This is a genomic window from Polynucleobacter wuianus (genome assembly GCF_001659725.1).
In the GTDB taxonomy this organism is placed as follows: Bacteria; Pseudomonadota; Gammaproteobacteria; order Burkholderiales; family Burkholderiaceae; genus Polynucleobacter; species Polynucleobacter wuianus.
On record NZ_CP015922.1, the window covers coordinates 909,770 to 967,440 of the forward strand.

54 protein-coding genes and 2 tRNA genes (2 of these 56 running past the window's edge) are annotated in these 57,671 nt (G+C 44.3%); 41 read left to right on the forward strand and 15 right to left on the reverse strand.

Annotated elements, in window-relative coordinates:
* From nuoN to A8O14_RS04810, 3 genes are all read left to right on the forward strand, one after another.
* Positions 1–1,354, forward strand: the 3' portion of a protein-coding gene (gene nuoN / locus A8O14_RS04800) for an NADH-quinone oxidoreductase subunit NuoN (RefSeq protein ID WP_068948485.1). 146 nt of this gene lie to the left of the window's left edge; 1,354 of the gene's 1,500 nt are visible here — the last part of the coding sequence; the start codon falls outside the window, past its left edge; it ends in the stop codon at positions 1,352–1,354.
* 143 nt (positions 1,355–1,497) lie between these two features.
* Positions 1,498–2,097 carry an NUDIX domain-containing protein gene (locus A8O14_RS04805; protein WP_068948486.1) on the forward strand — a complete coding sequence of 200 codons (600 nt, stop codon included), beginning with the start codon at positions 1,498–1,500 and terminating at the stop codon, positions 2,095–2,097.
* Positions 2,098–2,163: 66 nt separating this feature from the next.
* Positions 2,164–2,661: a DUF1178 family protein gene (locus A8O14_RS04810; protein WP_068948487.1), complete on the forward strand. Its 498-nt coding sequence runs from the start codon at positions 2,164–2,166 to the stop codon at positions 2,659–2,661.
* Positions 2,662–2,727: 66 nt separating this feature from the next.
* Here A8O14_RS04810 and A8O14_RS04815 read toward each other — a convergent pair whose 3' ends face one another.
* Positions 2,728–4,248, reverse strand: a complete 1,521-nt coding sequence (locus A8O14_RS04815; RefSeq protein WP_068948488.1) for a CoA-acylating methylmalonate-semialdehyde dehydrogenase — start codon at positions 4,246–4,248, stop codon at positions 2,728–2,730.
* A 162-nt stretch (positions 4,249–4,410) separates the two neighbouring features.
* On the opposite strand from A8O14_RS04815, the gene A8O14_RS04820 reads away from it, so the two are divergent.
* From A8O14_RS04820 to A8O14_RS04840, 5 genes are all read left to right on the forward strand, one after another.
* The gene (locus tag A8O14_RS04820; protein WP_068948489.1) at positions 4,411–5,532 is read left to right on the forward strand and encodes an NADH:flavin oxidoreductase/NADH oxidase; all 1,122 of its coding nucleotides are present in this window, start codon (positions 4,411–4,413) and stop codon (positions 5,530–5,532) included.
* Between the two features lie 26 nt (positions 5,533–5,558).
* Positions 5,559–6,536, forward strand: a complete 978-nt coding sequence (locus tag A8O14_RS04825) for a Bug family tripartite tricarboxylate transporter substrate binding protein (RefSeq protein WP_068948490.1) — start codon at positions 5,559–5,561, stop codon at positions 6,534–6,536.
* Between the two features lie 83 nt (positions 6,537–6,619).
* Positions 6,620–7,282 (forward strand): SprT family zinc-dependent metalloprotease, encoded by a 663-nt coding sequence (locus tag A8O14_RS04830; RefSeq protein WP_068948491.1) that lies wholly within the window; start codon positions 6,620–6,622, stop codon positions 7,280–7,282.
* A 74-nt stretch (positions 7,283–7,356) separates the two neighbouring features.
* Positions 7,357–8,448 (forward strand): tartrate dehydrogenase, encoded by a 1,092-nt coding sequence (locus A8O14_RS04835; RefSeq protein WP_068948492.1) that lies wholly within the window; start codon positions 7,357–7,359, stop codon positions 8,446–8,448.
* Between the two features lie 19 nt (positions 8,449–8,467).
* Entirely contained in the window at positions 8,468–10,531 is a 2,064-nt protein-coding gene (locus A8O14_RS04840; protein ID WP_068948493.1) for an O-linked N-acetylglucosamine transferase, SPINDLY family protein, read from the forward strand.
* Between the two features lie 5 nt (positions 10,532–10,536).
* Here the strand turns inward: A8O14_RS04840 and dnaQ are convergent, their stop codons facing one another.
* The 5 genes from dnaQ to A8O14_RS04865 all read right to left on the reverse strand — a co-directional run bounded on the left by dnaQ (position 10,537) and on the right by A8O14_RS04865 (position 17,109).
* A complete protein-coding gene (dnaQ, locus tag A8O14_RS04845) occupies positions 10,537–11,238 on the reverse strand; it encodes a DNA polymerase III subunit epsilon (protein ID WP_068948494.1) in 702 nt (233 codons plus the stop codon).
* A complete protein-coding gene (locus A8O14_RS04850; RefSeq protein WP_068948495.1) occupies positions 11,238–14,336 on the reverse strand; it encodes an efflux RND transporter permease subunit in 3,099 nt (1,032 codons plus the stop codon). Before A8O14_RS04850 ends, dnaQ begins: the two co-directional genes overlap by 1 nt.
* Entirely contained in the window at positions 14,333–15,703 is a 1,371-nt protein-coding gene (locus tag A8O14_RS04855; RefSeq protein WP_082913099.1) for an efflux RND transporter periplasmic adaptor subunit, read from the reverse strand. The genes A8O14_RS04850 and A8O14_RS04855 overlap by 4 nt, the downstream gene beginning before the upstream one ends.
* 113 nt (positions 15,704–15,816) lie before the next feature.
* Positions 15,817–16,281, reverse strand: coding sequence for a ribonuclease HI (rnhA, locus tag A8O14_RS04860; RefSeq protein ID WP_068948496.1), 465 nt, complete (start codon positions 16,279–16,281; stop codon positions 15,817–15,819).
* Positions 16,282–16,290: 9 nt separating this feature from the next.
* Positions 16,291–17,109: a class I SAM-dependent methyltransferase gene (locus tag A8O14_RS04865; protein WP_082913100.1), complete on the reverse strand. Its 819-nt coding sequence runs from the start codon at positions 17,107–17,109 to the stop codon at positions 16,291–16,293.
* 6 nt (positions 17,110–17,115) lie between these two features.
* Between A8O14_RS04865 and gloB the strand changes: the two genes are divergently transcribed.
* The 7 genes from gloB (at position 17,116) to A8O14_RS04900 (ending at position 26,965) form a co-directional block, all read left to right on the forward strand.
* Positions 17,116–17,925, forward strand: coding sequence for a hydroxyacylglutathione hydrolase (gene gloB / locus A8O14_RS04870; RefSeq protein WP_082913101.1), 810 nt, complete (start codon positions 17,116–17,118; stop codon positions 17,923–17,925).
* Complete coding sequence (locus A8O14_RS04875; protein WP_068948497.1) at positions 17,925–19,361, forward strand: transglycosylase SLT domain-containing protein; 1,437 nt, start codon at positions 17,925–17,927, stop codon at positions 19,359–19,361. The genes gloB and A8O14_RS04875 overlap by 1 nt, the downstream gene beginning before the upstream one ends.
* 28 nt (positions 19,362–19,389) lie before the next feature.
* Positions 19,390–21,273: a propionate--CoA ligase gene (locus A8O14_RS04880; protein ID WP_068948498.1), complete on the forward strand. Its 1,884-nt coding sequence runs from the start codon at positions 19,390–19,392 to the stop codon at positions 21,271–21,273.
* 236 nt (positions 21,274–21,509) lie between these two features.
* On the forward strand, positions 21,510–22,697 hold the full coding sequence (gene carA / locus A8O14_RS04885; protein ID WP_068949718.1) for a glutamine-hydrolyzing carbamoyl-phosphate synthase small subunit: 1,188 nt from the start codon (positions 21,510–21,512) through the stop codon (positions 22,695–22,697).
* A complete protein-coding gene (carB, locus tag A8O14_RS04890) occupies positions 22,697–25,960 on the forward strand; it encodes a carbamoyl-phosphate synthase large subunit (RefSeq protein WP_068948499.1) in 3,264 nt (1,087 codons plus the stop codon). The genes carA and carB overlap by 1 nt, the downstream gene beginning before the upstream one ends.
* Before the next feature lie 55 nt (positions 25,961–26,015).
* A complete protein-coding gene (gene greA / locus A8O14_RS04895; RefSeq protein WP_068948500.1) occupies positions 26,016–26,492 on the forward strand; it encodes a transcription elongation factor GreA in 477 nt (158 codons plus the stop codon).
* The gene (locus A8O14_RS04900; protein ID WP_068948501.1) at positions 26,492–26,965 is read left to right on the forward strand and encodes a DUF4149 domain-containing protein; all 474 of its coding nucleotides are present in this window, start codon (positions 26,492–26,494) and stop codon (positions 26,963–26,965) included. The genes greA and A8O14_RS04900 overlap by 1 nt, the downstream gene beginning before the upstream one ends.
* Before the next feature lie 38 nt (positions 26,966–27,003).
* Here A8O14_RS04900 and A8O14_RS04905 read toward each other — a convergent pair whose 3' ends face one another.
* Positions 27,004–27,627, reverse strand: a complete 624-nt coding sequence (locus tag A8O14_RS04905; RefSeq protein WP_068948502.1) for a YhbY family RNA-binding protein — start codon at positions 27,625–27,627, stop codon at positions 27,004–27,006.
* A 125-nt stretch (positions 27,628–27,752) separates the two neighbouring features.
* Between A8O14_RS04905 and A8O14_RS04910 the strand changes: the two genes are divergently transcribed.
* The 11 genes from A8O14_RS04910 (at position 27,753) to phoR (ending at position 39,484) form a co-directional block, all read left to right on the forward strand.
* Positions 27,753–28,427 (forward strand): RlmE family RNA methyltransferase, encoded by a 675-nt coding sequence (locus tag A8O14_RS04910; protein ID WP_068948503.1) that lies wholly within the window; start codon positions 27,753–27,755, stop codon positions 28,425–28,427.
* A 159-nt stretch (positions 28,428–28,586) separates the two neighbouring features.
* Entirely contained in the window at positions 28,587–30,464 is a 1,878-nt protein-coding gene (ftsH, locus tag A8O14_RS04915; RefSeq protein ID WP_068948504.1) for an ATP-dependent zinc metalloprotease FtsH, read from the forward strand.
* Positions 30,465–30,476: 12 nt separating this feature from the next.
* On the forward strand, positions 30,477–31,340 hold the full coding sequence (gene folP / locus A8O14_RS04920; RefSeq protein ID WP_228385110.1) for a dihydropteroate synthase: 864 nt from the start codon (positions 30,477–30,479) through the stop codon (positions 31,338–31,340).
* A gap of 45 nt (positions 31,341–31,385) precedes the next feature.
* Entirely contained in the window at positions 31,386–32,729 is a 1,344-nt protein-coding gene (gene glmM, locus A8O14_RS04925; RefSeq protein ID WP_068948505.1) for a phosphoglucosamine mutase, read from the forward strand.
* Positions 32,730–32,870: 141 nt separating this feature from the next.
* Positions 32,871–33,893, forward strand: a complete 1,023-nt coding sequence (gene pstS, locus A8O14_RS04930) for a phosphate ABC transporter substrate-binding protein PstS (protein WP_068948506.1) — start codon at positions 32,871–32,873, stop codon at positions 33,891–33,893.
* A gap of 82 nt (positions 33,894–33,975) precedes the next feature.
* A complete protein-coding gene (gene pstC / locus A8O14_RS04935; RefSeq protein ID WP_068948507.1) occupies positions 33,976–34,965 on the forward strand; it encodes a phosphate ABC transporter permease subunit PstC in 990 nt (329 codons plus the stop codon).
* Entirely contained in the window at positions 34,962–35,828 is an 867-nt protein-coding gene (pstA, locus tag A8O14_RS04940) for a phosphate ABC transporter permease PstA (RefSeq protein ID WP_068948508.1), read from the forward strand. The genes pstC and pstA overlap by 4 nt, the downstream gene beginning before the upstream one ends.
* Before the next feature lie 17 nt (positions 35,829–35,845).
* On the forward strand, positions 35,846–36,673 hold the full coding sequence (pstB, locus tag A8O14_RS04945) for a phosphate ABC transporter ATP-binding protein PstB (RefSeq protein WP_370623031.1): 828 nt from the start codon (positions 35,846–35,848) through the stop codon (positions 36,671–36,673).
* Between the two features lie 12 nt (positions 36,674–36,685).
* On the forward strand, positions 36,686–37,393 hold the full coding sequence (gene phoU, locus A8O14_RS04950) for a phosphate signaling complex protein PhoU (protein WP_068948509.1): 708 nt from the start codon (positions 36,686–36,688) through the stop codon (positions 37,391–37,393).
* A 14-nt stretch (positions 37,394–37,407) separates the two neighbouring features.
* Complete coding sequence (gene phoB / locus A8O14_RS04955) at positions 37,408–38,121, forward strand: phosphate regulon transcriptional regulator PhoB (RefSeq protein WP_068948510.1); 714 nt, start codon at positions 37,408–37,410, stop codon at positions 38,119–38,121.
* Between the two features lie 64 nt (positions 38,122–38,185).
* A complete protein-coding gene (phoR, locus tag A8O14_RS04960; RefSeq protein ID WP_068948511.1) occupies positions 38,186–39,484 on the forward strand; it encodes a phosphate regulon sensor histidine kinase PhoR in 1,299 nt (432 codons plus the stop codon).
* Between the two features lie 3 nt (positions 39,485–39,487).
* Here the strand turns inward: phoR and A8O14_RS04965 are convergent, their stop codons facing one another.
* Together A8O14_RS04965 and A8O14_RS04970 are read right to left on the reverse strand one after the other, a co-directional pair.
* Positions 39,488–39,688, reverse strand: a complete 201-nt coding sequence (locus A8O14_RS04965) for a hypothetical protein (protein ID WP_068948512.1) — start codon at positions 39,686–39,688, stop codon at positions 39,488–39,490.
* A gap of 83 nt (positions 39,689–39,771) precedes the next feature.
* Positions 39,772–40,248, reverse strand: coding sequence for an MgtC/SapB family protein (locus A8O14_RS04970; protein ID WP_068948513.1), 477 nt, complete (start codon positions 40,246–40,248; stop codon positions 39,772–39,774).
* A 123-nt stretch (positions 40,249–40,371) separates the two neighbouring features.
* Between A8O14_RS04970 and A8O14_RS11745 the strand changes: the two genes are divergently transcribed.
* The 6 genes from A8O14_RS11745 (at position 40,372) to ppx (ending at position 46,540) form a co-directional block, all read left to right on the forward strand.
* Positions 40,372–40,548, forward strand: coding sequence for a hypothetical protein (locus A8O14_RS11745; protein ID WP_161484807.1), 177 nt, complete (start codon positions 40,372–40,374; stop codon positions 40,546–40,548).
* Positions 40,549–40,714: 166 nt separating this feature from the next.
* On the forward strand, positions 40,715–42,079 hold the full coding sequence (locus A8O14_RS04975) for a DUF2252 domain-containing protein (protein ID WP_228385112.1): 1,365 nt from the start codon (positions 40,715–40,717) through the stop codon (positions 42,077–42,079).
* A gap of 75 nt (positions 42,080–42,154) precedes the next feature.
* On the forward strand, positions 42,155–43,900 hold the full coding sequence (locus A8O14_RS04980; RefSeq protein ID WP_068948514.1) for an alkaline phosphatase: 1,746 nt from the start codon (positions 42,155–42,157) through the stop codon (positions 43,898–43,900).
* Between the two features lie 12 nt (positions 43,901–43,912).
* Entirely contained in the window at positions 43,913–44,629 is a 717-nt protein-coding gene (locus A8O14_RS04985; protein ID WP_068948515.1) for an MgtC/SapB family protein, read from the forward strand.
* A gap of 54 nt (positions 44,630–44,683) precedes the next feature.
* Positions 44,684–44,890: a GDCCVxC domain-containing (seleno)protein gene (locus A8O14_RS12005; protein WP_071608672.1), complete on the forward strand. Its 207-nt coding sequence runs from the start codon at positions 44,684–44,686 to the stop codon at positions 44,888–44,890.
* 111 nt (positions 44,891–45,001) lie between these two features.
* On the forward strand, positions 45,002–46,540 hold the full coding sequence (gene ppx, locus A8O14_RS04990; protein WP_071608673.1) for an exopolyphosphatase: 1,539 nt from the start codon (positions 45,002–45,004) through the stop codon (positions 46,538–46,540).
* A gap of 68 nt (positions 46,541–46,608) precedes the next feature.
* Here the strand turns inward: ppx and A8O14_RS04995 are convergent, their stop codons facing one another.
* Genes A8O14_RS04995 through A8O14_RS05010 form a run of 4 tightly spaced genes read right to left on the reverse strand, consistent with a single transcriptional unit; the run spans position 46,609 to position 49,830 of the window.
* Entirely contained in the window at positions 46,609–47,535 is a 927-nt protein-coding gene (locus A8O14_RS04995) for a GNAT family N-acetyltransferase (protein ID WP_082913103.1), read from the reverse strand.
* 40 nt (positions 47,536–47,575) lie between these two features.
* Positions 47,576–47,983 carry a diacylglycerol kinase gene (locus A8O14_RS05000; protein ID WP_068948516.1) on the reverse strand — a complete coding sequence of 136 codons (408 nt, stop codon included), beginning with the start codon at positions 47,981–47,983 and terminating at the stop codon, positions 47,576–47,578.
* 12 nt (positions 47,984–47,995) lie between these two features.
* A complete protein-coding gene (locus tag A8O14_RS05005; protein ID WP_068948517.1) occupies positions 47,996–49,024 on the reverse strand; it encodes a glycosyltransferase family 4 protein in 1,029 nt (342 codons plus the stop codon).
* On the reverse strand, positions 49,021–49,830 hold the full coding sequence (locus tag A8O14_RS05010; protein ID WP_068948518.1) for a UDP-2,3-diacylglucosamine diphosphatase: 810 nt from the start codon (positions 49,828–49,830) through the stop codon (positions 49,021–49,023). Before A8O14_RS05010 ends, A8O14_RS05005 begins: the two co-directional genes overlap by 4 nt.
* Before the next feature lie 102 nt (positions 49,831–49,932).
* On the opposite strand from A8O14_RS05010, the gene A8O14_RS05015 reads away from it, so the two are divergent.
* Genes A8O14_RS05015 through A8O14_RS05035 form a run of 5 tightly spaced genes read left to right on the forward strand, consistent with a single transcriptional unit; the run spans position 49,933 to position 53,657 of the window.
* The gene (locus A8O14_RS05015) at positions 49,933–50,724 is read left to right on the forward strand and encodes a lysophospholipid acyltransferase family protein (protein ID WP_068948519.1); all 792 of its coding nucleotides are present in this window, start codon (positions 49,933–49,935) and stop codon (positions 50,722–50,724) included.
* 59 nt (positions 50,725–50,783) lie between these two features.
* Positions 50,784–51,689: a polyphosphate kinase 2 gene (gene ppk2 / locus A8O14_RS05020; RefSeq protein WP_068948520.1), complete on the forward strand. Its 906-nt coding sequence runs from the start codon at positions 50,784–50,786 to the stop codon at positions 51,687–51,689.
* A gap of 44 nt (positions 51,690–51,733) precedes the next feature.
* The gene (locus A8O14_RS05025; protein WP_068948521.1) at positions 51,734–52,564 is read left to right on the forward strand and encodes a hypothetical protein; all 831 of its coding nucleotides are present in this window, start codon (positions 51,734–51,736) and stop codon (positions 52,562–52,564) included.
* The gene (locus A8O14_RS05030) at positions 52,561–53,127 is read left to right on the forward strand and encodes a chromate transporter (RefSeq protein ID WP_068948522.1); all 567 of its coding nucleotides are present in this window, start codon (positions 52,561–52,563) and stop codon (positions 53,125–53,127) included. The genes A8O14_RS05025 and A8O14_RS05030 overlap by 4 nt, the downstream gene beginning before the upstream one ends.
* On the forward strand, positions 53,124–53,657 hold the full coding sequence (locus A8O14_RS05035; protein ID WP_068948523.1) for a chromate transporter: 534 nt from the start codon (positions 53,124–53,126) through the stop codon (positions 53,655–53,657). The genes A8O14_RS05030 and A8O14_RS05035 overlap by 4 nt, the downstream gene beginning before the upstream one ends.
* Here the strand turns inward: A8O14_RS05035 and A8O14_RS05040 are convergent.
* Both A8O14_RS05040 and A8O14_RS05045 read right to left on the reverse strand, forming a co-directional pair.
* A complete protein-coding gene (locus tag A8O14_RS05040; RefSeq protein WP_068948524.1) occupies positions 53,654–55,744 on the reverse strand; it encodes a TonB-dependent receptor in 2,091 nt (696 codons plus the stop codon). The genes A8O14_RS05035 and A8O14_RS05040 overlap by 4 nt on opposite strands.
* Before the next feature lie 73 nt (positions 55,745–55,817).
* Positions 55,818–56,186 carry a hypothetical protein gene (locus tag A8O14_RS05045; protein ID WP_068948525.1) on the reverse strand — a complete coding sequence of 123 codons (369 nt, stop codon included), beginning with the start codon at positions 56,184–56,186 and terminating at the stop codon, positions 55,818–55,820.
* 60 nt (positions 56,187–56,246) lie between these two features.
* Between A8O14_RS05045 and A8O14_RS05050 the strand changes: the two genes are divergently transcribed.
* The 4 genes from A8O14_RS05050 to A8O14_RS05065 all read left to right on the forward strand — a co-directional run.
* A tRNA-Pro gene (locus tag A8O14_RS05050) sits at positions 56,247–56,323 on the forward strand.
* Positions 56,324–56,365: 42 nt separating this feature from the next.
* Positions 56,366–56,442: transfer RNA gene (locus A8O14_RS05055), tRNA-Arg, on the forward strand.
* 160 nt (positions 56,443–56,602) lie between these two features.
* Positions 56,603–57,514 carry an amino acid ABC transporter substrate-binding protein gene (locus A8O14_RS05060; protein ID WP_068948526.1) on the forward strand — a complete coding sequence of 304 codons (912 nt, stop codon included), beginning with the start codon at positions 56,603–56,605 and terminating at the stop codon, positions 57,512–57,514.
* 48 nt (positions 57,515–57,562) lie between these two features.
* Positions 57,563–57,671, forward strand: partial view of an amino acid ABC transporter permease gene (locus A8O14_RS05065; RefSeq protein ID WP_068948527.1) — the 5' end (the start) only. It continues 674 nt past the right edge of the window; 109 of the gene's 783 nt are visible here — the first part of the coding sequence; its start codon is at positions 57,563–57,565; the stop codon falls past the right edge of the window.

Sequence of the window (57,671 nt, forward strand, 5' to 3'; positions counted from 1 at the left end):
AGTAGGTTTTGTTTACTTCTTTTCACTGCTCTTATTGATTTATCTGATTTTTGCATTTGTTGGTCGCATGGGTGACGTTTCCCTGGTGGCCATGAATGGTTTATTTCAATCAGACCCACTCTCAAACTTACTTAAGGCCTGTTCATGTGGCGCTGTTTTGGTGAGTTTGATTTACTCTAAGCGGTATTTACAGGATCGCGCTTTATTCCGTCCTGATTTTATCGTCTTGGCATTGCTGGCGCTATTGGGTCAGATGGTATTGATCTCTGGTGCTAATTTATTAACTTTGTACCTTGGCCTAGAGTTGATGGCTTTACCTACTTATGCCTTGGTTGCCATGCGCCATAACAGCGAAAAGAGTGTTGAAGCTGGTATTAAGTATTTCGTATTAGGCGCATTGGCATCTGGTTTCTTGCTCTATGGTATGTCCATGCTTTATGGCGTAACCGGTTCTTTGGATCTGATTGAGATCTTTAAAACGGTAGCCGATCCTCGTGTAAACCATTTGGTGATGGCTTTTGGCTTGGTATTCATTGTTTCTGGACTGGCCTTTAAGCTAGGTGTTGTGCCATTTCATATGTGGGTTCCAGACGTTTATCAAGGTGCTCCTACTGCAGTGACTTTGATGATTGCAGGCGCTCCTAAGTTGGCTGCATTTGCGCTCTTATTCCGTTTGCTTGTGAATACACTTTTGCCATTGATGGGTGACTGGCAGCCGATGTTGGTATTGCTTGCAATTCTGTCATTGATAGTTGGCAACGTTACGGCGATTGCGCAAACTAACGTCAAGCGTATGCTTGCTTATTCTGCTATTGCGCAAATGGGATTCGTGATGTTGGGCATGTTGTCCGTATTTGACGATCATGCCTTTAGCGCTTCCGTGTTTTATGTGATTACTTATGTGCTGACAACCTTGGGTACCTTCGGTCTATTGATGGCTTTATCGCACAAAGGATATGACTGTGAAACTCTGGAAGGTCTCAAGGGTTTAAATAAGAAGCATCCCTGGTTTGCTTTCATTGGACTTGTCATGATGTTCTCCTTAGCCGGAATTCCGCCTACAGTCGGTTTTGCGGCTAAATTAGGTGTTCTAGAGGCTTTAGTAGATGCGGAGCATACCTTCTTGGCAATCATTGCTGTGATGGCTTCTTTGGTCGGCGCTTTCTACTACCTGAGAGTGGTAAAGGTTATGTATTTCGATGAGCCTAGTCATGAAGTCACAGTTTCTGGTTCTGGTTTTGCTAAAGGTTTGTTGAGCTTGAACACTATCTTGGTATTGGCGCTGGGCATTATTCCTGCTGGTTTAATGAGTGTTTGCTTGGATGCAATGCGTCGCACCTTACTAGGCTCGTAAAATTCATGGCACACCCAGATAAAGGCTCCTTAGGGAGCCTTTATTATTTAATACGGATGCATCAAGTTGTAATGACACTTAAATGACATACGTTTTCTGTACGATTTATTGATAATTGAATTAGACAATGTCGAAAAAATTTTATGACTGAAAAATCATTTCAAGATTTACCTGCTGGCGATCAACACTTGAGAGAGGATCGTATCTCCGGTGAAGATATTTATGGCGGCATCTTTCTCAATATGAAGCGTGACCAGGTGCGCTTACCCGATGGACAAACCGCTGCAAGGGAGTATTTAACCCATCCTGGTGCTGTAGCAATAGTGGCCTTATTAGAAGATGGAAGGGTGCTTCTGGAGCGTCAGTATCGCTATCCAATAGCAAAAGCCTGTATTGAAATTCCTGCTGGTAAATTAGAGATTGGTGAAGATCATTTACTCTGTGCGCAACGTGAGCTCGAAGAAGAAACAGGTTATACCGCTAAGAAATGGAGTTATATTCGCCGCATTCATCCGGTGATTTCCTATTCAACCGAATTCATTGATATCTATCTGGCTGAAGACTTGGTTGCTGGCAAAAGTCAGTTAGACGACGAAGAGTTTTTAGATGTCTTTGCAGCCCCTTTAGAGCAGTTAATTGCCTGGATAGAAGGGGGCGAGATTACGGACGTCAAAACTACGATTTCTGCCTACTGGCTAGATCGCTATCGCCGAGGATTGACCAGTCCCATGCCAATCAAATAGGCATTATTCAATTCCTATTAAAATAGGGCCTATTGAATTTGGCGTTTATGCCCTTATATAGGTCTTATGAAAGTCTACAACCTCGCTTGCCCTCTAGATCATCGTTTTGAAGGTTGGTTTGCCTCTGAAGAGGACTGCCTTGCACAGCAAGAGAAGGGCATGCTGGCTTGCCCAGTATGCGATAGCACTCATATTACCCGTATGCCCTCGGCACCTCATATTGCAAAATCTACCTCCACTGCGCTAGCATCTTCAAAAACGGTTCCAAATGAAGATATTGGTTCATCAAGTGGTGATGTGGTTGCCTTAACTGGAAACGACCATTCTCATTTAGAGGCACAAGTTCAAGCTGCATTCCTTAAGGGGATGCGTGAGCTAATGGGTAAATCTGAGGATGTTGGAACTTCGTTTGCAGAAGAGGCTAGAAAGATTCACTACAAAGAAGCGCCGGAGCGCAGCATCCGTGGTCAAACAACCTTAGATGAGGCTGAATCTTTAAGGGAAGAGGGTATTGAGGTTTTAGCGGTACCGCTGTTGCCGGCGTTTAAAAATACGCTTCAATAAAACTTTCAATTCTTAGATAAAAAAATATCGATCCTCAGATCGCTATTTTTATTTGGAGTAGGTCTATTACTTCGAAGTCGGCATAACAAACTCTGCACCTTTAGCAATGCTCTCAGGCCAACGTTGCATAACGCTCTTTTGTTTGGTGTAGAAGCGAACGCCTTCTTTGCCATAAGCATGCATGTCACCGAAGAGGGATTTCTTCCAACCACCAAAGCCATGCCATGCCATTGGAACTGGGATGGGCACATTAATACCAACCATTCCAACTTGAACGCGGCGGGCAAATTCACGGGCTATATTGCCATCGCTGGTAAAGCACGCAACACCATTGCCAAACTCACAAGCGTTTACCAAATTCAAGGCTTCAGTAAAGTTAGCAACTCGCAAGCAAGATAAAACAGGCCCAAAGATTTCTTCTAAGTAAATCTTCATGTCTGGCGTGACGTTATCAAACAATGTACCTCCCAGGAAGAATCCACCCTCATTACCGGGAACCTTGAGTCCACGACCATCTACTAGCAATTTTGCGCCAGAGGCAACGCCACTATCAATGTAACCAGTGATACGCTCTAATGCAGCTTTGGTGACGATTGGACCCATTTCTGCATCGAGCTCCATGCCGTTCTTTACTTTGAGCGTCTTAGTGCGCTCGATCAACTTCGGCATGATTTTTTCAGCTACATCACCAACCAATACGGCTACAGAGATGGCCATACAACGCTCACCAGCTGAGCCGTAAGCAGCGCCTACCAACGCATCAATGGCTTTATCGATGTCTGCATCAGGCATGATGACCATATGGTTCTTAGCACCACCCAATGCTTGCGAGCGTTTGCCAAAGTGAGCGCAACGTTCATAAATATAGTTTGCAATTGGGGTCGATCCAACAAAGCTAATTGCTTTGACGTCTGGATTTTCAATTAAGGCATCAACCGCTTCTTTATCGCCTTGAACCACATTAAATACGCCATCAGGTAAACCGGCTTCTTTTAGAAGCTTAGCCATGAACAAAGAGGCAGATGGATCAGTTGGGCTTGGTTTGAGAATGAAGGTATTGCCACAAGCAATCGCCATTGGGAACATCCACATTGGAACCATAACCGGGAAGTTAAATGGTGTAATACCAGCAACAACGCCTAAAGGTTGACGCATCACCCAATTATCAATATCAGTGGATACTTGTTCGGTGTATTCGCCTTTGAGAAGCTCTGGAATGCCGGTTGCAAATTCTACGATTTCAATACCGCGAGTGACTTCACCTTGGGCATCGGTAAATACCTTGCCGTGTTCAGCTGTAATGATGGCTGCTAATTCATCGCGATTCGCGTTGAGTAACTCTAAATACTTAAACATAATGCGGGCACGACGCAGTGGGCTAGTTAGGCTCCAAGACTCAAAAGCCTTTTGTGCAACTGCAACTGCTGCGTCAACTTCCTTATGACTAGCAAGAGCAACTCGGCGGGCTACCGCACCCTTCGATGGGTTGTACACATCCGCAAAACGACCATCTTTAGGGTTTACAACAGAGCCACCTACGTAGTGGCCGATATCTTCGTTTGATTCAAAGGCTTTTGGTGCGTTCATAATCTTCTGTATTAAGTATTGTTGATTTTTAGGGTCAAAAAGGGCGCTGGGCTGGTTTGCCTCCACGACCTTGCCGTCTCGTTTATTCTGTTTTTTAGTATTCTATCGCTTTAAGGCAATTTTAGTATTTTGACCCCCTTTCCCGACTTTTAAGGCATTTCCATGAGCCTCTTATTTACCCCCTACACACTCAATTCCCCTCGTGGACCCCTAGAGCTTGCAAATCGCATCATCGTCGCCCCCATGTGTCAATATTCTGCCTCCAATGGCGAAGCTACAGACTGGCACCTGATGCATTGGGGAAACTTATTGAATAGTGGGGCTGCTTTGTTCATTATTGAGGCAACTGGGGTAACGCCAGAGGGTCGTATCACTCCAGCATGCCTAGGGTTGTGGGATGACCGTACCGAGACCGCCTTAAAGGATAAATTGAGTCGAGCCCGTAAATTGGCGCCTGCTACTCCAGTATTTATTCAATTGGCTCATGCGGGACGTAAAGCATCAAGTGCCACCCCTTGGAACGGTGGTCAGCTATTGTCGCTTGATCAAGGTGGTTGGGAAACCTTAGCTCCTTCAGCAATTCCACAGCTCGATGGAGAGCGTTTACCGCATGAACTCTCAAAAGCTGAGCTAAAAGATCTGATCGATGCATTTGTCGTGGCAGCCAAACGTTCTGATCGTATCGGACTTGATGGTATTGAATTGCATGGTGCTCACGGTTATTTATTGCATCAATTTTTATCTCCCATTGCCAATCAACGCAAGGATGAATACGGCGGTTCATTTGAAAATCGTATTCGCTTTCCGCTGGAATTATTTTCTGCAGTAAGAGCGGCCTATCAGGGGGTATTAGGTATTCGTATTTCTGCGAGTGATTGGGTCGAGGGGGGCTGGACTCCCGAAGAGACGGCTGAATTCGCAAAAAAACTCAAACCATTAGGATGTGACTTTGTCCACATATCCTCAGGCGGTATTTCTCCAAATCAAAAAATTGCATTAGGACCGAATTATCAAGTGCCATTTGCAAAAATAGTCAAAGACCAATCTGGTTTACCAACGATAACTGTTGGACTGATTACGGATCCCCATCAGGCTGAGGCGATATTGCAAACAGGCGATGCTGATCTGATTGCTTTAGCTCGAGCATTCTTATACAAACCCCGTTGGGGCTGGGAGGCAGCCGCTGTGCTTGAGGGCACAGTGAATGCCAACGAAAGATATTGGCGTTGCTTGCCACGTGAAGCACAAGCGGTATTTGGTAACGTTAAAGTTGGCCAGAGATAACACAATAAAAGTACTCAGGAGATTCTATGAATACATTTGCTTTCACTAAAAAACTATTGGTAATTTTGGGTATCGCCACAGTTACCGGTATAGCAGGCGCACAATCCTTTCCGGATAGACCTATTACTCTAGTTGTTCCCAATCCTCCAGGTGGCTTGGTGGATACCTCGGCACGCTTGCTCAGCGAACCGCTGACAAGGGTGATTGGTCAAACTATTGTTGTTGATAATAAACCTGGCGCAAGTGGAAATATTGCTTATCAATATGTAGCAAATGCTAAACCAGATGGATATACCTTATTAATTTCCTACTCTGGATATCACGTTGGTAACCCAGCTTTAATGGATAAGTTGCCTTGGGATCCGATTAAAGATTTTTCACCTATTGCACTGCTTACCGTATCTACCAATGTCATTGCAGTTCATCCATCTGTACCAGTGAATAACTTAAAAGAATTCATTGCCTATGCTAAGGCTAATCCAGGCAAACTTAACTATGCCTCACAAGGTAATGGCTCGGTATCTCACATTGGTACTGAAATGTTTAAGCAGACCACGGGTGTTGATATGGTCCACGTTCCATACAAGGGCTCTGGTCCAGCTATTCAGGATGTTTTAGCAGGCCAAGTGCAAGTATTTATTTCAACCCCTCCGTCTGTGATGCAACATGTTCAGAGTGGCAAGCTCAAAGGTCTGGCTGTAACAGGTAAGAATCGTCATCCAGGCATGCCAAATGTTCCAACAACTGCCGAAGCGGGCTTGCCATCATTTCAATTGGAGTCTTGGGTTGGCTTATTTGCTCCAGTGGGTACGCCTGCACCAATCGTCGCAAAGTTGACTGACTCTGTTAAGAAGAGCTTGGCACTACCTGAAGTTAAAGAACGTGCCGATGTTGCTGGTGTGGAACTGCGTTACCTTAATCCTGCACAAACAGATGCCTTAGTTAAAAAGGAACTTCCTTATTGGAATAAAGCGATCAAGTCAGCGCATATTACGCTTGACTGATTTCTCGCTCTTTAAGTCTGACCTATGTTTGGTGGCGCATGATCGTCACTTGCCGATTTCTATCTTTCTGAAATTTTTAAATAATGAAGCAACATTCTGTACGTGAAGCTTGGCTAGAGGATGCCGTAAAACACCTTGAGCCCGTATTTTCTAAAGCTGGCTATGCCATTCCACCCGTAAGGGTTTCTTGTGGGTTTCCAGCCTCGAGCAGCCCTAGAACGACACTAGGCCAATGTTGGCCAAGAGAGCGTTCTGGCGGTGGCGTAAATGAGATTTTCATTTCCCCAAAGATTGATGATCCTGTTCAATTGCTTGATACCTTGGTTCACGAGCTTTGTCATGCGGTCGATGATTGCTTCAGTGGACATGGGGAAGATTTCAAAGGAATTGCTCAAACGGTTGGTCTTGAAGGGCCAGCCAGAATGGCTCATGCAACAGAAGAGTTGACCGTTAAACTCATGATGATCAGTCAGGAGTTAGGGCCATATCCGCATCAAGCGATTGTGTTCCCGCCGCCAAGACCCAGCAATGCTAGTAGAAGTAAGGCTAAATGTGGTCAATGCGGTTTTGAGGTCACATTGCTCAAGAAATGGGCAAGCTACGGGGCACCCATTTGCCCTAAGGACAACATTCGTATGCAAGAGGACATTCCTGAGACGATTGAGAATACGACTGACTATGACAGTGACTCCGTTGGCAAGGGCGCCAAAGCACCTCCAGATGAGATACGCAGAGCCATTAGCTAAGCCATAAGTGGGTAAAATTGAGTTTTTTCTACCGATAATTCGCCAACAATAATCATATTTGAGACTACGAACAAATGAACGCAAAAAAGATATTTAAAAACCCTAAGATCGCAGTAATTGCTGGTGATGGTATTGGTAAAGAAGTCATGCCAGAAGGTGTTCGTGCTCTTGAGGCGGCTAACCGAAAGTTTGGTATTGGTATGCAGTTCGATCACTTTGATTTTGCAAGCTGTGACTACTATCTCAAGCATGGCAAGATGATGCCCGATGATTGGTTTGATACTTTAATGAAGTATGACGCCATTTTCTTTGGCGCAGTAGGAATGCCAGACATTCTTCCTGACCACGTTTCTTTGTGGGGGAGCTTGATCCAATTCCGCCGTGGCTTTGATCAATATGTGAATTTACGTCCTGTACGTTTATTACCAGGCGTTCCTTGCCCATTGGCTAATCGCAAACCAGGTGATATTGATTTCTTTGTAGTTCGAGAGAATACCGAAGGCGAATATTCTAGTGTTGGTGGAAAAATGTTCCCTGATACCGATCGCGAGTTTGTAATTCAGGAATCAATCTTTACAAGACAGGGCGTTGATCGTATTTTGCAGTACGCATTTGATCTAGCGCAGAGTCGCCCAAAGAAACACCTTACCTCAGCTACGAAATCTAACGGTATTGCAATTACCATGCCTTACTGGGATGAGCGAGTAGAAGCAATGTCTAAGAAATTTGCTGATGTCCGCACTGATAAATATCACATTGATATTCTGGCTGCGCATTTTGTCATGAATCCAGATCGTTTTGATGTCGTTGTTGCCAGCAATTTATTTGGCGATATCTTGTCGGATTTGGGTCCAGCTTGTACTGGTACGATTGCAGTCGCTCCATCAGGCAGCATTAATCCAGAAGGTAAATTTCCATCATTATTTGAACCGGTTCATGGTTCTGCACCAGATATTTATGGCAAGATGATTGCCAATCCTATTGGACAAATTTGGAGTGGGGCGATGATGCTGGATCACTTGGGTTATCCAGAAGCCGGTAATGCCATTTTCTCTGCAATTGAAAAAGTATTAGCAGTAGGTCCTGGTCATGCACCATTAACACCAGATTTAGGTGGTACTGCTAAAACTGATGACCTTGGTAAAGCGATTGCTGCTGCAATCTAATTGCATGGCTCATTAGGGGATGGCTCAGCCTTATGCGCCCTTACTCCAACAGATGCTGCTGGAGTTTCAAAATCAGCGTCTTGATTCGGCTGAGCGTTTAGCGCGCTCTATACTACGCGTTAACTCCAAAGATCTTGTAGCCCTTCAAGTTCAAGGTCTATGCATGGCAATGCAAGGTCGTGTTGCAGAGTCAATTAAGCCTTTTGCATTAGCCGCAACCCTTGATTCAAAAAATACTGAAATACTGACGAATCTAGCAAAGGCGCAGCATCAAACCGAGTTTTATGCTGAAGCTGTAGCATCATTTGAGAAGCTTAATAAGTTAATTCCTAATAATGTGCAGGTATTAACTGATTTAGGAACTTCATATGCAAAAAATAGACACTACAAAAAGGCAGAGTTAGCTTTTGATAGGGCTATTCAACTAGATCCTAGCTATTTTCTGGCTTGGTCAAATAAGGGAAATCTCTTTGCTGACCAAGGATATCCCGATAGCGCCATCAATTGTTTTGAGAAAGCGCTACAACTAAATCCAACTTATGCTGAAACATGGACTAATTACGGTAATGCTTTTTTTGATCTGGGTCGTTTTGATGAGGCATGTAAAGCTCATGATCAATCATTATTGTGTAATCCCGACTATGCGGAAGCATGGTTTAATAAGGGAAATTGCTTAATAGAGCTAAAGCAGGGAGAGTTAGCCTTGGAGAGTTATTCTAAGGCGTTTGAGCTTAAACAAAAGATTCCATTCTTAATTGGTCAGCTAATCAACTCGCTCGCTACTCAGTGCAATTGGGAAAGCATCGAAGTTTTATTGCCAATCGCTTTAAAAGCAGTTAGCGAGAACAAGCCAGCTGTACCGCCTTTTATTTTGCTTCAAACATCCGCTAACCTTGCATTGCAATATCAAGCGGCTCAAATATACCTTCGCGAACGCATACCATTTATTAATGACGCCACATTTGATCGTGTAAAAAAGTCTGGAAATCAAAAGATAAGGATTGGGTATTTCTCGTCTGACTTCAAAGAGCATCCCGTAGGCATCCTGATTGAAAACTTAATTAAGCTTCATGATCGATCCCGTTTTGAGATTTATGGATTCTTTTTAAGTAAAAAATCTGGGGATTTCCTTGAGAGTAGGCTGGTGGGATCCTTCGATAAGACATTTGATTTATTCGGCATTCATGATATTGAGGCTCAAAAGCAAGTTGTTGATCAGGGACTCGATATTGCCGTCGACTTAAATGGACATACTGCTGGCGCTAGAACAGGTTTATTCGCTAGAAAAATTGCCCCTCTGCAACTAAGTTATCTGGGCTATGCAGGCACGTCAGGCGCTAGCTTTTATGACTATTTAATCGCCGATCAAATTGTCATCCCAGAGTGGAATCAGAAGTTCTTTTCTGAAAAACTCGCCTATATGCCGAATTCTTTTTTTCCAGCAGATACCTTGCTTAGCCCCCAAGAATTTGGTCCGATTCCTACGCGCGTAGACCAAGGCCTCCCTGCGGATGGCTTTATATTCGCAAGTTTCAATAATTCCTACAAAATAACCCAGCAAATTTTTACAATATGGATGAATTTACTCAAAAAAGTTTCTGGCAGCGTGCTTTGGTTATCAAAGCCTTCTGATTTAGCTATTCAAAATTTGCGAGAATATGCTCAAAAGTTAGGAGTCGACCCGAATAGATTGGTATTCGCCAAACTAGTTCCAGCAAGGATAGATCATTTAAGTCGGCTTCGCTTAGCAGATCTATTTTTGGATACTCCACACTTTAATGCGCATACTACTGCGGCTGATACTTTATGGGCTGGAGTACCCGTGTTGACACAGATTGGCGAGACCTTTGCGGGTAGGGTGGCCGCAAGTCAGTTGACGGCTCTGGGTATGGGTGAGTTGATTACAAAAACCCCAGAAGAGTATTTTGCTAAAGCGCTAGAACTAGCCAATGATCCACAGGCACTAATAGAGTTACGCAATAAACAAGAAGCAAATCGATTCACGACACCATTGTTTAATACTAAGCAATACGTCAAAGATTTAGAGTCTTTATATAGCGATCTAATAGAGAAAAAATCTTAGTTACTTTAATTCGCTGGACTCCAAACTGAGTCTTTTTTGCTGGATTTAGCAATCTCTGCCAGAATCTTTTCATGTTGCTCAAGATCATCATTGCTGGCGGTCAAAACTTTTAGGCTTACTGGCAAAGCTTTTGCATGGCTATCTGAGTCTGCGCCTACGGTGTAATCAATTAAATCGATAGAGAGGTCCTCCTGACCTCGAGTCATCGCTATATAGACTTCAGCGAGAAGCTGGGCATCTAATAGCGCGCCGTGAAGGGTGCGATGTTCGTTGCTAATGCTAAAGCGATCGCAAAGAGCGTCTAAGGAGTTGCGCTTGCCTGGAAACATTTGTCGAGCATCTAGCAAGGTATCAATAATCTTCGATGCTAATCCTCTAAATGGAGGGCGCTTGAGAAGCGCAAATTCATTATCTAAAAAGCCTAAGTCGAAGGCCGCGTTATGAATGACAATCTCAGCGCCATCAACAAATTCAATGAGTTGCTCTACGATATTGCCAAATAATGGCTTATCCGATAAAAACTCTCGGGATAAGCCGTGAACTGCAAAGGCACCCGCATCAATATCGCGCTCTGGATTGATGTAATAGTGAAAGGTGCGATCCGTTAATCGTCGATCAATCACTTCAACACAACCAATTTCAATAATGCGATCACCCGTTGCCGGATTCAAGCCAGTGGTTTCAGTATCTAGAATAACTTGACGCATCAGGTTCCCTCAAGTACGGAAGGTGGAATTTCCATGGGTCCATTGCCAGCATATTTATCTAGGTAGAGATAAATCACGGGGGTAATGATCAGGGTTACAAATTGAGAGAAGATTAATCCACCTGCAACGCTAATACCTAGGGGCTGACGTAATTCAGCACCAGCGCCAATACCAAACGCAATAGGTAGTGCACCCATCAACGCAGCAAAGGTTGTCATCATGATTGGGCGGAAACGTAAGATGCAGGCTTCACGGATTGCTTTCTCAGGCGTCATGCCTTGGTTGCGTTGGGCATCTAGCGCAAAGTCAATCATCAAAATCGCATTCTTTTTAACAATACCAATCAAAAGCAAAATACCTATCGATGCAACAATAGTTAATTCAAAGCCAAAGATACGTAAAGAAAGAATTGCGCCAATGGCAGCTGACGGTAAGCCCGCCAAAATGGTAAGCGGGTGAATATAGCTCTCATAGAGAACGCCCAAAAGAATATAGATCACACCTAAAGCGGCAAAGATTAATATCAACTGACCAGATTGATTGCTCTTAAAGACTGCAGCATCACCGCCATAGCTCGTGATGATGGAGGGTGGCAGGCCAATTTGCTTGGTGTATTCCTCAATCTTTTTTGTTGCATCACCCAAAAATACATCGGGAGCTAAGTTAAATGACAGTGTTACTGCTGGAATTTGTCCTTGATGGTTTACTGCCGTTGGACCAATGGTGCGCGTGAAGCTCGCTAAGCTAGATAGAGGGATTAATTTATCTGTTGCGCGGCCACGTACAAAAATCTTATTTAAATCAGTCTCAAACTGACGATCGTCCTCAGAGGCCTCAAGTATGACGTAGTAAGTATTTACAGGGGTATAAATGGTTGAAACTTGCTTCTCGCCGTAGGAAGAGTAAAGCGCAGTTCGAATATCAGAAATGGAAACGCCAGCACTTGCTGCTTTCTCGCGATTAATATCAATCTTGACGTTCAGGCCCTTTAATTGAGAATCGCTAGTGACGTCGCGGAACATCGGATCAGCGCGCATTTTTTGCATGAGCTTATCAGCCCATTCATTAACGCCTTCAAATCCAACGCTTTGTAAAATGAATTGATAGCGAGATTTGCTATTTTTGCCGCCAAGTTGTAAGTTCTGAACAGGACGCATATAAACCTGTAGACCTGGCAGCTCTTTAAATTTAGCGCGTAGACCTTCCATGACCTTAGACATCTTCTGGCGATCGGCTTTGTCTTTCAAAATAATAAAAATACGGCCAGTATTGGTCCCAGAGCTAGCGCCACCACCAACAACCGAGATCGAGCTGGCAACGTTAGGGTCAGTATTTACAAGTTCTGCAGCTTTATCCTGCAATTCCAGCATCGCTTTAAAGGAAATATCTTCCGACGCTTCAGTAGTTGCCTGAATTTGTCCAATATCTTCTTCAGGGAAGAAGCCTTTTGGACTATTGACGAACAAAATAATAGTAATTACAAAAGTTGATGCCGCTCCCCATAGGACTTTCTTGCGATTTTGTAATGCAAGATCCAAGTAGTAGACATAAGTCCTTAGCATCCAATCAAATACTCGATCAAATTTCTTATTAATTGCGTATTCTTTGGCATGCTGGCCTGGCTTTGGCAAAAAACGACTGCAAAGCATGGGAACAACTGTTAAAGAAACAATTGCTGATACCAGGATAGAAAGGGAAACAACGACCGCAAATTCTCTAAACAGTAGACCAATAGGGCCAGCCATAAAGAAGAGTGGAATAAAGACTGCTACCAATGAAATAGAAATGGAGATGATGGTGAAGCCAACTTCTTTGCTGCCTTTTAGAGAGGCTTTCAGTGGATCCATGCCTTCTTCAACATAGCGCATAATGTTTTCTAGCACCACAATCGCATCGTCAACGACGAGACCAACAGCCAAAGTAATGCCCAGCAAGGAAATATTGTCTAGGCTGTAACCCAAAAAATACAACAAGAAGAAAGCGCCAATCAAAGAGATTGGCAAGCTAATTGAGGGAATAACGGTGGCTGATACGTGCTTTAAGAACAAGAATATTACGAGCACAACTAAGAGAACTGTTAGTGCCAATGTGTAATTAACATCATGAATTGCTTCAATAATCGATAGAGAGCGATCATTTAAGAGTTGAAGCTTGACCGATTCAGGCATTTGTTTTTGAAGCTCTGGTAACAATTGTTTAACAGACTTCACCACTTCAACTGTATTTGCGCTAGGCTGACGCAAAATGGCAATCGCAATTGAGCGCTCTCCATTGGCTGTTGCTAAAGTTTTAACATCCTCATAACTCTCTGTGACCTCGGCAATGTCTTTGAGGTAGATCGGTAAGCCATTCTTCTGGCTAATGATCAAATTACCAAATTCTTCTGGTCGAACTAATTGCGGGTTCGCATAAATGGTGATGGCTTGGCGGGGCCCATCAAGCAAGCCTACTGGACTATTAGCATTGGCCTTATTGATCGCAATTGCCACATCATCCATTGTGAGATTGCGATTTGCTAGCGCATCAGGATGAGCGCGCACACGCACGGCATAACGCTTCGCACCGTAAACCAATACCTGTGCAACGCCACTAATCGTAGAAATATTTGGCGAGAGAAGGTTCTCTGCATAGGCATTGAGGTCAGAAAGGTTGACCGAGGGAGAGCTAAGACGAACAACTAGTACAGGTGTATCAGCAGGGTTCACCTTACGATAAGACGGGGGAATCGTCATCTCGATAGGCAAACGCTTTTGTGCGCGTAATAGCGCTGCTTGAACGTCAACAGCTGCCTTATCAATATCTCGATCATTATTGAACTCAAGGGTAATGCTGGTGCTACCTAAAAAGTTCGTTGAGCTAATAACGGTAATGCCGTCAATGGTCGAAAATTCTTTTTCCAGTGGAAGCGCTACAGACGCAGCCATATTTTCAGGTGAAGCTCCTGGCAAGGACGCGCTGACAGAAATAATCGGTGAATTAAAACTAGGAAGGGCGGCTACCGGAATTTTTAAATAGGCAACTGTGCCGGCAATGACGGTTGCTACGGATAGCAACACGGTCATCACTGGCCGCCGAATACATAACTCGGATAGCGTCATTTTTTGTCTGTAGTGCTTGGAGTAGCTGGAGGTGTAGCCGATGCAGCAGGCTGCGCTGGTGCAGTCGGTGCTGGAGAAGGAGGCGATTCTGCTTTAGGCGCTGCTTTATCACTAGACTTCGCCTCACGTGTTTTGCCACCTGGACGAAGGTTTTGCTTTCCTTCTACAACCACCTTATCACCCGCTTGAATGCCGGTGATTACAGATGAGCCTTGATAGTCGTAAACCACCTTGACTGGTGCTAGGCTGGCTTTGCCTTCTTTATCCAAGGTGAAGACAAATTTACCACGAGGATTGATGACTACTGCCTGAGATGGTACAGATAGAGCATCTTTTAAATCACTGGCAACCAAAGATACACGAGCAAATTGACCTGGGAGTAATGTCATGGAGTCATTCGGAATTTGCGCTTTAACTCGGACAGCTGCAATGGATGGATCCACTTGGTTGTCTACAACTAATACGGTACCTTCATAGACCTTTTTACTAGAATCACCAACAGTGACTTTGACTTTTAATGGCTCACCATCCAACTGATTTTCGAGCAGGGTTGGAATATCCTTTTCCGGAATCACAAACTGCACATTGATTGGATTTAACTGAGTGATCGTCACCATCGATCCAACACTGGAGGTTGCGGTTGAGCTAGTTGCGGTAGTGACTACGTTGCTGGCTTGAACCAGTGAGCCAGGGAACACGTTAACAATGCCTGCACGGCCATCAATCGGTGAGCGGATGTAGTCAAATGAGAGTTGCACTTCGGCGGCTTTGGCGGCTGCTTGGGCTGATTTGGCATTGGCCAGGGAAGTCTCCAGTCCTGCCTTGGAAATGAAGTTCTTGGCTACCAACTCCTTGGCGCGTAAATATTGCTTTTGAGCATCATCGGCTAAAGCCTTAAGCTTTTCGTAATTAGCTTTGTCATTACGGTCATCCAGTGTGAACAGAAGATCGCCAGCTTTGACTTCTTGCCCATCCTTGATATTGATCTTGGCAACCGTGTTGGTAACCATAGGACGAATATCAACAATGCTATTTGAAATGATCGTTCCAGTAGCTTCAATAATGAGCGGTACATCTTTCTTCTCAACGATGACAGTTGTCACGGTTACTGGACCACCAGCTTTATCTGATGCTGGGAAAAAATAGTCATAGGCTTTGGATGCTGCGTAAAGCACGATGATGACCAGTAAGATGCGCCATTTAAATTTCACAACAAAAGCTTTGATTGTTGCGACATCGAGCTGTTTTAACTTGCTGACTTGAGGAGATGCTTTTTGCCAAAGTGCACACAAACGCGCTTTGCCAACATTCTTAAGTTGGCCTAACTTGGCGACTAACTGATCGAGAGAAGATTCTATTTTTGACACAGTCTCGTTTTTTCTAAGTTTTTTATAGTTTAAATGCGGTTTCTAGCTGCCTTAAAGCTTGCCCATTCTCTCATAAGCAGGCTTAAATAGTGCTTGGATGAGGCTTATGGGCTCTAGGGTAAAAATTCCTCAACCCCTTTGTTGGCAAGCTGGTCTGCCAGTTCGTTGCCTGGATGGCCATTATGACCGCGCACCCAATGCCAAGAAATCTCATGATCTGGCAGCAGGGCATCCAATTCTTGCCATAAATCCGCGTTTTTAACGGGATCCTTGCTGGCCGTTTTCCACCCCCGTTTTTTCCAGCCCTCAAGCCACTCGGTTACTCCTTTTTGGACATATTGAGAGTCTGTCCAAAGCTCAACTGAGCTTCTTTGCTTTAGTGCCTTAAGGGCAAAGATGACTGCACTGATTTCCATTCGATTATTGGTAGTGAGTTTTTCACCACCATGGATGTGTTTCTCATGATTGCCTGAGCGCAAAACTGCGCCCCAACCACCGGGGCCTGGATTACCTTTACATGCACCATCGGTGTAAATGACGATATGGGGTGGATGGTGGGTGGGTTTGTGGTGGGTCATCTCAGTAATTTACTGCTTCTGTCTATTCTTTAAAGAATCACGCAATTGATTGCGCTCTGCAGCAGGACTGAGTTGTGTAATGGCTGGTATCCGAACAGGCTGAACCTGGCCAATAAGGCGTATCCCTTTATGGCGCTTAATTGCTGATACTAGGAAGACCGCCCCAAATATCGGCCACCAACGGTTGCCCATGGATTCTAAGAAGTCCATCCTAGCCATAGAGGATTCACCATGAAGGGGAAGCTTGTAACAACCAAAGTTGCCGCGATCAAGTGAGTAATTTAAAAGTTGTAACCAGTCTTTCACGCGAATTAGGCTAATAAACTGACCATCTCTTGGAAGGTAAGGATTGCCAATTAATCTACTGAGATATTGCCTAGCACCCCATAAGCTTGCGGGATTAAATCCAGAGATCACAAGGCGACCTTCAGGGCGTAGAATGCGATCGACCTCACGCAAGATTTGGTGTGGATCTGCTGCAAACTCTAAAACGTGAGGCAGTACGACTAGATCAAGGCTCTCATTGGCAAAAGGAAGTTCTGAGGTATTTCCTTCTATCAAATGCCACTGGAATCTTGACGCATATTCACGACTGTCATTTGCATGCATTAATAGCGCCTGCAAAGGCATACGATTTTCACTCAGAGCATTCATTTGCGGTAGACCAATTTGTAGCGCATGAAAGCCAAATACATCGGCCACAATTTGATCAAAGCACTTTTGCTCCCAGCGCAGTACATATTGGCCAGGAGGCGACTGGAGCCATTTCTCCCAGGAGCTCCAAGGAGGTGCAGGCGTCTGTGAGGGGATGGGTGGGGTTGGTATCATCGGTCTATGGATAAGAATACTTTATTGCAAGTTTGGCCGATTCCGGCCTTTGATGACAACTACATCTGGTGTATCCACGATGGAAAGTCTGCTTTAGTGGTTGATCCAGGTGATTCTGCACCTGTTTTGGAGTATCTCGAACAGGCTCACCTCAAATTAAAGGGGATCTTGATTACCCATCATCATGCAGATCACACCGGCGGCATTTTGAACCTATTAAATTCACTGGGTCCAAAGATTCCGGTATACGGTCCTGTTGGCGACAATATTCCAGGGCGAACAGTAGTCGCTATGGAGGGCGATAAGATCGAGATCGACTTTCCGCGCATCAGTCTTAAAGTTTTTGAAGTGCCAGGCCATACATTAAGTCACATTGCTTATTTTGCAAACATGCAAGCCAATGTTGTCGAACCCATGCTGTTTTGTGGTGACACCTTATTTGCTTCAGGCTGTGGACGCTTATTTGAGGGGACGCCTACTCAAATGACGCAGTCACTCGCGAAGTTTGCAGCCTTGCCAAAAAATACATTGGTGTATTGCACTCATGAATACACGCTTTCCAATATTCGCTTTGCACTTGCCGTTGAACCGAACAACGTCAATTTAATTTCATGGTCGGAGCGAGCCCAAGAGCTAAGACAAAAGGGCTTGCCAACGCTACCAACAACGATCGGACAAGAGCTCCAAGTCAATCCTTTTATGCGTAGCGATCAAGCAGAAGTGATTGCATCAGCCAAATCAGTATCTAACCAAGCAGATCTACCAAGCCCAGCCCATGTCCTTGCTACTATCCGCGCCTGGAAAGACCGATTCTGATGCGTTTGGTCTATGCGGCACTCCTTATTGTCGCTTTTTTATCGGGTTGCGCTAGTACTGGAGATTGGTCTTCAGACATGCCTACGAAGTCAGGGTCAAAAGTCTCTAGAGCTACACGAGTTAATTTAAAGAATCAGTCTGTCAGCAAGGTCTATGCGCCTTCTGATAATTTATGGCTTCGTATACGGGATGGCTTTCAGATGGAGCCCATGAACAGCCCGCTGGAGATTGAGCAAGTACGTTGGTTGAGTGCAAGGCCTGACTATGTCCATCGATCCATGGCGCGCTCATCACGTTACTTGTTTTACATCGTCCAAGAAGTTAATGCACGCAATATGCCAACTGAGATTGCCTTACTCCCATTTGTGGAAAGTGCATTTGTAACTAACGCTAAGTCAAGCGCCAAGGCAGTTGGGCTATGGCAATTTATGCCAGCTACTGGAAAAGATTTTCAGTTGACGCAAAACGTCTTTCGGGATGAACGCAGAGATGTCTTGCAATCAACCGATGCCGCTCTAGATTACTTGCAACGCCTCAACAATCAATTTGGGAGCTGGGAGCTTGCATTAGCAGCCTATAACTGGGGTGCGGGCAATGTTGCTAAAGCTCAAAAACGAAATCTAGCTGCAGGCTTACCAACAGACTACGAGAACTTGACCATGCCGCGTGAGACCCGCATGTATGTGCCCAAGCTTATGGCTTATCGTGCGATCGTGCTGGACCCTTCTGCCTATGGCATTGTCTTGCCAGAATTAGAAAATCACCCGTATTTTGTTGCCGTTGATGTAGGTAGCGATATTGATGTTGCATTAGCAATCAAGTTGGCAGAAATTCCGGAAGAGGAGTTTCATAGCCTCAATCCTTCTTTTAATAAGCCGGTTATTCTGAGTAATGCCAATCAGCAAATCCTTTTGCCGTTTGGGCATGCGGAAATTTTCCAGGCCAATCTAAAAAATTACACCAAGCCACTATCTACGTGGACGGCGGTAAAAGTCAGCAAGACTGAAGGCGTCGATCAGGCAGCCAAGACCTTAGGTGTTGATGCAGATGCGCTGAGGCAAGTAAATAGCATCCCAAAAGGCATGCGGATTAAGGCTGGCTCTACCGTCATTATTCCGAAGACAGGCACTAGATCGGGTGACGTCTCATCCGCTATGGCTGATAACGCAAGTCTTAGCCTTGAGAAACCACCTCCGCCTGCACCGAAGTGCCCAAAACCTGCAAAAGGCAGCAAGAACGCCAAGGCAGTGAAGTGCGCCCCAGCTAAATCAAATAATGGAGCTCAAACAGCGAGTTCTAAGGGTAATTCTTCATCAAAAAATGCTGCATCTCAGCATAAATCCGCATCGACAGGACTTGCAAAATCTGCGAAAAATGGTAGTTCATCGTCCTCAGGTAGTAATACCAGTACCAAGGGGGCGAGCAAAAACCCGTAATTTCAGAAACTTTTAGATTAGGTTGACCATGTCCTATAAAGCACATCACGAACGCTCAATTAAAGACCCAGATGGATTTTGGGGTGAGCAGGCAAAGTTAATTCATTGGGAAAAACCATTCGACAAAGTTTTGAATTACGACAACCCGCCATTTGCAAAATGGTTTGAAGGGGGCCTCACCAATCTTTGCTACAACGCAGTAGATCGTCACTATAAAGATCGTCCCGATCAAATTGCGCTCGTCGCGGTTTCAACTGAAACTAATCAAGAAAAAGCCTATACCTATAAAGAGCTCTACGAAGAAGTTAATCGTATGGCTGCGATTTACAAAGCCAACGGTATTAAAAAGGGCGATCGCGTTCTGATTTACATGCCAATGATTGCTGAAGCATGTTTTGCGATGCTTGCTTGTACGCGTATCGGTGCCATTCACTCTGTAGTGTTTGGCGGTTTTGCCTCACACAGCTTGGCTTCTCGTATTGATGATGCACAACCGAAGATGGTTGTGACAGCAGAGGCAGGTGCTCGTGGCGGTAAAGCAGTTCCGTACAAGCCATTGCTAGATGAAGCCATTACTTTGGCTAGCTACAAGCCAGAAAAGGTATTGATTGTGAATCGCGGCTTAACCGAATTCACTACGGTTGCGGGTCGTGATTTAGATTACGCAGCTGAGCGTCAAAAGCACTTAAATGATATCGTCCCAATCGAATGGGTTGATGCAACACATCCTTCATACATTTTGTACACCTCTGGTACAACTGGTAAGCCAAAGGGTGTTCAGCGTGATACCGGTGGTTATGCCGTTGCTCTTGCTGCTTCAATGAAACATATTTTTACTGGCAACGCTGGTGAGACGATGTTCTGTACCTCTGATATTGGTTGGGTGGTAGGCCATAGCTACATTATTTATGCACCATTGCTCAGCGGTATGGCAACCATCATGTACGAAGGAACACCATTACGTCCTGATGCTGGTATCTGGTGGGAATTGGTTGCTAAGTACAACGTCTCCGTGATGTTCTCTGCACCAACAGCAGTGCGTGTTTTGAAAAAACAAGATCCATCATTCTTAACAAAACATGATCTCTCGAAATTACGTGCTTTGTTCTTAGCGGGTGAGCCATTGGATGAGCCAACGGCAAGTTGGATTCATGATGCGATCAAGAAGCCTATTGTGGATAACTATTGGCAAACTGAAACAGGTTGGCCAATGCTGGCTATTCAGCGTGGTGTTGAAGTGATGCCGCATAAGTTTGGTTCACCAGGCGTGCCATCATTTGGTTACAACATGAAGCTCTTGGATGATGCTACTTCTGAAGAGTTGGGACCAGACCAAAAAGGTGTTATCGCCATTGAAGGACCATTGCCGCCGGGTTGCATGCAAACCGTATGGGGCGACGATAAGCGTTTCGTAAGTACCTATTGGGAAACCATTCCAGGTAAGTTGATCTACTCCACATTTGACTGGGGTATCAAAGATAAAGATGGTTACTTCTTTATTTTGGGACGAACAGATGACGTGATCAACGTAGCTGGTCACCGTCTTGGTACGCGTGAGATTGAGGAGAGCATCTCCAGTCATCCTAATATTTCTGAGGTTGCTGTGGTCGGCATCGAAGACAAGCTCAAAGGTCAAGCTGCTATCGCCTTTGTAATTCCAAAAGATGCTTCTAAAGCAGAAAACTTGGAAAAAGAGTGCATGAAGACGGTAGATAGTCAGTTAGGTGCGATTGCTCGTCCTGGACGCGTTTATGTTGTTACGGCCTTGCCCAAAACCCGCTCTGGCAAGATCGTTCGTCGTGCTCTACAAGCGGTTGCTGAAGGTCGTGACCCTGGTGATATCAGCACCATGGAAGATCAGGCCGTTTTAGCTCAAATCAAGACCATCATCGAGCAAAGCGCCGCAACTTAAGCTTTTAGGAAATCCTCCTTGGCCTGTAGGTTTGAGGAGGAAATCTGCCTTTAGAGCCCATTTGGCTGGGGATTCAAGGGTTTAAGGACCAAAACTGGTATGATTGCAAGGTTCGAAACTTATTAAATACCCTAGCGCTTAAAGACACTCACCTCCCGCATAAACAAGCCCCGGGTTGGTCTTTTTGGGGGTTTTGAGCGTCGGATGGAGCAGGGACTGGAGATGGTTTGTCACCCTTGCTTCCTTCTTTTCCTCCCGCCGTGTTGGCTCTAGCTGACGGCACATTATTTCCCGGTTTTAGTATTGGCGCCCCTGGCGAAACTACCGGTGAAGTCGTTTTCAATACCGCATTGACTGGTTATCAAGAGATCATCACTGATCCTAGTTATTCACGCCAAATTGTCACTTTGACATATCCCCATATCGGAAACGTCGGTGTAAATGCCCAAGATGCCGAGTCTGATCAGATTCATGCGGCAGGCTTGGTTATCAAAGACCTGCCAAAACGCGTTTCTAATTTCCGCTCCGAAGGGAGTCTTGACGGCTATCTCACTAAGGCCGGAGTTGTAGGCATTTCCGGAATCGATACCCGCAAGCTCACACGCATATTGCGTGATAAGGGAGCACAGTCTGGCGCGATTGTTGCCGGCAAGTTATGCGAAGATTATGAAGCCCTAGGTAAGAAAGCCTTAGAACTTGCAAAAGCATTTCCTGGAATGGCTGGTTTGGATTTGGCTAAGGTAGTTACCACCAAGAAGTCTTATGAATGGCGTGAAGGTGAGTGGGACTTGCATGGTCCAAACGGTAAACCTGCATACAGAACTTTAGACACCTCTAAACCAACGAAAAAAGTCGTCGCGTATGACTTTGGTGTGAAGCGCAATATTTTGCGCATGTTGACAGAGCGTGGTTGCGAATTAACAGTGGTGCCTGCGCAAACTAGCGCAGCAGAAGTATTGGCAATGAATCCTGATGGCGTATTTTTCTCAAATGGCCCTGGAGATCCGCAGCCTTGCGATTACGCAATTGCTGCCGCAAAAGAAATTATTGAAAAGGGTGTGCCTACCTTTGGTATCTGCTTGGGTCACCAGATTATGGGCTTGGCTGCAGGCGCCAAAACTTTGAAGATGAAATTTGGTCATCATGGAGCAAACCATCCGGTAAAAGATCTCGATACAGGTCGTGTAGCCATCACTTCCCAAAATCACGGATTTGCGGTGGATGCAAACACTCTACCGAGCAATTTGCGTGTTACCCATGTTTCTTTATTTGATGGCTCACTCCAGGGTTTAGCTTGGACTGATAAGCCAGCGCTGTGCTTCCAAGGACACCCGGAGGCCTCGCCAGGCCCCCATGACATAGCCTATTTATTTGATCGTTTTGTGGAGCTCATGAATGCTGCCAGCAAGAAGGAGGGCAAATAATGCCTAAGCGTAGCGACATTAAGAGCATCCTGATTATTGGAGCTGGTCCAATTGTGATTGGACAAGCCTGTGAGTTTGATTACTCTGGCGCACAAGCCTGTAAAGCATTGCGTGATGAAGGTTACAAAGTCATCTTGGTTAACAGTAACCCTGCAACTATCATGACCGACCCAGAGATGGCTGATGTGACTTACATTGAGCCGATTACTTGGGAAGTAGTAGAGCGCATTATTGCTACAGAGAAACCAGATGCGATTTTGCCAACCATGGGTGGTCAAACTGCCTTGAATTGCGCCCTCGATTTGCATCGCCATGGCGTATTAGAGAAATACGGTTGCGAATTAATTGGTGCCTCACCAGAAGCCATCGATAAAGCGGAAGATCGTCAGAAATTTAAAGATGCGATGACCAAAATTGGTCTTGGCTCTGCAAAATCTGGTATCGCTCACTCTATGGATGAAGCACATGAAGTGCAGCAGCGCATTCAGAAGGAAACTGGCAGCTCTGGCTTCCCAGTAGTTATTCGTCCTTCATTCACTATGGGTGGATCAGGTGGCGGTATTGCTTATAACCGCGAAGAGTTTGAAGAGATTTGCAAACGTGGTCTCGATTTATCTCCAACGCGTGAGCTCTTAATTGAAGAGTCATTACTTGGCTGGAAAGAGTTTGAGATGGAAGTTGTGCGGGATCGTAACGATAACTGCATCATTGTTTGCTCCATTGAAAACTTAGATCCAATGGGCGTGCATACCGGTGACTCAATTACTGTTGCCCCTGCACAAACCTTGACCGATAAAGAGTATCAGATCATGCGAAATGCATCGATTGCGGTACTGCGTGAAATCGGCGTTGATACAGGTGGCTCTAACGTTCAGTTCTCGATCAACCCAGTTGATGGCCGCATGATCGTGATTGAGATGAACCCGCGCGTTTCTCGTTCTTCAGCATTGGCCTCTAAAGCAACTGGTTTCCCGATCGCGAAGATTGCTGCGAAGTTGGCTGTTGGTTATACCCTTGATGAACTCAAAAACGATATTACTGGCGGCGCTACACCAGCTTCTTTTGAGCCTTCTATTGACTATGTTGTCACAAAGATTCCTCGCTTTGCCTTTGAGAAGTTCCCACAAGCAGATTCACGCCTAACCACTCAGATGAAATCGGTTGGTGAGGTTATGGCTATTGGCCGTACCTTCCAAGAGTCTTTCCAAAAAGCATTGCGTGGTTTAGAAGTTGGCGTTGATGGCCTGGATGAGGTATCTACAGACCTTGATGACATCATTAATGAAATCAATGAACCAGGACCGGATCGCATATGGTATCTAGCTGATGCATTCCGTATGGGCATGGGCTTAGATGAAATCTACAACGAGACTAAAGTCGACCCTTGGTTCTTAGAGCAGATCGAAGAGCTCATCACTATCGAAACAGAGCTCAAGCAACGCAAGATTGATAGCTTGTCTGCCGCTGAACTACGTCACGTGAAGCAAAAAGGCTTCTCTGATCGTCGCCTGGCTAAATTACTGGGTGTTGATGCCTCCTCAGTCCGTGCAGCTCGGCATCGCCTAAAGGTTGTGCCAGTCTACAAACGCGTTGATACGTGTGCTGCAGAGTTCTCTACCAATACTGCTTACATGTATTCAACTTATGAAGCAGAACATGGTGAGTGTGAATCACGCCCAACGACCAAAGAGAAAATCATGGTCTTGGGTGGAGGCCCAAACCGTATTGGTCAGGGTATTGAGTTTGACTATTGCTGCGTTCACGCTGCCTTAGCAATGCGTGATGATGGTTATGAAACCATTATGGTTAACTGCAACCCCGAAACCGTTTCTACTGACTACGATACTTCTGATCGTCTGTACTTCGAGCCATTAACACTTGAAGACGTATTAGAAATCGTTGCCAAGGAAAAGCCAAAGGGTGTAATCGTTCAATATGGCGGTCAAACACCTTTGAAGCTTGCCTTAGACCTTGAGCGCAATGGCGTGCCAATCATTGGCACCTCACCAGACATGATTGACGCTGCAGAAGACCGTGAGCGCTTCCAAAAACTATTGCAAGACCTCGGTTTGCGTCAGCCACCAAATCGCACTGCTCGCACTGAAGACGAAGCTCTTAAGCTTGCTGAAGAAATTGGCTACCCATTAGTTGTTCGTCCATCCTACGTACTTGGTGGTCGTGCCATGGAAATCGTTCATGACGGTCGTGATCTCGAGCGCTATATGCGCGAAGCTGTCAAAGTATCACATGACTCTCCAGTCTTATTGGATCGCTTCCTTAATGATGCGATTGAGTGCGACGTGGATTGCATCAGCGATGGCTCCAAGGTATTCATTGGCGGCGTCATGGAGCATATTGAGCAGGCTGGTGTTCACTCTGGTGATTCTGCATGTTCATTACCGCCATATTCTTTATCTGACGCAACTGTAGAAGAGATTAAGCGCCAGACCGCTGCCATGGCAAAAGGCCTTAACGTTGTTGGTTTGATGAACGTGCAGTTTGCGATCCAGAATGTTGACGGCAAGGATGTGATTTATGTGCTTGAGGTCAATCCACGTGCTTCACGTACAGTGCCTTTTGTCTCTAAAGCGACTGGTTTGCAATTAGCGAAGATCGCAGCGCGTTGTATGGTTGGTCAATCACTCGAGCAACAAGGCATCAAGTCTGAAGTGAAGCCACCATACTTCTCTGTCAAAGAAGCAGTATTCCCATTCAATAAGTTCCCTGGTATTGATCCAATCCTTGGACCTGAAATGCGTTCAACTGGTGAAGTGATGGGAGTTGGTAAAACCTTCGGCGAAGCGTTATTTAAGTCTCAATTGGGCGCTGGTATTAAGTTGCCTAAGAGTGGTACCGTTCTGTTGACCGTGAAAGACAGCGATAAGCCTAAGGCGATTGAAGTGGCTAAAATCTTGCATCAGCTTGGTTTCCCTATGATTGCAACTAAAGGGACTGCTGCAGCGATTGATGCGGCTGGTTTACCGGTGCGCGTAGTGAATAAGGTTAAAGATGGTCGTCCGCACATCGTTGATTTTATTAAGAATGGTGAGATCTCCTTGGTGTTTACGACTGTTGATGAAACCCGCACAGCGATTGCTGACTCTAGGTCTATCCGGACGAGCGCTCAGGCCAATAGTGTGACTTACTACACTACCATTAGCGCAGCTCGTGCGGTGATGGATGGTTTGCTGGCATCTCAAAACGGCAGCAAAGAGTCGCTAGAGGTTTATTCGCTCCAAGACTTACATCGGGCGCTCATTTAATCTAAAATCAACAAATAGGCGTGTTTTGCGCCTGTTTTTAAGTTAGGTTAGTAGCATGAGCACAATTCCAATTACCAAACGCGGTGCAGAACTCCTCAAAGAGGAGTTGCATCGTCTTAAGCATGTTGAGCGTCCTGCAGTAATCAATGCTATTTCAGAAGCGCGCGCTCAAGGCGATTTGTCTGAGAACGCTGAATACGATGCCGCCAAAGAGAAGCAGGGCTTCATCGAAGGTCGCATTCAAGAGCTTGAGGGTAAACTCTCAGCCGCCCAGATTATCGATCCTGCATCTTTAGATGTTTCTGGTCGTGTAGTATTTGGTGCCACAGTAGATCTAGAAGATCTTGAGGATGGCACTAAGTTTACCTACCAAATCGTTGGTGACGATGAAGCCGATATTGCATTAAATAAAATCTCCATTAGCTCACCTATTGCCCGTGCTTTAATTAGTAAGGAAGAGGGCGATGTAGTGGCTGTTCAAGCTCCTGGCGGTAATCGTGAGGTTGAAATTTTGGCGGTTCGATACATCTAATGACTCATTCCCGAACCCAGAGAATATTTAGCATCCTCTCTGGGTTGTGGGTGGGAAGTTTTATTGCCGTTGGATTTCTTGTGGTGCCTGTTTTATTTTCTTCGCTTGGCGATCGTCAAGTGGCTGGCATGGTTGCAGCATCTCTTTTTAAAACTACCGCTTATATCGGCGTCGCTCTCAGTGGTTTTCTGATGGTGATGGCAAATTATTTAGTGAGACACGGCAATCAACACTATCGCCTAATTCGCTGGATTTTATTGGGCATGCTGGCTTGTACGATTGGCGCTGCATTCATTATTATTCCTTGGATGAATTCCCTCAGAGATCAGGCTTTGTATGCTGGTCTTTCTGTGCGTGAGTCAACCAATGCGGTTCTATTTGGACGGCTGCATGGAGTGTCTAGCATCTTGTTTATGATTCAATCTGCGCTTGGCCTGCTCCTAGTTTGGCGGGCAACAAAAAATGCCGACTAGCGGCGTTCATCTAAGCTATGCGGTCTAGCTAGTTAAACTTAAGACCCAAGTGATTTCTTTTTGTTGCTACTCATGCGCACTTTGCGACGTTTGACTGTTGCTGGCGCTGCAGCAGCTTTACGGTAACCAGGTGATGACCAGCCAATTTTTGATTCTGCTGCTTCTGAACGCAGGACCCGTTTTTTCGGTGTCGCAGATTTAACAGCGGCAGCACGTTCAAAAGGCGATTTGCTTGAAGAGCGACGATCAGATCTTTCTGAAGTGCTAGTGCGAATGCCAGACTTACTTGGTGCGCGATTGGGTTGACGCTTGGTTCTAGGCGCTTGCAATGATTTTTTAGTCTGTTTGCTTGAGCGACCTAAATTGGCATAAGCCTCATCAACGATATCCTTTGGTTTCCATAGGACAAGTAACTTACCAATGTGTTGCACGGGAGCGGCATCAAGCTTGTCACAAAGTTCTTCGTAGATTGCCACGCGCGCTTCGCGATCATCACCAAACACGCGAATCTTGATCAGGCCATGATGATTGATAGCCAGTTTTGCTTCTTTGATCACAGCAGGTGTGAGGCCATCTCCACCAACCATTACCACAGGACTTAAGTCATGGGCGTCGGCTTTGAGAGATTTACGTTGTGCGGGGGTAATAGTTAGTGCGGTCATGGGATCGATGATAGAGCATCAAAGGCTAAATCAGCCTTTTACAAGGGAATTGAGTCGTTTTAAGACAATTCCTTTTGCTTTAGGGGGCAGAAACTAGGAAAATGTAGGGCGAAAGTGGGTAAGTTGTGGCAAAGAATAAATTTAATAAAAGTTGGTTGCAGGATCATCTAACCGACCCCTATGTGAAGATGGCTCAAAAAGAGGGCTATCGCGCTAGAGCGGTGTATAAGCTCAGCGAAATTGACGAGCAAGATCAACTCATTAAAGCCGGTATGACCATAGTGGACTTGGGTAGCGCTCCAGGTAGTTGGTCTCAATACGCGCGCAACCGATTAACTGAGTTGGGCAAAAGCAATCCTCAGATTGAATCTGGTAAACCAGATGGGCAAATTATTGCCATTGATATCTTGCCAATGGAAGACATTGCTGATGTGAGTTTTATTCAAGGTGACTTTAGGGAAGATGAGGGGCTTGCAGCACTGGAGGCCTTATTACCTAAAAATGCTGAAGGCAAGGTTGATCTAGTGCTCTCGGATATGGCTCCCAATCTATCTGGAGTTGGAGTGGCTGATGCTGCCCGTATGGCCTTTTTAGCTGAGATTGCGCTTGATTTTGCAGTTTCTCACCTCAAACCGGAAGGCGCATTGCTGATTAAGTGTTTTAACGGCAGTGGCTACAGCCAGATCGTGGAATCCTTTAAAAAGGTCTTCAAAACAGTCGCCTCCAGAAAGCCTAAAGCTTCTCGGGCAAGGTCTTCTGAGATCTTTCTTCTGGGTAGAAACCTCAAGCCACCTAAATAAGCTCATTAATTAACTCAAATCAGACCCAATAACCCCCTGAAATACATGGGTTTATCAAATAAATATGCCATTAGCCCTTGAAAAAGGCTGGTAGTAGAATCAAATACTTAGATAGCGATTCGCTTTAACTCCTGGATCAATCCAGAAAAGGACTCAATTTTGAACAGCAATATGTTCCAAAAAATCGGTGTTTGGCTCATTGTGGGCTTGGTGCTCTTCACTGTTTTTAAACAGTTTGATAAGCCTAAGGACCAGAACCAGGTCACGTATTCCCAATTCATGGATGACGCCAAGGCTGGCAAAGTAAAGCGCGTTGATGTTCAAGGCCGCACATTGCAGGTGACGCCTGCTGACGGCAATAAGTATTCCATCATCTCTCCAGGCGATATCTGGATGGTTGGTGACTTAATGAAGTATGGCGTACAAGTTACCGGTAAAGCAGAAGATGAACCCAATATGTTGGTTTCTGCTTTGTACTACCTTGGGCCGACTTTATTAATTATTGGTTTCTGGTTCTTCATGATGCGTCAGATGCAAGGTGGCGGCAAAGGCGGCGCATTCTCCTTTGGCAAATCCAAAGCGCGCTTAATTGATGAGAACAGCAACACCGTTACTTTTGCTGATGTCGCAGGTTGCGATGAGGCGAAAGAGGAAGTCTTTGAGTTGGTCGACTTCTTAAAGGATCCGCAAAAGTTTCAAAAGCTCGGCGGCCGCATTCCCCACGGCGTATTGCTCGTAGGCCCTCCAGGTACTGGTAAGACTCTGTTGGCACGTGCTATTGCAGGCGAAGCTAAAGTTCCTTTCTTCTCGATTTCAGGTTCTGATTTCGTGGAGATGTTTGTTGGTGTTGGTGCATCCCGTGTACGCGATATGTTCGAGAACGCCAAGAAGAATTCTCCTTGCATCATCTTTATTGATGAGATTGATGCGGTTGGTCGACATCGTGGTGCTGGTATGGGTGGCGGCAATGATGAGCGCGAACAAACCTTAAACCAAATGCTTGTTGAGATGGATGGTTTTGAAAGTAATAGCGGTGTGATCGTTGTTGCTGCAACGAACCGTTCCGATGTACTAGACAAAGCGCTATTGCGCCCAGGTCGTTTTGACCGTCAAGTACATGTTGGATTGCCAGACATTCGTGGTCGCGAGCAAATCTTGCAAGTACACATGCGTAAAGTTCCTATCGATCCTGATGTCAATGCTGCTGTATTGGCACGTGGCACACCTGGCTTCTCGGGTGCAGACTTGGCGAACTTAGTCAATGAGGCAGCCTTGTTTGCTGCACGCCGTAATAAGCGCTCAGTCGATATGAAAGACTTTGAAGACGCCAAAGACAAGATCTACATGGGTCCTGAGCGTAAGTCTGCGGTCATGCGTGAGGAAGAGCGTCGCAATACGGCCTATCACGAGTCTGGTCATGCAGTTGTTGCAAAAGTATTGCCTAAAGCTGATCCAGTCCATAAGGTGACCATCATGCCGCGCGGTATGGCTCTGGGTGTGACATGGCAGCTACCAGAATTTGATCGCGTCAATCTCTATAAAGATCGTATGTTGGAAGAGTTGGCGATTTTGTTCGGCGGTCGCGCCGCAGAAGAAGTCTTCTTACACTCCATGAGTACTGGTGCATCAAACGACTTTGAGCGAGCTACCAAAATGGCACGAGATATGGTGACGCGTTACGGTATGAGCGATAGCTTAGGCACGATGGTCTATGTTGATACAGAATCAGAAAGTATCTTTGGCCGCAATAGCACCAAGACGGTTTCTGAATTGACTCAACAAAAGGTTGATGCAGAGATTCGGATGCTGATTGATAGTCAATATGCATTGGCTAAATCAATCTTGGAGCAAAATCGCGACAAGGTTGAGGCTATGGTTGCCGCATTGCTTGAATGGGAAACCATCGATGCTGAGCAAATTAATGACATCATGGAAGGCCGTCCACCGCGCGCACCTAAGCCACCACCTGCAACCCAGTTTGGTAACTCTGCTGGTACACCCGGACCGGCGGCAGGTAGTGCTCCAGCCACGGCTTAAGTATTCGGCTTAATGGCTAAGATAGGCATTCAAGTGATGCCCACAACATGGCGTTGTGGGCGTTTTCTTTTTGACTTTAGTAAACGTAAGCGCCCCATCGTCATGGGCATTCTGAATGCCACACCAGACTCCTTCTCAGACGGTGGCCAATTTAGAAGCGCAAAAGATGCAATTGCACAAGCAGAGATCATGATCAAGAGTGGGGTTGATCTTATTGATATAGGCGGCGAGTCTACGAGACCCGGAGCTGAACCTGTATCTCTGCATGAAGAATTAGATCGCGTATTGCCAGTGATTGAGGGATTAAAAGATTGTGGTGTTCCGCTATCAATCGATACCTACAAAGCAGAAACGATGCGCCAAGCTCTCACGGCTGGCGTGGATTGCGTAAATGATATCTGGGCACTCAGACAAGAGGGTGCTATGAGTGCAGTTCTTGAGAGTAACAAGTGCGGCATTGTATTAATGCACATGCAGCGTGACCCAGTGACAATGCAATTTAACCCTGAATACCAAGATGTCGTTGCAGAAGTTAAACAGTTTCTAAAAGAGCGTGCCGATCTATTAATCGGTAAAGGTATTGACCACAACCGTATTACGATTGATCCTGGGTTTGGTTTTGGTAAGAGCCTTGAACATAACCTGAATATGCTCACTAAATTCCAGAGTTTCTCAGAACTGGGTTATCCAGTTTTAGCAGGCATATCCCGTAAATCAATGATAGGCAAAATTACCGGTAAAGATACGAACGAGCGTGTTGCGCCTAGTGTTGTGGCAGCCATTATGGCCGCAGATCGAGGCGCCAAGATTGTCAGGGTGCATGATGTGCCTGAGACTATCGATGCCTTTAAGCTTTGGGAGGCTGTAAATACCTAGACTTAGGACGCAAAACCTAAGATCCTAAGTTTTATAATCATATCCATGAAAAAACAATACTTTGGTACTGACGGCATCCGTGGTGAAGTAGGAACATTTCCGATCGTGCCTGATTTCATGACCCGTTTGGGTTATGCCGCCGGCATTGTATTGAGCAAGAATGCCAAAACAGGTGAGCGCTGCAAAGTATTAATCGGTAAAGATACACGGGTATCAGGTTATTTATTAGAAGCCGCTTTAGAAGCGGGCTTTGCTGCCGCCGGTGTTGATGTCATGTTATGCGGTCCGATTCCAACACCAGGAGTGGCCTATCTGACTAAAGCATTACGCTTGTCAGCAGGGATTGTGATCTCAGCATCACACAATCCCTATCAAGATAACGGTATTAAGTTTTTTTCCGCTAATGGCGATAAGTTAGACGATGCCTTTGAGCTTGCTATTGAAGCGGAGTTGGCAAAACCAATGGGTTGCGTTAACTCAAAAGAACTAGGTAAGGCTTTCCGCTTAGATGATGCAGCAGGTCGTTATATTGAATTTTGTAAATCGACATTTCCAGGTGAGCTCAATCTCAAAGGATTAAAACTGGTTGTTGATTGTGCCAATGGTGCTGCCTATCACACAGCCCCTCATGTATTTCATGAGCTTGGTGCAGAAGTCGTCTCAATTGGTGTTAATCCAGACGGGCGCAATATTAATGACGGTTGTGGTGCCACAGCCCCAGCAGCTCTGATCGCTAAAGTTAAGGCAGAGAAAGCGGATTTAGGAATTGCCTTAGATGGCGATGCAGATCGTCTTCAAATGGTGGATGCAACAGGTCGCTTATTTAATGGAGATGAGCTTCTATATGTCTTAGCTAAAGATCGCTTAGAGCGCGGTCAGAAGTTGGGTGGTGCTGTTGGTACCCTCATGACTAACTTAGCAGTTGAGCACGCCATCAAAGGATTGGGAATTGGTTTTGAGCGTGCCAATGTTGGTGATCGATATGTGCTTGAGCTACTGAAGCAAAAAGGCTGGATTCTGGGTGGAGAAGGGTCGGGCCATTTGCTTTGTTTGGATCAGCACTCCACAGGTGATGGCACCATCGCAGCACTTCAAGTCTTAGCAGCTATGAGTCAGAATAAGAAGAGCTTGGCCCAATTACTTGATTCAGTAAAGATCTTCCCGCAAGTACTTTTGAATGTGAAATTTAAACCTGGTTACGACTGGAAGGCAGACGAAACTCTCAATAAGCAGATTTCCAAAGTTGAGTACGAGCTCAAGGATATTGGCAGGGTGCTCATTCGTGCTTCTGGTACTGAACCACTCCTTAGGGTAATGGTTGAGACTAAAGACGCTGATCTGGCCATGAGCAGCGCCAAGAGTATTGCGGATTTAGTTCCTACGGCATAAATTTCCAAGTACAGTTCACTATAAGTTATTGATTTAATTAATAAATATTGATTATGACAAAGATGTCATAAAACCGTCATAGTCAATCCGTATCGTCCTAATATCGCAATGTTGCGTTATTCCCATCAAAGGACCGATTACATGAAATCTTTCTTGAAAAAAGCTCTAGTCATTAGCGCTATTTCACTTGCTCCTGCAGCTTTTGCAGTGGACATGACAGGTGCTGGCGCGACATTCCCATACCCAATTTACGCAAAGTGGGCTGAGGCCTATAAGGCAAAGACTGGTTCTAACTTGAACTATCAATCTATTGGTTCTTCTGGTGGCATTAAGCAAATCAAAGCAAAAACGGTTGATTTCGGTGCAACTGACAATCCAGTGAAATTCTCAGACCTCGAAGCTGATGGCATGGTTCAGTTTCCAGCCATTATTGGCGGTGTAGTTCCTGTGATTAACGTTGACGGTGTTAAACCTGGTGAGATTAAGTTGGATGGTCCAACATTGGCTGACATTTTCCAAGGCGTCATCTCTGATTGGGGTGATAAGCGTATTGCGATCATGAATCCCGGTGTGAAGATTCCTAGTGGCCCAATTACAGTAGTCGTTCGTGCTGATGGCTCTGGTACTACTGCGATTTTCACTGATTACCTTGCTAAGACAAGCACTTTATTCAAGGACGCTGTTGGTTCTGGTGCTTCTGTAAAGTGGCCAGCTGCCTCTACAGTAGGCGGTAAGGGTAATGAGGGTGTTGCTGCTAACGTTACTCGCGTGAAGAATTCGGTTGGTTATGTTGAGTATGCCTATGCCAAGAAAAACAAGATGACTTTCATATCTTTGAAGAACAAAGACGGTCAATATGTTGCTCCTGATGACTTAACTTTCGCAGCAGCTGCAGCAAGCACTGATTGGGCTGCAATTCCAGGCATGGGTACATTTATTACCAATGCTCCTGGTGCAAAATCATGGCCAATTACTGGTGCTTCATTCATCTTGATCTACAAGAACCCAGAAAATAAAGCAAACGTTGCTGAAGTCATTAAATTCTTTGACTTTGCATTCAAAGACGGCAAGAAGATGGCGGAAGAGTTGGACTATGTACCAATGCCTGACAAGACTACAGAGTTCATTCGTAAGAATGTATTCACCAAGATTGCGACTAAGTAATTTTGCAAATTAATAACTTTACTGTAATTATCAACAGCTCCACCAAGGTGGGGCTGTTTGAGTGTTTAAAGATGCTTAATTTATGATTGATAACGCCCAATCCCATTCGGCGCCAACGCCTCAGGCCCTCAGAATTGCTAAGTTACAGAGAGTTCAAGACTTCTTGTTTCATGCAATTACCCAGTTTTTTGCTTGTTCCGTATTAATTGCTTTGCTGGGGATCATTATTTCTTTGGTGATTAATGCTTGGCCTGCTTTGAGTACATTCGGCCTTGGCTTTTTCTTTACTCAAGAGTGGGATATCGTCAACGGTGAGTTTGGCGGCCTCATTGCTATCTACGGCACGCTAGTAACCTCAGTTATTGCTTTGCTGATCGCCGTTCCACTTAGTTTTGGTATTGCCGTTTTCTTAACAGAACTTTGTCCGGGCCCATTGCGTCGACCTTTGGGTACTGCAGTTGAGCTATTGGCCGCTGTTCCATCCATCATCTACGGTATGTTTGGCTTGTTTATTTTTGCACCATTGTTTGCTGATTACATTGAGCCAGCATTAGCTGCAACTTTAGGTAAGATTCCAGGTTTAGGCATTCTGTTCTCTGGAGCATTCAACGGCATTGGTGTTCTTTGCGCAGGCCTTATTCTGGCGATGATGATTCTACCTTTCATTGCCTCGGTGATGCGTGACGTATTCGAGATTGTTCCTCCAGTGCTTAAAGAGTCTGCCTATGGCATTGGTTGTACTACCTGGGAAGTGGTAAAAAATGTGGTTTTGCCATATACAAAAGCTGGTGTGATCGGTGGCGTCATGCTCGGCTTAGGGCGTGCACTTGGCGAAACCATGGCAGTTACCTTTGTTATTGGCAATTCACAACGTTTGTCTGCCTCCTTATTCGCACCAGGTACATCCATTGCTTCCACTCTAGCCAATGAGTTTGGAGAGGCAGAAGCTGGAAACCATTTATCTTCCTTGTTCGCCCTTGGTCTTGCACTATTCATCATTACCTTCGTAGTTTTGGCATGTGCAAAATGGATGCTGAACAATATGGAAAAGAAGCAGGGCCTTAAATCATGAACAAGGCTACCAATATCAACCCTGAAGTATTTGCTCGTCGCAAACGAGCAAACAAAATTGGCCTAACCTTATCCATGTTTGCCATGGGTCTGGGGATGATCTTTTTACTATGGATCCTCAGTGTTCTAGTGATTAAAGGTTTTTCTTCCATCAACCTTGATTTGTTTACACACAGCACTCCAGCGCCTGGTTCTGAAGGCGGTGGTTTAGCTAACGCAATCGTCGGTAGCTTAATGCTTATCGGTTGTTGTACTTTGATCAGCACACCAGTAGGCGTACTTGCTGGCCTGTATCTATCTGAGTATGGCGATCGCAGCAAAGTTGCCGCTATCACCCGTTTTGTAACTGACATCATGCTTTCAGCTCCATCAATCGTGATTGGCTTGTTTGTCTATGCATTTGTAGTGGCTCAAGTAAGGCACTTCTCAGGCTGGGCAGGCACTATTGCACTGGCTCTCATCGCCATACCTGTTGTTGTGAGAACAACCGAGAACATGCTGCGCTTAGTCCCTGGAAGCCTCCGCGAGGCTGCATATGCGCTAGGAACACCAAAGTGGAAAGTAGCATTCATGATTACTCTGCGTGCTGCACAAAGTGGTGTGATGACTGGCATCTTGCTAGCACTTGCGCGTGTCAGTGGCGAAACAGCACCGTTATTGTTTACTGCACTAAATAATCAATTTTTCTCTACTAATATGAATGCTCCAATGGCTAATTTGCCAGTGGTGATCTTTCAATTTGCAATGAGTCCTTATGACAATTGGGTAGATCTTGCTTGGGGTGGTGCTTTGCTAATTACATTTGCAGTACTTGGATTAAATATCCTTGCTCGTGTGGTATTCCGAGATAAGGTGCAGGGATGATGAGTAATATGAGAACAATGTTTGACTTAAATGAGATTGATAGTCAAGGGGGTAGAGTGGATACGTTAAACCAAGAACCGCAAAATGCGGCAGTGAACGCAATTGAGGTTCGTAATTTGAATTTTTACTACGGTGCATTCCAAGGCCTAAAGAAAATCAATCTGGATATTGAGCAAGGCAAGGTAACGGCATTTATTGGACCTTCGGGCTGCGGAAAGTCAACCCTATTGCGCACACTCAATCGCATGTATGACCTATATCCAGGTCAACGCGCTGAAGGTGAGATTAATTTTTATGGACAGAATATCTTAGAGCCAGGACAAGACTTAAACCTATTGCGCTCCCGTATTGGTATGGTTTTTCAGAAACCAACGCCATTCCCAATGTCGATATATGAAAACATCGCCTTTGGTGTTCGTCTATACGAAAAGCTCTCTCGCTCTGAAATGGATGAGCGTGTAGAGTGGGCGCTCAATAAAGCTGCTTTATGGAATGAAGTGAAAGATAAGCTTAACCAAAGCGGTTTGTCACTATCTGGTGGTCAGCAACAGCGTCTCTGTATCGCCCGCGGCGTAGCCGTGAAGCCCTCTGTAATCTTGTTGGATGAGCCAACATCTGCCTTGGATCCAATCTCTACCGGAAAGGTAGAAGAATTGATTCATGAGCTTAAAGAAGATTACACAATCGCAATCGTGACTCATAATATGCAACAAGCAGCACGTGTTTCTGACTATACGGCCTATATGTACTTAGGTAGCTTAATTGAGTATGGCAAAACCGATGAAATATTCATCAAGCCAAAGCGCAAAGAAACAGAAGATTACATAACCGGCCGATTCGGTTAATTGGAGACATACATGCCAGATAAGCACCTATCATCACAATTCGACGCAGATCTCAATTCCCTGTCCAGCCGTTTACTTGAAATGGGTGGATTAGTAGAATCGCAAATTGCTACTGCTATGCGTGCATTTACGCAAATGGATCTCGATACCTGCAATGTAGTCATTGAAAACGAAAAGCTTGTTAATGACTTAGAGATTCAAATTGATTCCGCCTGCACCGAATTAATTGCACGTAGACAGCCTACTGCCAGGGATTTACGCCTTGTCATGGCCGTGTCTAAAGCCATTACCAACCTTGAGCGTGCTGGTGATGAAGCGGAGAGGGTCGCTAAGCGCACTAAACGTTTAATTGAATCTGGTTTGCCTCATAACATTAACGTTGCCGAAATACGCTTATCCGGTCAGATGGCTATTTCTTTGCTCCGTCGTAGCTTGGATGCATTTGCTCGCCTAGATACAATTGCAGCAGCTGACGTGGTTCAAGAGGACCGTCAAATTGATGAGGAGTTTAGGGGCTTTGTACGAAAACTTATCACGTACATGTCCGAAGATCCACACATGATTAGTACTGGCCTAGATATGCTAACGATCGCGAAAGCAATCGAGCGTATCGGAGATCATGCCAAAAATATTGCAGAGTTTGTGATCTATATTGCCAAGGGATCTGATGTTCGTCATATCCCCCATGAAGATTTAGTTCGCGAAGCTAATAGACAATAACGGAACCTTCAGCCATGACTCACCGCATACTCATAGTTGAGGATGAGCCATCAATTGCAGAATTGATTGCGATTAATCTATCTCATGCAGGATATGAGGTCGAAAAGGCAATGCAAACTGATCTAGCCATAAGTATGATGAAAGATCAGTTGCCAAGTTTGATTATCTTAGACTGGATGCTTCCTGGAAAATCTGGTGTGCAGTTTGCAAAAGAGTTGCGCTCAAATGACAGGACTAAAGCATTACCTATCCTGATGCTCACTGCCAAAAGTGAAGAATCTGATAAGGTATTGGGGTTAGATTCTGGTGCTGATGACTATGTAACTAAGCCTTTTTCACCAAAAGAGCTTGTGGCCAGAGTAAGGGCAATACTTCGTAGACAGGCCCCAATTGAGGATACTGGTCCACTCACCGTTGGACCTCTTAAATTGGATCCCAGTTCACACCGTGTTGTGGCTGTATGGCCTAGCATTGATCCCAAACCGATTGCTCTTGGCCCTACGGAATTTCGTTTATTACAATTCTTTATGGCCAATCCTGAACGCGTTCATTCACGTGGCAATTTATTGGATAAAGTATGGGGAAATGAAGTCTATATCGAAGAAAGAACAGTAGACGTCCATATTAAGCGCTTGAGGGCTGCACTTGCTCCTTATGAGTGTGACCGCTATATTGAAACTGTACGTGGTAGCGGGTATCGCATTACCAAGACCCCGACTGAATCCTAAGCAGCAATCTATCGTTTTTTATATTAATCTCCATGAATTTCTGGAGATGCTCTAATATTGCCTCATGTTATCTGTGCTAACCCGCTTTTTTGTCATTATTTGTATGGCCTTTATTGCCGCATTTGTTGTATTGACATTCTGGGGTGTGGAATTCGCTATTGCCGCTGGAATCTCTGTACTTGCTATACCGCTTGTTTACGCATATATTAATTTAGCTAGGCTTCGAAAATATATCCTAGCCGATACCGTTGAAAATATGCCCTTACCAAGTGGATTCTGGGAGGAGGTATTCTTTAGGCTTCAGCGACTTGTTAGAAACTTAAAACAACGCATTCGCAGTATTGAACAACAACACGATCACTTCATAGAAGCATTTCAAGCATCACCAAATGGCATTGTGATGCTTGATGATAACGATCAGATCGAATGGTGTAATGCTATTGCAGAGCGTTTTTTTGGGTTGATATTCAAACGTGATGTGATGCAAAGAATTAATTTTTTAATTCGCCGTCCAGAGTTTGTGCAATACCTGAATAAACGCATATTTGATGAACCATTGCTCTTGGAGCGAATGGGGACTGATGGCTCGCTAACTTTAATGTTGCAAGCATTTCCATTTGGCCAAAAACGTCATCTATTGCTAATTCAAGACGTAACTGATTTACAAAATGCAGATGCTATGCGACGTGATTTCGTCGCCAATGTATCTCATGAGATGCGTACTCCAATCACTGTATTGATGGGTTTTCTTGAAACCGTGCAATCTCTTGAGCTTCAGAAAGATCAGCAAGATCAATATTTTGATTTAATGATGGCGCAAGCCCAAAGAATGAAGAGCCTTGTGGAGGATCTCCTGACCTTGGCCAATTTGGAGTCCAATGCCTTGCCAGCCTCCAACACAGTCGTAAAGGTTGAAACTTTAATGGCATTAATTAAAAATGATGCTGAAGCACTCTCGCAAGGAAAACATGCGCTTAGTTTTGACATTCTTTCGCCAATGAATTTACTTGGCGATGAAAGAGAAATTCTTTCCGCATTTAGCAATTTAGTGTCGAATGCAATTCGTTATACCCCTGAAGTTGGAGCTATTCATGTCTCATGGAATCAGAATGAACAGGGACAAGGGGAGTTTTCTGTAACTGACTCTGGCCCCGGCATAGCATCTGAACATCTGTCTAGACTAACTGAGCGTTTTTACCGTGTAGATAGAAGTAGATCTAGAGATACGGGTGGAACAGGTCTTGGTTTGGCTATAGTTAAACATATTGCCAACCGACATCAGGCTCAGTTGGTTATTGAGAGTACCCCAGGAAAAGGGAGCAAATTTCTTTTAAGATTTCCTCAAGACAGACTAGCAGCCTAATCTTTACTCTTTCTTCTTTTTCTTCTTCTTTTTGGATTCTTTTGGAAGTTTATCGGCTTTTCCATTGGCATATAGACACCAAACCTTAATTTCCTCAAATAGCTCTACAAGGTCATCATGGGGTAGGCTCTTTAAATCAACAAGCCCAATACTGCCGGATTCTTGTAGTTGCTTTACAGCATCTTCATATTGATATTTACTCATGATTATTAAACCATTGGATTAGATGATGACCAATCCTATCAAAGTAATATGACAAAGCAGAATTATTAGGCGATCTAAGGCTGTTAATCTTGGTCGCCAGTAACTTCTGAGGATCTTCTCACGCCTTTGAGCTTTGCAACAAGCCTCTCTAGGGGGCCTCCCATAATCAGAGTTACAAGGATAGCCCCAAGGCTGATGCCCCCAAGGGCAAATTGACCAGCGCCAAAAGCAGCGCCTATTAGTGCACAAGACCAAATACTTGCTGCAGTAGTAAGACCAAGGATTTTCTGCGATCTTTGCTCTCGGATAATGACGCCGGCTCCTAAGAATCCGAGGCCAGTAATTAATCCCTGTAATACTCTGCTAACCGACTGAGCGTCGTCTTGAACAAAGTCGCTGATAAGTAAAACTGCTGTAGCTGACCCAATGGAAACAAGAGAGTGAGTGCGAATGCCTGCTGATTTATGATGTAGCCACCTATTAAGCCCCAAAATGGCGCCAACTAAAAGTGCTAGGCTTAGCCGTAGGGTGATAGTCCCATATATGTCTAATTGCGTCATATAGATTCCCTTATTAGAACAGCAGTTAAAACCAAGTGTATATGAAGCCAGTCCATACCTTAACAATAGTGAAATATATACTGTGTAGGATGGTATAGATTAATTCCTTGGGCTTTGTATTCAATGACTCAGAATCTATACAAATATCTTTCATCAGTGCAAAAAAATGGCACGAACTACCGCTTACTGAGAATCAATGATTCAAAACGGCCATATAAGAAAGATCAGACGGCTGGTGCTGCGAATAATGCATTTGTGGTTGATGCCAAATACTCGCTTTGCCTTGATGATGTTATCTGAACAATAATGCACTACTTAACTTGACATGGTGGTAATCCTCTGGTGTCGGGTTAATATTGGTTAAAACCCAGTGAGGATATGAATGTCTGTTGAAGCAAAGCCAAAGTTCGCAACCCTAAGGTCAGTTGAATCCTTCGCAAATCCCCGCCCGAGTATTCAAAAGCGAATGGCAGATGGAAAGGCTTTGCGAAAAGTTGTAAGCCATATAGAGCAGGGTGTATACACGCCACCTAACCACAGAATTGATCCCATTACTATATTGGAGGACCAGGCAAAGACTCGAATAGGATCGCTTATCCCCATTCGTTACGAACGCATGCTGCAATCCCCTTTTGCCTTTTTTAGAGGTGGTGCTGCAATCATGGCCCAAGATCTTGCTAATCAGCCAATAACCAATATTACAGTTCAGTTATGTGGCGATATGCATGTCTCTAACTTTGGTTTTTTTGGCACAGCAGAACATCGTCTTATTTTTGGCATTAATGACTTTGATGAGACTCTGCCAGGAAGTTGGGAATGGGATATCAAGCGCCTAGTTGCTAGCGCCTTGATTGCTTCTGAGAGTATGGGTGGCGATAAATCTCTTGGGAAGATGCTTGTTTATCGTATAGCCTCTGAATATCAAAAGCGTATGGAGCAATACGCGAAGATGCCGTACTTGGATTTAGCGCAAGAATTTATTGGCGAAAAAGATGTACGTAAACATTTCAGCAAAGAGCATCAAAAAAAACTTGATGTTTACCTTAAGGAGACCAAGGGACAAGGGAATATTCAAGTACTCCAAAGCTTAACTACTTTGGTTGGCAAGAATCGCAAGATTATTAATAAGCCCCCACTAATTGAGCATTTTAAGAAGAATGCCTACGGTGTGCCATTAAAAAATCTCATTGATAAGGCGCTATTAAATTATTCCAGCACCTTACTAGCGGATCGTCAAATCTTATTTCAGCGCTACTCGCTAAAAGACTACGCCAGAAAAGTTGTTGGTATTGGAAGCGTGGGTACAAACTGCATGGTTCTTTATTTTGAAGGTGATAGTGAAAATGACCCCTTATTTTTGCAATACAAGGAAGCACAGAAATCAGTCCTAAGTCCTTATCTTGGCGAGTCAATATATCGGGATATGGGTCGACGCGTAGTAGCTGGCCAACATTTACTTCAAGGTGCCCCGGACATCTTCTTAAATTATGGAGCAGTTCAATACGATATCAATAAGAGTCAAGGCTTCTATTTGCGTCAATTGCGCGATATGAAGGGTGGAATTGGGGTTGGTGCCGGAGGTGTTTCTCTTAAAAACTTCCCTGACTATGCAAAACTATTTGGCTGGGCCTTAGCGCTTGGTCATGCCCGCTCGGGCGATGCAGCATTAATTGCTGGATACTGTGGACAGTCCAGGAGTCTTAATGATGCGCTTTATGGGTTTGCTAAATCCTATTCAAAACAAAATGCAAAGGACTTCGATGCGTTTTGCAAAGCGGTGAAAAGCGGAAAATTGAAGGTTTCGGGCAAGAAAGTGGGGCTAAAACGCTAACTAAAATTGAGTCATCAATTTGTCATTTTGTAGGCAGATAGTCTAATTAGACCTAATTTATCTTTACTTAAACTCATGAACGCATCCCGCTTAATAAGTGCTCTATTTCTCATATTTCAAGCATCAACCATAAGCTTAATTCAGGCAGCCACCATATATCCAATTGATCAGGCGTCTATTCTTGCTGGCTCAAAATTTGATATTAAGGTGGAATTTAATTCTGTCGTTAATCTCAATGACATTGTCATTGAGATGAATGGTGTGCAACTTAGTAGGCTGATATTAACCAAACCAGACTTTATATCAAGTGAAAATGGTAAAGGTAGCTCCTTGCTATATCGTGACGTTGAGATCCCCAAATCTGGAAAATATCAAGTTGTAGCTCGCACGCCACAAGAAAGCCTACAAGCTACCTGGGATGTCTATCCAAGTGGACCACGTCGCGTTAAGAACGTGATCTTATTTATTGGTGATGGGATGACTGTTGCTAATAGAACTGCAGCACGTGTTTTATCTAAAGGAATCGTAGAGGGTAAATATCAAGGCAGATTATCTTTTGACGATATGCCTCAGACTGCCATGATTGGAACATCAGGCTCTGACTCCCTCATCACAGACTCCGCTAACTCAATGAGCGCATATACAACAGGTCATAAGACAGCTGTTAATGCTATGGGGGTTTACGTATCACGTGGAAGTGATAATCTTTCTCATCCCAAGGTTGAAACAATTGCTGAGCTCATCAAGCGTAAAACCAAGATGTCAGTTGGAATTGTTTCGGATGCTGAATTACAGGATGCAACTCCTGGTGCGATGGTAGCTCACACCCGTCGTAGGGCTGATAAGCAATATATTGCAGATCAACTCCTAGCCAGTGGTGCCGAAGTGATTCTTGGTGGAGGATCTGCGTATTTTTATCCTCAGTCATCAAAAGGATCTAAGCGCAAAGATGATAAAAATTTACTTGAAGCCTTTAAGGCTGATGGATACCAACTAGCGTTCACAAAACAAGAATTAAATGCGGCCGCTACAAATAAAAATACCAAGAAGCTCTTTGGAGTTTTTCATCCAGACAATATGGATGGTTCATTAGATCGCTTGTATTTAAAAAAGAATACTGTAGAACAATATCCCAATCAGCCAGATTTGACTGAGATGACCCAATCGGCCATTGATGTTTTATCTAGAAACCCCAATGGTTTTTTCTTAATGGTAGAGGCGGCCTTAATTGATAAATTCAACCATCCACTTGATTGGGAAAGAGCGGCCTTTGACACTATTATGCTGAGTAATGCTGTTCAGATTGCAAAGGATTTTGCTAAATCACATCCAGATACGCTGATAATTGTGACTCCTGATCATACCCATAGCGGCTCAATTAGCGGGGTGGTTCATGATGAGAAGTCTGGACCACTGCGTGAAAAGGTTGGCATCTATGCTGAGGCTGGATATCCCAATTATCCTAAAGCAGATATTAAGGGCTATCCAAATCAGATTGATGTTTCCAAGCGCCTGGCATTCTTCTACGGAAACTATCCAGATCACTATGAAACACTTCACCCAAAGTTAGATGGCACTTTTATCCCCTCCATCAAGGATGAAAACGGTAAATATGTTGCCAACCCTAAATACTTGCAACTGCACGAAGATGCTATCCATGTGGGTGGTAATTTACCATCACACCAGGAGTCTGGTGTTCACACCGCTGATGATGCCGTACTGAATGCCCAAGGCCCAGGATCAGAGAAATTTAAAGGCTTTATGGATAACACGGAAGTTTTTAAAGTAATGGCAGAGTCATTGGGTCTTGGTAATAAATAAATACTTCGTTCCATGGAATCTTTAAATAACATTAACTATGGCTCATTAATAGATACTGCTATCAGTCTTGGTGCAGCGTTCCTCTTTGGAGGATTGATTGGTTTAGAGCGTCAGTATCGGCAAAGAACAGCAGGATTACGAACCAATATACTGGTTGCGATTGGAGCTGCAATATTTGTTGATGCAGCAAATAGACTTACTGGTCATGATGGAGCTGTTCACGTCATGGCATATGTTGTTTCTGGTATAGGCTTTCTGGGCGCCGGCGTCATCATGCGTGAAGAAGGGAATGTTCGTGGTATTAATACAGCAGCTACTTTATGGGCATCTGGTGCAGTTGGTGCTTGTGCTGGCGCTGATTTAATTCTTGAGGCAGGTTTGGCCACCTTATTTGTATTGGCTGCAAACACGCTTCTTCGGCCTGTTGTTACATTCATCAACCGCCAACCGCTCGATACTATATCGGTCGAGGTTACCAATTCTGTTTATATCATTACGCCAAAGCATGCACAAAAGCATGCTTTGAAGCAATTTATTAAGACTTTAGAAGAGGCTGGATACCAAACTCAAGACATTGAAGTGCATCAATTTGGTAGTGATGAAGTTGAGATACAAGCGGTGCTTACTGCCTCAGCAGTTGATGGAGATGAGATGGATAAACTAATAGCTAAGATTGCTGATCAAGAATTTGTCACGCAGGCTTTTTGGAGTCCAAGTACAACAGATTAGTGATTCCTATTCTTTTGACACAATATTGAAATATTTGCAGTTCAATATTTCCCTGTGAATACAAATAACCAAGAATCAACTATTACCTGCCCCCATTGCCAGGCTTCAGAGCTACTTGCCACGCATACGGGACTTACCCATCATTTCTTTCGCTGCAGCTCCTGCAGCGCGATTTTGAAGCCTAAATCTGGCGACTGCTGCATTCTCTGCAGTTTTGGCACTCAAGATTGCAATAGCCCCGAGCAAAATTTGGCCGCATAGTTGTCGTCAACTTCACCGGCAATGCTCTTTGCTGTCTTATTTCATGAATATGTCATGGTTTTTACATAAAATAGACATATTTATTGCAGCATTCCATTTTTGGGGAAGATTTTGGCAAGTAATCCCGTAGACCATTTATTTAACTCTGCAGATCTCGTTGCAGCGGTTGATTTGGGGTCGAATAGTTTTCGGATGCTCATCGCACAGGCTGTTAATACACCCTCCGGGACTCAACTTCGCCCCATAGATACCCTTCGAGAATCAGTTCGTCTAGCAGCAGGTCTTACGGAAAATAAATTACTCGGAAATGACGCATATCAAAGAGGCCTAACGGCTATTAAGCGCTTTGGAGAGCGAATTCGAGGTTTTGATCCTGCTAATGTCCGCGCTGTTGCTACCAATACCTTGCGTGTTGCTAAGAATGCGCAGCAATTTGTAAATGATGCTCAAGAGGCCTTAGGCTTCCCAATAGAAGTGATTGCCGGCGTTGAAGAAGCTCGGCTTATTTATATTGGTGCCGCCCATGAAGTCCAGGCAGTACAGGGCAATCGTTTAGTGGTTGATATTGGTGGTGGCTCCACAGAATTCATTATTGGTAAGGGCTATGAGCCCAAGCTTTTAGAGAGTCTTTATATCGGCTGTGTTTCTCATAGCATGCGCTTTTTCCCTAAAGGCAATATTGATGCCCATGAATTTAAGGAGGCAGAACTTGCAGCTAGGCGCGAGATTCAGGTTATTTCGGGGGCTTATCTCAATAGTGGCTGGAAGCAGGTTATTGGCTCATCGGGTACAGCAAGAGCGCTTGCAGAATTGATATCCGCAAACGATCTTAATGGTCGTTCGAATGATAGCGGTGGCCTGATTACACGCGAAGGCCTCAAGGCCCTCAAGAAGCACTTATTGAAATATGAGCATGTTAGTCAAGTTGAGCTGATTGGCCTTAAGGATGACCGACGATCAGTATGGCCTGGCGGATTGGCGATCATGCTTGCAGTTTTTGATGAGCTTGGCATTGAGGAAATGGAAGTTACGGATGCCGCTTTGCGTAGCGGTGTCTTATACGATCTCCTAGGTCGATCCCAGCATCATGACATGCGCTATGTAACTGTTGAACAGTTCATGCAACGTTACGCAGTAGACAGAGACCAAGCTGATCGCGTTGGAAAGCTTGCGGCGGACTTTTTACAACAGTTGCCAAAACCTGAAGCAGAAAATAGGGCGGATAACGTTGCCTTATTGCAATGGGCGGCTAATTTGCATGAAATCGGACTCTCTATTTCTCACAATGGCTATCACAAACACTCGGCCTATATTGCTGGAAATGCTGACATGCCTGGGTTTTCTAAGAATGATCAAGCAAGGCTTGCCGCCTTGTTAATTGGCCACACTGGAAAGCTTGGTAAGTTGGCAAATAATCATAACTTTCATGATTGGCGAATGCTGTTTTGTCTCCGCTTGGCTCAAGTCCTATGTCGAGGCCGTAATGACACTAATCTTCCAAAAATTAAGGTTTCCGAACACGATGGCTCCTATCTTGTGAGCCTTTCTAAAGAGTGGGCTACTGAGCATCCTCTAACCGAATTTAGTCTGATAAAAGAAGCGACTGAATGGGAGCGCGTAGGTAGATCCTATCAAGTCAGTTTAAAGTAAGCCCTGTATTTAACAATAAAAAAGCCGCTTCTAGTCAAAGCGGCTGATTTTAAGATGCTATCTACGAGTTATATACCCAAGAAGTGTTTTGCGTAACGTGGGTTGATATCCGAGAGACGCAACATTGTTAGTAAATCCGCGGTGTTGAAATCAGGATCCCAAGCGGGTGCACTGCAAATCTTCGCGCCTAATTTGAGGTAGCCTTTAATCAATGGGGGCGCATCTACATCTAAGCCTCCATTAAGCTTGTCAAGAGGAAGAGGGAGCCTAGGAAATGCATGGAACTCAGTTGGCGCCATTTGATCATTGCCAAGTGAGTTATATAAACTAGCTGCAAAGTGACCGCCGTCGGCCATAGGAATACTAGCGCAACCAAGCATGATCTCATACCCATTTTTAAGCATGTACTGAGCTAATCCACTCCACAAGGCCATGATTACAGCTCCCGAGCGATAATCTTGGTGAACACATGATCTACCAAGTTCAACCAGCTTCGGACGCAGGTGATTCAACCGAGAAAGGTCAAATTCAGAATCTGAGTACAGACGCCCGATTTCTTGGGCTTTGTGTGGGGGCAGAACACGATAGGTGCCGACCACTTTCAAAGAGTCATGATCGCGAATTAATAAGTGATCGCAATATGCATCAAATTCGTCGATATCTAGACCTTCGGCATTTTGAGATAGGTTAGCACCCATTTCTTCTGCGAAAACTTTATAGCGAAGTCTTTGTGCTTCCTTCACTTCACCAGGACTATTAGCCCATTCAATTTTAAAAGCAGGTTTCTTTGTCTTTACTGTCTTTGTAACAACAGAAACTTCTTCAACTTGAGATAATTGAGTACGACTTTTATTAGCAAACTTCTTGCCAAATAGTTTCTTAGCTAATTTTTTGGAAAGCTTTTTAATCGGATTTAGGTTTGATTTACTTGGATCTTTTTTCTTTTTTGGCGAGAAGATCTCAAAGGCGCCAATTGGATTCGGGATATCAGACATAGTTAGCCTTGTATGTAGTTTTTAAGATGTTATTGAGCATTTATGACGCTTTAAAGACAATCGGAATGCAGACGGCAGACCACATCAAAACAGCAATAAATAGGGCCAGCATGACCGCTGCAGAGCCGAAATCCTTAGCTCGTTTAGAGAGGTCATGATGATCAAATGAGATGCGATCGATGGCAGCCTCAACACTGGAATTAAGTAATTCCACAACCAAGACCATTAAAAGTGAAGCAATTAACAATGCCTTCTCAAGATAGCTAATGGGCATGAATATGGCTATTGGAGTAAGCAATACAAATAGCGTTAATTCTTGTCTAAAGGCGCTTTCTTCTTGAAAAGCATAGACTAAACCGCACCAAGAGTTTTTTGCAGCATGCCAAGCACGAGCAATACCCCTATTTCCTTTGTGTGGGTTTTGATCAATGTGATATGGGGGGTTCAAGGCCGTTCCTTGTTATGCAATTGCAGTGACATGGACATCTGGACTTGGCACAGGCTTGAGATGTTTAGCAAATTCTTCAGATGCAGCTCTCCATGAGAATTTTTCAGCATGTGCTCGTGCGACTTCACGTGGAATTTTTAAGGCCTCTAAGCAGGCAACTCTCAAGTCATCATTCATGGCGCCTGCTTTGGAATTGCCAAGCACGTCAATTGGTCCAGTTACAGGATAAGAGGCTACAGGTGTGCCACAAGCCATTGCCTCAAGCAAAACGAGGCCAAATGTATCTGTCTTGCTTGGGAATACAAATACGTCTGCTGCGGCATAAACTTTAGCGAGTTCATGTTGTTGTAATACGCCAAGATAGTTAATATCTGGGTATTTTTCTTTAATACCAGCCATGGCTGGACCATCTCCAACTACCCACTTTGATCCTGGTAAATCAATCTCTAGAAATGCATTGATATTTTTTTCAATTGCTACTCGACCAACGTATAAAAATATTGGGTGTGCAGTGTTCAGCGCCTTGGACTCCTGCATTTTGAAGATATCTAAATCCACACCGCGCGACCAAAGGACGACATTGTTTAGACCATACTTCTCAAGATCTTCTTTGACAACAATGGTTGGAGCCATAACAGCCATAGAAGGACCATGGAACCAGCGAATGAAGGCATAAGTTATTGCGAGTGGAATACCAGTCCTAGCTTTGACGTATTCTGGAAAGCGTGTGTGATAAGCGGTAGAGAAGGGTAGATTATTCTTTACTGCGTATGAGCGGGCAGATAATCCCAAGGGGCCTTCGGTCGCAATATGCATCGCATCAGGAGCAAATTCTTTGATACGTCGTGCCACTTCCTTGCCTGGAAACAGAGAAAGCGCAATATCGGGGTATGTTGGACATGGAATAGATTTAAATCCTGTGGGAGTAATCATTTCTACTTCATGACCCATGGCTATTAATTCAGCACGGGTTTGTTTTAGCGTTCGTACTACGCCATTAACCTGGGGATCCCATGCATCAGTGATGATCATAATTTTCATAAGACAGCCTCTTTAATGAGTAACTCAATAGCAGGTTGGAAGGTAATTTCAGGGGTTTCAACTGGCTCACCCTTAATGTGTGGCCAGTGAATAATTTTTAGTTCACCATTCTGGGTTTCGACTAATGCAGTTAGACTTTCTACCCAATCACCATCATTGCAATAGAGAAGTCCATCAATTTCACGAATCTCAGCTTTATGAATATGACCACAAACGACGCCATCACAGCCGCGTAGGCGGGCTTCTCTGGCCATAATGTGCTCAAAGTCGGCTATGTAGCTCACTGCATTTTTAACTTGATGCTTTAGGTATTGCGATAGTGACCAATATTGCAAGCCCATCTTGACTCGCAACATATTGAAGTAACGATTAATGTAAAGAATGAAGGAGTACAAGGTGTCTCCCACATAGGCCAACCATTTAGCGTACTGCATAACACCGTCAAACAGATCTCCGTGAGTAACCCAGAGTTTCTTTCCATCTAATGTAGTGTGAATAACTTCTTCCACTACTTTGACATCGCCAAATGACATGCCAAAAAATTGACGCGCGCTCTCGTCATGATTTCCCGGGACATAAATTACTTCAGTACCTTTGCGAGCCTTGCGTAATAGTTTTTGTACTACATCGTTATGAGCTTGAGGCCAATAAAATGACTTTTTTAGTCTCCAGCCATCGATAATGTCGCCAACAAGATAAAACTTATCTGCTTCGTTATGTTTTAAAAAATCTAGGAGGTAGTTAGCCTGACACCCTGATGTTCCTAGGTGTACGTCTGAAATCCAGATGGCTCTGTAATGCATCATGAAACCGTATTAAGCCAAGCCAGTATGTAAACATCATGACATTTTTAAGTCAGTTTGATGACTGTGGTACTTTTGGAACATTGATTTATATTGGTAAGGAATATGAGCATTGATCAAGCAATTACTGAAAAGCAAACTCCATTTCTTATCCGTTTTGGCCTTTGGTTGGCTATTTGGGCGCATGTCATTTCCGGAGTGGTCACACTTTTTATCGTATTTCCGTCTGCCACTTCACAAACTAAGCGTTTCCATATTCAAAAGTGGTCAGTACGTTTACTCAAAATATTTGGTATCGAATTGAGAGTTACAAACCCAAATATCCTTCCTAGCGATTCTTATCTGCTTTCATCAAATCATATTTCCTGGATAGATATTCATGCGATCAATGCATTTAAGCCGATTCGATTCGTTGCTAAATCAGAGGTTGAGAATTGGCCGATATTTGGTTGGATGGCAAAGCAATTAGGCACCGTGTTCATTAAACGTGATAGTTCAAGGCACGCTCATTTTGTTGTAGGATCAATCAGCGAGGTCTTGCAATCAGAGTCTGTTTGCATCTTTCCTGAGGGCACTTCAACCGATGGTAAAAGCGTAAGACCGTTTAAGCCCAACTTTTTCGAGTCTGCGGTCATGGCTGATGTACCTGTTTACAGCATAGCAATTCGATACCTATCTAAGATCACCGAACTCCGTTCTGATGTACCAGCATTTGTAGGAGATATGGGACTTTTAGAGTCCATGAGCAATATCCTCAAACACCGGAATCTGATTGTCGAATTAACCCTTTTTCCACCCCCTGGGGCCTCACCTCAGCAGCCTAGGGATAGAAAATGGCTTGCCCTTCACAGTCATGAACAAATCTCAAGCTATTTAAGCGGGGCTAATCCTAAGTAATCTGTAATAAAAATGACATTATTTCAGGCGTAAACTCAGAGAAATCCAACGGAATTAATATGACCTCCAAGCATAAAGAGATGGCAGAGTGGTACCAGCGTGCTCAAGAAGAGATTCTTGACAGCATGGATGAAGAGCTCGAAATGGAGCTTGATGATGATCGCCTCTCTGCTGATGGTGATGCTGGCTCCCAAGTTTCTCGTAATGTGTACTTCAGGGAGCTCTTCAGATTACAGGGTGAACTTGTAAAGTTACAAGACTGGGTTGTGGCCAATAAAGTCAAAGTTGCTGTGCTATTTGAGGGCCGAGACTCAGCGGGTAAGGGCGGCGCTATTAAACGTATCACTCAGAGATTAAATCCACGTGTTTGTAAGGTTGTAGCTTTACCTGCACCAAACGAACGAGAGAAAACACAGTGGTATTTTCAAAGATACATCTCACATTTACCTGCTGGTGGCGAGATAGTCCTATTTGACCGTAGTTGGTATAACCGTGCGGGCGTTGAGAAGGTTATGGGATTCTGCACAGACCAAGAATATGAAGAGTTTTTGAGAACAGTTCCAGATCTAGAGCGCATGATGATTCGCTCGGGAGTTATTCTGATTAAGTACTGGTTCTCCATTTCCGATGATGAGCAGTACAACCGATTCATGATGCGCATCCATGACCCACTGAAGCAGTGGAAGTTGAGCCCTATGGATCTAGAGGCACGTCGTTTATGGGAGCAGTACACCAAGGCCAAGGAAACGATGCTCGAAAGAACGCATATTCCAGAAGCTCCTTGGTGGGTTGTGGCAGCAAATGATAAGAAAAAAGCACGTTTAAACTGCATTACCCACCTATTGAATCAAATTCCTTACAAGGAAATTGATCATCCAGTTATCACGTTGCCGGCTCGAGTTCATAATCCTGATTACTTGCGTGGACCAGTTCCACCAGAGATGTACGTTCCTGAGGTCTATTAAATCTTTCTGGATGGTGATAATCTCATTAAAAAGAAGGGGTTATTTTGAAAAAGATTCATCCATCAATTACCAACCGGGAATTCAAGCTGCTGATTAAGCCAAAAGGATTAGATCGTCGCAGTAAGATTACTGAGCTTAGCGAACAAATTCTTAAGTTCTGCAAGAAGAATAAGGTGGATTTTTTTCATCTTGATAATGCCAATACGGGCTTACGTAATGTTTATTTTTATGACACTCCGGGCGAAGAGTTTCGGCTAAATAATATTATTTTACGCGTAAGGGAGTCACGTCAAAATGTTTGGGTAGATGATTATGCTGAAGTCACACTGAAGTGTAGAACCCATGATATGAATAAAGCGTCTCAATTTAATCCTTCACCTCAAAAGAAAATTAAATCGCGAATACGCTTCAAAGAGGAAATACTACGAGGTGATGAGATCGGTTCACATCGTCAAATCTACTCAAATAATGCAATTTTGGACGCTGTTCCAATAGACGATCTTTTTGATAGATCCCTCAGTAGTGTAAGTAAATTTTTTCCAGGCCTTGCTAAGCTCTCTATTGATAAGAAATCTCCTTTACGAATTGTAGGAGGCTCAACCAATAAGATTCTTGAGGCTTGCTTGCCATTAGGAAATCTTGTTTTTGGGGATGGCGTTCAAGCGCACTGTGATATTGCTATTTGGATGAAAAGTGCTGGAGATCCTATAGTTGGCGAGCTAGCCTTTTCATATCGGGTAAATGATGAGAATCGTTCACCAATTAAGGCTCATAAGAGGGCAGACAAATTCTTTGAAAAGCTTCAGATCGAACTTTCTCAATGGCTTGAGATTGGTAGTACTAAAACTGCCTTAATTTATGGAAAGCCTGAATGAGTTTGGGCGAACCAAGTGCACAAGCTCTAGAGCCTACTCTTTATGAGCTCTTTATTCAGTTTTTAATCATTGGTGCAGTGAGTTTCGGCGGCGGAATCATTGCCTATGAACGAATTTTGCTTATTGATAAACGTAAATGGCTCAGTACGGATGAATTCATGGGTTTTTTGGCCATTAGTCAAACTATGCCTGGATTAAATTCAGTCAATCTAGCAGTGCTTGCGGGGGATCATTTGCGGGGCATTTGGGGTGCAGTGGTTTCTGTCATTGGTCTGATCATGCCAGGATCAGCATTTGTCTTGATTGTTGGTATTGCCTATACAAATAATAATGATCATCCTTTAGCCAACATGTTATTGACTGGAATAGCCGCTGGTGCCTGTGGTTTGTTAGCGGCCATCACATACCGAATCGGTGATCAACATTGGAAGCATCTTAAATCTCTGGTTATTATTGCATGCACCTTTGGTTTAATGAGTATTGCAAAGCTATCCTTGCCGATAGTGCTGTTGATCATGGCGCCAATTTCAATTTATTTATACAGGCCGAAATCAACAAGATGAGTTTAATAATACAACTCGTAGTTGCTTTCAGTCTTTTATCTATCCTGGCTGTTGGTGGTGGTACTGCCGTGTTGCCGGAGATGCAAACACTATTAGCCCAACAATTCCATATTGATCACACTCAATTTGTTCATATTTACAGTATTGGGCAAGTAGCGCCAGGACCAAACATGTTGATGGTTTTAATCATCGGCTTTAAGGTGGCGGGATTAGTCGGGGCGGGTGTTGTACTGATAGCATTTTTTGTGCCGTCTAGTATTTTATGTTTTTACGTAGGCCGGTTATGGGGTCATTTTGCTGATAACCCGTGGCGACGCTCCATTCAGGATGCGCTTGAGCCCATATCTATCGGGCTAATGTCATCTGGAGTTTATGCGGTAGCCAAGGCATCCATCATTAGCCCCATAACGTCTGTATTAGGATTACTCACTTTATACTTAATTTTTAAAACTAAGATTAATCCCGTATTCGTGATCTTGGGATCGGGTATGCTCAGCTTTATTTATCTTCGGTACTTAAAATTTCTTTAAAACGCCGCTCTAACACCGACCATTAGACTTCTTCCAGATTGGGGTGCATAGAGTCTCACAGCCATCGGTGATGTTGCATAACGAATCTCTTCATTCAGGAGATTCTTCAGGGACAGGTAGCCAGTCCAATTGATTTTACCAATACGCTCTGTATATGACAGGTTGGCATTTAAGAGGTTGTAACTAGGGGTGGGTCCAATCTCCCAGCTTGCTAATCTATTTTGTTGATAGCTGTAGATATAGGTCGCGCTGGTTAACCAACCCTCTCGTTGATAAGCCAATTCTGTGCCCAGTCTTGGCGCTGGTTGAAGTGGCAAGTTGCCGCCGGCATTAAAGCTACCTTGTAAAACATCGCCAAATACACGACCACCAATACCTGTTTGGTTCCAGTTATACGTCAGCTCACCTTCAGCACCCCGAATATTGGCATTGGCCTGCGATGCTTGTACAACTGAAAAGTTATCATTCGTCGCACTGTATGAGCCTGTATAGAAACCATAGATGTAGTTCGTGAATTGATTACGATACAAGCTCACTTTGCTACGAATGAGCCCTAATGTTTTTTGAAAGCTTAGCTCAATATTATGGGAAGTCTCTGTGCCTAAATTTGAATTACCAATATCAAATGTTGCTGTAGAGTCATGCGGGCCATACGAGTAAAGCTCCTGTGGTGTTGGTGCTCTTTGTGAAACCGTATACGCTAGACCTATGCCATAACCTCTTGTGACATCAACCATACCTCCAGCGGAGTAGGACATCAAATTAAATTGTCGGTTTTGAATAGTTGGTGGTCCGTAACTATTAGGCTGAAAGCCTTGAGAACCTGGGTTCGGAAATTGAGTTGCTGAATTGGGGTTCTGGGCAGCATAGTTATAGCGAGCACCTAGATTAGTCTTTAATGCTCCGTATCGACCTTCCTCAACCCAAAATAATGCGCTTGAATTGGATTTTGTTTGTGGAACGATTGCATAGTTATTAGTGCTGAGATCTATTGCATTTAATGTTGATCCAGTGAGTTGCGCACCAATGACACCTCGAGATCCTAGTAATTCTTTATGGGCCAGTTCTAGGCGTGCCTCAGTGGCGGTATTGTTCCATTGCGTTGAGGCAACACCATTATTGGTAAATTCTGTATGTTGATAGTTTGTATTAGCAGCGCTGACTTTAATTGATGAGAAACCATCAAAAGGATCATTCGTTTGATGGGCAAAGTCATATCGATTTTGAGATTGCTGAATAAAGCCACCTTCAGCAGTGGGTATGCCATAGTTGTGGTTCATACGCTCTAAAGAAATGCCGGTATAACCATCAGACCTTAAATAGGATGCTCCAAGCCCAAGGCTATTCTGGTTACTATAAGAGAAGGGCAGTTTTCCGCTATAAGGAATGTTTACTGGTGGCGCAGTCGGATTAATTGCCCAGTTCGCATTAGGTCCGCCTTGTTCAGCATACCCAGGAATACGGTAATTATTCGAATTACTGATTGTGGAGTCTAGATGCAATGCAAGCGGTCCTGCAGGCCCATCTAACTCAAGGTTGCCAGTTTTGCCTTGGTTAGCAGTTTCATAGCTGGTATTAATTGCTCCCGATAGTGCATCAGGCATTGAAGTCACAATGCGATCATTAACCACGTTAACCAGGCCGCCACTAGAGCCAGAACCATACATGAGTGCAGAGGCACCGCGCAGAATTTCAATCTGATGGGTGTTTTGCATTGGATTTGCAACAGCATGGTCGGCTGAAATGCTCGATACATCACCCACAGATAAACCGTTTTGCAAAATCTGAACCCGCGCACCTTCTAATCCGCGGATAACAGGCCTAGACGCACCAGCACCATAGCCAGTTGCAGACACACCCAATTCATTTGCAAGGGTTGCACCAAGGGTGCCGCTGAGTTTATTTTGCAGCTCATCACCAGAAAGCACCTTATTTGGCGATAAGAATCCCTGCCCATCATCGCGAACGCCACTGACATTTAATTGCAAAGCTGGCTCAGCATCACTTTGCGACCATGCAAGATTACTCAGCAATATTGCCAGCAATATCAATACTAATTTCTGAAGGGGGTAATGCCTGTGTTTCATATTTCATCCAAGATCACCAAAAATGGTGACGATTAAAACGGGGTATGCCTGACCGAATCGGCTGGCACTAGTCTTAAAGGATGAGGGTGGGTGGAGCGCGGGATTGATAAGCCGATGGAGCGGCTTGCTCGAAAACAAAATGAAGTGGGAAATCAAATATAGGTTTAGCAAGCTCAGCAGCCATAGTCTGCGTAGATGCATCAGGAATAAAACCGGCTAAGGTTAAGGCATCAAAAAGATGGCATGTGTCTGAACTATGACTGAATGTAGATGCAATTTCACTGGAGGAAGCCTGGGTAACAGCCTGCTGTTGAACCGTTACATGTGAAATGCTGTGGGCAAAGCCAATCGAGTGGGTTCCAATCATGCAAACCAAGAGCAAAGCGACTGCTAAAGTAGCTTGAATTTGCTTTGTGAATCTGCTGGAAAAATAGGCAACCATGCCTCGAATCTTACAGGATTTGCCTCAAATAGCCCTGTCGGTGTAGAATATTGATTCCGTCGGAGTGTAGCGCAGCCTGGTAGCGCACCTGCTTTGGGAGCAGGGGGTCCAAGGTTCGAATCCTTGTACTCCGACCACTTACTCTATTAGTTGTTTCAATCAGTCCCAGTGCACTCATACTGCCTATAGCTCAGCTGGATAGAGCAACGCCCTTCTAAGGCGTAGGTCGCACGTTCGAATCGTGCTGGGCAGGCCAAATTCTCCAATACCCTAGTTTTAGCCTACTTAGAAGACTAATCCTCTAAAAAAGCCTCAAAAGCGGTATTTAATACGCCTTTACCCATCATAAATTTGCTATAAATGCAGATGTGGCAGTTTTGCCAAACCTTTATAGAAGTAGAAAACAGGAGAAAACGATGAAGAGCAAATCTTTGATTAAAGCAGGCCTGGTCGCTGGTCTATTTATTAGCGCTATCAGTGCACAAGCTGCAAGCGCTACGATGGACAAAATTAAATCTACCGGTGCTGTCACTATGGGTGTGCGCGAATCATCTATTCCGATGTCGTATACAACTGGTGACAGCCGTTTTGACGGTTACCACGTTGAAGTTTGCCGCATGATCTTGGGTGATATTAAGGACAAGCTCGGCATGAGCACTTTGCGAATCAACTATCAGCCAGTAACTTCACAGAACCGTGTACCTTTGGTGCAAAACGGCACAGTAGATATTGAGTGCGGTACAACCACGAATAATACGGCTCGCGCAAAAGACGTTGGCTTTGCCAATACCTTGTATGTTGAAGAAGTGCGCATTGCAGTAAAGGCAAACTCTGGTATTACTTCGATTGCACAACTTAATGGTAAGAAAGTCGCTACTACAACAGGTACAACATCTGTTCAGCTATTACGTAAGCATGAGAGAGCAAATGGCGTGAACTTTGATGAAGTATTTGGTAAAGACCATGCTGACAGTTTCTTATTGCTTGAGTCTGGTCGTGCTGATGCATTCGTAATGGATGGCTCAATTCTGGCAGGTAATATCGCTAACTCTAAAAATCCAAAAGATTACAAGATTGTTGGTGAAGTGCTGAGCACTGAACCTATCGCCATCATGGTTCGTAAAGATGATCCAGAATTTAAAGCTGCCGTTAATGCTGCGATCGCGAAGATTGTTGCAAATGGCAAAATGCCTGGCTTGTGGAACAAGTGGTTCTTGGCTCCTATCCCCCCAAAGAATATTGTCGTTGGACTTGAGTTATCACCAGCAACTAAAAATGCTTGGGCAAACTTGAACGATAAACCTGCCGAAGACTACAACAAGAAGTAATTGAGATCGCCGATAAACAGTTCAGTAAATATCTAAGCGATTGGATTTATGGATTTAGGAATCTTTTGTAAAAGTACCTTAGATGGAGAAGTGGTTGATCACTGCTTCTCCGCTTTATTAGGGATTGGTCAAAATGCTGACCCTAGCTATCTAGACT

What these genes read in the sequence shown, in the direction of transcription:
- dnaQ (WP_068948494.1), bottom strand. Translation starts at nt 11,238, where the DNA reads ATGCGTCAAGTTATTCTAGATACTGAAACCACTGGCTTGAATCCGGCA.
- carB (WP_068948499.1), top strand. Translation starts at nt 22,697, where the DNA reads ATGCCTAAGCGTAGCGACATTAAGAGCATCCTGATTATTGGAGCTGGT.
- A8O14_RS04825 (WP_068948490.1), top strand. Translation starts at nt 5,559, where the DNA reads ATGAATACATTTGCTTTCACTAAAAAACTATTGGTAATTTTGGGTATC.
- A8O14_RS04810 (WP_068948487.1), top strand. Translation starts at nt 2,164, where the DNA reads ATGAAAGTCTACAACCTCGCTTGCCCTCTAGATCATCGTTTTGAAGGT.
- rnhA (WP_068948496.1), bottom strand. Translation starts at nt 16,281, where the DNA reads ATGACCCACCACAAACCCACCCACCATCCACCCCATATCGTCATTTAC.
- A8O14_RS05005 (WP_068948517.1), bottom strand. Translation starts at nt 49,024, where the DNA reads ATGAAAATTATGATCATCACTGATGCATGGGATCCCCAGGTTAATGGC.
- phoU (WP_068948509.1), top strand. Translation starts at nt 36,686, where the DNA reads ATGCCAGATAAGCACCTATCATCACAATTCGACGCAGATCTCAATTCC.
- A8O14_RS04880 (WP_068948498.1), top strand. Translation starts at nt 19,390, where the DNA reads ATGTCCTATAAAGCACATCACGAACGCTCAATTAAAGACCCAGATGGA.
- A8O14_RS04830 (WP_068948491.1), top strand. Translation starts at nt 6,620, where the DNA reads ATGAAGCAACATTCTGTACGTGAAGCTTGGCTAGAGGATGCCGTAAAA.
- pstS (WP_068948506.1), top strand. Translation starts at nt 32,871, where the DNA reads ATGAAATCTTTCTTGAAAAAAGCTCTAGTCATTAGCGCTATTTCACTT.
- glmM (WP_068948505.1), top strand. Translation starts at nt 31,386, where the DNA reads ATGAAAAAACAATACTTTGGTACTGACGGCATCCGTGGTGAAGTAGGA.
- gloB (WP_082913101.1), top strand. Translation starts at nt 17,116, where the DNA reads ATGGATAAGAATACTTTATTGCAAGTTTGGCCGATTCCGGCCTTTGAT.
- A8O14_RS04805 (WP_068948486.1), top strand. Translation starts at nt 1,498, where the DNA reads ATGACTGAAAAATCATTTCAAGATTTACCTGCTGGCGATCAACACTTG.
- A8O14_RS04970 (WP_068948513.1), bottom strand. Translation starts at nt 40,248, where the DNA reads ATGACGCAATTAGACATATATGGGACTATCACCCTACGGCTAAGCCTA.
- greA (WP_068948500.1), top strand. Translation starts at nt 26,016, where the DNA reads ATGAGCACAATTCCAATTACCAAACGCGGTGCAGAACTCCTCAAAGAG.
- A8O14_RS04820 (WP_068948489.1), top strand. Translation starts at nt 4,411, where the DNA reads ATGAGCCTCTTATTTACCCCCTACACACTCAATTCCCCTCGTGGACCC.
- A8O14_RS04900 (WP_068948501.1), top strand. Translation starts at nt 26,492, where the DNA reads ATGACTCATTCCCGAACCCAGAGAATATTTAGCATCCTCTCTGGGTTG.
- ppk2 (WP_068948520.1), top strand. Translation starts at nt 50,784, where the DNA reads ATGACCTCCAAGCATAAAGAGATGGCAGAGTGGTACCAGCGTGCTCAA.
- A8O14_RS11745 (WP_161484807.1), top strand. Translation starts at nt 40,372, where the DNA reads ATGACTCAGAATCTATACAAATATCTTTCATCAGTGCAAAAAAATGGC.
- pstC (WP_068948507.1), top strand. Translation starts at nt 33,976, where the DNA reads ATGATTGATAACGCCCAATCCCATTCGGCGCCAACGCCTCAGGCCCTC.
- A8O14_RS04815 (WP_068948488.1), bottom strand. Translation starts at nt 4,248, where the DNA reads ATGAACGCACCAAAAGCCTTTGAATCAAACGAAGATATCGGCCACTAC.
- A8O14_RS05015 (WP_068948519.1), top strand. Translation starts at nt 49,933, where the DNA reads ATGAGCATTGATCAAGCAATTACTGAAAAGCAAACTCCATTTCTTATC.
- pstA (WP_068948508.1), top strand. Translation starts at nt 34,962, where the DNA reads ATGAACAAGGCTACCAATATCAACCCTGAAGTATTTGCTCGTCGCAAA.
- A8O14_RS05035 (WP_068948523.1), top strand. Translation starts at nt 53,124, where the DNA reads ATGAGTTTAATAATACAACTCGTAGTTGCTTTCAGTCTTTTATCTATC.
- A8O14_RS04980 (WP_068948514.1), top strand. Translation starts at nt 42,155, where the DNA reads ATGAACGCATCCCGCTTAATAAGTGCTCTATTTCTCATATTTCAAGCA.
- A8O14_RS04995 (WP_082913103.1), bottom strand. Translation starts at nt 47,535, where the DNA reads ATGTCTGATATCCCGAATCCAATTGGCGCCTTTGAGATCTTCTCGCCA.
- pstB (WP_370623031.1), top strand. Translation starts at nt 35,846, where the DNA reads ATGTTTGACTTAAATGAGATTGATAGTCAAGGGGGTAGAGTGGATACG.
- A8O14_RS04865 (WP_082913100.1), bottom strand. Translation starts at nt 17,109, where the DNA reads ATGATACCAACCCCACCCATCCCCTCACAGACGCCTGCACCTCCTTGG.
- A8O14_RS04905 (WP_068948502.1), bottom strand. Translation starts at nt 27,627, where the DNA reads ATGACCGCACTAACTATTACCCCCGCACAACGTAAATCTCTCAAAGCC.
- A8O14_RS05030 (WP_068948522.1), top strand. Translation starts at nt 52,561, where the DNA reads ATGAGTTTGGGCGAACCAAGTGCACAAGCTCTAGAGCCTACTCTTTAT.
- A8O14_RS05040 (WP_068948524.1), bottom strand. Translation starts at nt 55,744, where the DNA reads ATGAAACACAGGCATTACCCCCTTCAGAAATTAGTATTGATATTGCTG.
- phoR (WP_068948511.1), top strand. Translation starts at nt 38,186, where the DNA reads ATGTTATCTGTGCTAACCCGCTTTTTTGTCATTATTTGTATGGCCTTT.
- A8O14_RS04835 (WP_068948492.1), top strand. Translation starts at nt 7,357, where the DNA reads ATGAACGCAAAAAAGATATTTAAAAACCCTAAGATCGCAGTAATTGCT.
- folP (WP_228385110.1), top strand. Translation starts at nt 30,477, where the DNA reads ATGGCTAAGATAGGCATTCAAGTGATGCCCACAACATGGCGTTGTGGG.
- A8O14_RS04850 (WP_068948495.1), bottom strand. Translation starts at nt 14,336, where the DNA reads ATGACGCTATCCGAGTTATGTATTCGGCGGCCAGTGATGACCGTGTTG.
- A8O14_RS04840 (WP_068948493.1), top strand. Translation starts at nt 8,468, where the DNA reads ATGGCTCAGCCTTATGCGCCCTTACTCCAACAGATGCTGCTGGAGTTT.
- A8O14_RS04975 (WP_228385112.1), top strand. Translation starts at nt 40,715, where the DNA reads ATGGCAGATGGAAAGGCTTTGCGAAAAGTTGTAAGCCATATAGAGCAG.
- A8O14_RS04965 (WP_068948512.1), bottom strand. Translation starts at nt 39,688, where the DNA reads ATGAGTAAATATCAATATGAAGATGCTGTAAAGCAACTACAAGAATCC.
- A8O14_RS05060 (WP_068948526.1), top strand. Translation starts at nt 56,603, where the DNA reads ATGAAGAGCAAATCTTTGATTAAAGCAGGCCTGGTCGCTGGTCTATTT.
- A8O14_RS04985 (WP_068948515.1), top strand. Translation starts at nt 43,913, where the DNA reads ATGGAATCTTTAAATAACATTAACTATGGCTCATTAATAGATACTGCT.
- phoB (WP_068948510.1), top strand. Translation starts at nt 37,408, where the DNA reads ATGACTCACCGCATACTCATAGTTGAGGATGAGCCATCAATTGCAGAA.
- A8O14_RS04875 (WP_068948497.1), top strand. Translation starts at nt 17,925, where the DNA reads ATGCGTTTGGTCTATGCGGCACTCCTTATTGTCGCTTTTTTATCGGGT.
- A8O14_RS05045 (WP_068948525.1), bottom strand. Translation starts at nt 56,186, where the DNA reads ATGGTTGCCTATTTTTCCAGCAGATTCACAAAGCAAATTCAAGCTACT.
- A8O14_RS05010 (WP_068948518.1), bottom strand. Translation starts at nt 49,830, where the DNA reads ATGATGCATTACAGAGCCATCTGGATTTCAGACGTACACCTAGGAACA.